At 60.1% G+C, this 57,519-nt stretch carries 50 protein-coding genes, 6 pseudogenes and 1 riboswitch (1 of these 57 only partly in view); of the genes and pseudogenes, 45 read left to right on the forward strand and 11 right to left on the reverse strand.

Annotated features, from left to right (window positions below; all coding sequences use genetic code 11):
- Positions 1–587 precede the first annotated feature (587 nt).
- Positions 588–738, reverse strand: a pseudogene (locus LB557_RS29445) (transposase); the annotation flags it as partial.
- 562 nt (positions 739–1,300) lie between these two features.
- On the opposite strand from LB557_RS29445, the gene LB557_RS29450 reads away from it, so the two are divergent.
- The 6 genes from LB557_RS29450 to LB557_RS29475 all read left to right on the forward strand — a co-directional run bounded on the left by LB557_RS29450 (position 1,301) and on the right by LB557_RS29475 (position 8,252).
- Positions 1,301–2,893: an ABC transporter substrate-binding protein gene (locus LB557_RS29450; protein ID WP_027033302.1), complete on the forward strand. Its 1,593-nt coding sequence runs from the start codon at positions 1,301–1,303 to the stop codon at positions 2,891–2,893.
- A gap of 6 nt (positions 2,894–2,899) precedes the next feature.
- Positions 2,900–3,841 carry an ABC transporter permease gene (locus LB557_RS29455; RefSeq protein ID WP_027033303.1) on the forward strand — a complete coding sequence of 314 codons (942 nt, stop codon included), beginning with the start codon at positions 2,900–2,902 and terminating at the stop codon, positions 3,839–3,841.
- Between the two features lies 1 nt (position 3,842).
- Positions 3,843–4,718 carry an ABC transporter permease gene (locus LB557_RS29460; RefSeq protein ID WP_027033304.1) on the forward strand — a complete coding sequence of 292 codons (876 nt, stop codon included), beginning with the start codon at positions 3,843–3,845 and terminating at the stop codon, positions 4,716–4,718.
- 1 nt (position 4,719) lies between these two features.
- Positions 4,720–5,727 (forward strand): ABC transporter ATP-binding protein, encoded by a 1,008-nt coding sequence (locus LB557_RS29465; protein WP_027033305.1) that lies wholly within the window; start codon positions 4,720–4,722, stop codon positions 5,725–5,727.
- Positions 5,724–6,755 (forward strand): ABC transporter ATP-binding protein, encoded by a 1,032-nt coding sequence (locus tag LB557_RS29470; protein ID WP_027033306.1) that lies wholly within the window; start codon positions 5,724–5,726, stop codon positions 6,753–6,755. The genes LB557_RS29465 and LB557_RS29470 overlap by 4 nt, the downstream gene beginning before the upstream one ends.
- Before the next feature lie 93 nt (positions 6,756–6,848).
- Positions 6,849–8,252, forward strand: a complete 1,404-nt coding sequence (locus tag LB557_RS29475) for a CapA family protein (RefSeq protein WP_027033307.1) — start codon at positions 6,849–6,851, stop codon at positions 8,250–8,252.
- 58 nt (positions 8,253–8,310) lie between these two features.
- Here the strand turns inward: LB557_RS29475 and LB557_RS29480 are convergent.
- Positions 8,311–8,436, reverse strand: a pseudogene (locus tag LB557_RS29480) (IS5/IS1182 family transposase); the annotation flags it as partial.
- Between the two features lie 88 nt (positions 8,437–8,524).
- On the opposite strand from LB557_RS29480, the gene LB557_RS29485 reads away from it, so the two are divergent.
- From LB557_RS29485 to LB557_RS29500, 4 genes are all read left to right on the forward strand, one after another.
- On the forward strand, positions 8,525–9,220 hold the full coding sequence (locus LB557_RS29485; RefSeq protein WP_080680404.1) for an antitoxin Xre/MbcA/ParS toxin-binding domain-containing protein: 696 nt from the start codon (positions 8,525–8,527) through the stop codon (positions 9,218–9,220).
- Between the two features lie 382 nt (positions 9,221–9,602).
- Entirely contained in the window at positions 9,603–10,712 is a 1,110-nt protein-coding gene (locus LB557_RS29490) for a porin (RefSeq protein ID WP_027033308.1), read from the forward strand.
- A gap of 533 nt (positions 10,713–11,245) precedes the next feature.
- On the forward strand, positions 11,246–11,563 hold the full coding sequence (locus LB557_RS29495; RefSeq protein ID WP_027033309.1) for a hypothetical protein: 318 nt from the start codon (positions 11,246–11,248) through the stop codon (positions 11,561–11,563).
- Positions 11,564–11,920: 357 nt separating this feature from the next.
- The gene (locus LB557_RS29500) at positions 11,921–13,342 is read left to right on the forward strand and encodes an amidase (RefSeq protein ID WP_027033310.1); all 1,422 of its coding nucleotides are present in this window, start codon (positions 11,921–11,923) and stop codon (positions 13,340–13,342) included.
- A 939-nt stretch (positions 13,343–14,281) separates the two neighbouring features.
- Here LB557_RS29500 and LB557_RS29505 read toward each other — a convergent pair.
- Positions 14,282–15,937, reverse strand: a complete 1,656-nt coding sequence (locus LB557_RS29505; protein ID WP_027062888.1) for an MFS transporter — start codon at positions 15,935–15,937, stop codon at positions 14,282–14,284.
- A gap of 799 nt (positions 15,938–16,736) precedes the next feature.
- Here LB557_RS29505 and LB557_RS29515 point away from each other — a divergent pair.
- The 13 genes from LB557_RS29515 to LB557_RS29575 all read left to right on the forward strand — a co-directional run bounded on the left by LB557_RS29515 (position 16,737) and on the right by LB557_RS29575 (position 30,585).
- Positions 16,737–17,741: a succinylglutamate desuccinylase/aspartoacylase family protein gene (locus LB557_RS29515; protein ID WP_027033314.1), complete on the forward strand. Its 1,005-nt coding sequence runs from the start codon at positions 16,737–16,739 to the stop codon at positions 17,739–17,741.
- A gap of 43 nt (positions 17,742–17,784) precedes the next feature.
- Entirely contained in the window at positions 17,785–19,038 is a 1,254-nt protein-coding gene (locus LB557_RS29520) for a methylaspartate ammonia-lyase (RefSeq protein ID WP_027033315.1), read from the forward strand.
- Positions 19,039–19,052: 14 nt separating this feature from the next.
- Positions 19,053–20,204 carry a CaiB/BaiF CoA transferase family protein gene (locus LB557_RS29525; protein ID WP_027033316.1) on the forward strand — a complete coding sequence of 384 codons (1,152 nt, stop codon included), beginning with the start codon at positions 19,053–19,055 and terminating at the stop codon, positions 20,202–20,204.
- Positions 20,205–20,325: 121 nt separating this feature from the next.
- Entirely contained in the window at positions 20,326–21,240 is a 915-nt protein-coding gene (locus LB557_RS29530) for an HpcH/HpaI aldolase/citrate lyase family protein (RefSeq protein WP_169627229.1), read from the forward strand.
- 172 nt (positions 21,241–21,412) lie between these two features.
- A complete protein-coding gene (locus LB557_RS29535; RefSeq protein WP_027033318.1) occupies positions 21,413–22,339 on the forward strand; it encodes a LysR family transcriptional regulator in 927 nt (308 codons plus the stop codon).
- 197 nt (positions 22,340–22,536) lie between these two features.
- Positions 22,537–23,970, forward strand: coding sequence for an NAD-dependent succinate-semialdehyde dehydrogenase (locus LB557_RS29540; RefSeq protein WP_027033319.1), 1,434 nt, complete (start codon positions 22,537–22,539; stop codon positions 23,968–23,970).
- Positions 23,971–23,976: 6 nt separating this feature from the next.
- Positions 23,977–25,521 carry a fumarate hydratase gene (locus LB557_RS29545; RefSeq protein WP_027033320.1) on the forward strand — a complete coding sequence of 515 codons (1,545 nt, stop codon included), beginning with the start codon at positions 23,977–23,979 and terminating at the stop codon, positions 25,519–25,521.
- Positions 25,522–25,588: 67 nt separating this feature from the next.
- Positions 25,589–26,086, forward strand: coding sequence for an Lrp/AsnC family transcriptional regulator (locus LB557_RS29550; RefSeq protein ID WP_027033321.1), 498 nt, complete (start codon positions 25,589–25,591; stop codon positions 26,084–26,086).
- Positions 26,087–26,244: 158 nt separating this feature from the next.
- Positions 26,245–27,651, forward strand: coding sequence for an aminotransferase (locus LB557_RS29555; protein WP_027033322.1), 1,407 nt, complete (start codon positions 26,245–26,247; stop codon positions 27,649–27,651).
- Between the two features lie 672 nt (positions 27,652–28,323).
- Positions 28,324–29,049, forward strand: a complete 726-nt coding sequence (locus LB557_RS29560; RefSeq protein WP_027033323.1) for a LuxR family transcriptional regulator — start codon at positions 28,324–28,326, stop codon at positions 29,047–29,049.
- A 100-nt stretch (positions 29,050–29,149) separates the two neighbouring features.
- Positions 29,150–29,782, forward strand: a complete 633-nt coding sequence (locus tag LB557_RS29565) for an acyl-homoserine-lactone synthase (protein WP_027033324.1) — start codon at positions 29,150–29,152, stop codon at positions 29,780–29,782.
- 1 nt (position 29,783) lies between these two features.
- Positions 29,784–30,035, forward strand: coding sequence for a transcriptional regulator domain-containing protein (locus LB557_RS29570; RefSeq protein WP_032933001.1), 252 nt, complete (start codon positions 29,784–29,786; stop codon positions 30,033–30,035).
- A gap of 121 nt (positions 30,036–30,156) precedes the next feature.
- Entirely contained in the window at positions 30,157–30,585 is a 429-nt protein-coding gene (locus tag LB557_RS29575) for a DUF2285 domain-containing protein (RefSeq protein WP_027033326.1), read from the forward strand.
- A 29-nt stretch (positions 30,586–30,614) separates the two neighbouring features.
- Here LB557_RS29575 and LB557_RS29580 read toward each other — a convergent pair whose 3' ends face one another.
- Positions 30,615–30,866 carry a DNA -binding domain-containing protein gene (locus tag LB557_RS29580; RefSeq protein WP_027033327.1) on the reverse strand — a complete coding sequence of 84 codons (252 nt, stop codon included), beginning with the start codon at positions 30,864–30,866 and terminating at the stop codon, positions 30,615–30,617.
- Positions 30,867–30,991: 125 nt separating this feature from the next.
- On the opposite strand from LB557_RS29580, the gene LB557_RS29585 reads away from it, so the two are divergent.
- The 3 genes and pseudogenes from LB557_RS29585 to LB557_RS29595 all read left to right on the forward strand — a co-directional run bounded on the left by LB557_RS29585 (position 30,992) and on the right by LB557_RS29595 (position 31,994).
- Positions 30,992–31,204, forward strand: coding sequence for a helix-turn-helix domain-containing protein (locus LB557_RS29585; protein WP_027033328.1), 213 nt, complete (start codon positions 30,992–30,994; stop codon positions 31,202–31,204).
- Positions 31,205–31,419: 215 nt separating this feature from the next.
- Positions 31,420–31,665: a helix-turn-helix domain-containing protein gene (locus tag LB557_RS29590; protein WP_080680407.1), complete on the forward strand. Its 246-nt coding sequence runs from the start codon at positions 31,420–31,422 to the stop codon at positions 31,663–31,665.
- A 160-nt stretch (positions 31,666–31,825) separates the two neighbouring features.
- Positions 31,826–31,994: pseudogene (locus LB557_RS29595) on the forward strand (helix-turn-helix domain-containing protein).
- Between the two features lie 25 nt (positions 31,995–32,019).
- Here the strand turns inward: LB557_RS29595 and LB557_RS29600 are convergent.
- Positions 32,020–32,288: pseudogene (locus tag LB557_RS29600) on the reverse strand (transposase); the annotation flags it as partial.
- A 316-nt stretch (positions 32,289–32,604) separates the two neighbouring features.
- Here LB557_RS29600 and LB557_RS29605 point away from each other — a divergent pair.
- From LB557_RS29605 to LB557_RS31795, 5 genes are all read left to right on the forward strand, one after another.
- The gene (locus LB557_RS29605) at positions 32,605–32,991 is read left to right on the forward strand and encodes a winged helix-turn-helix domain-containing protein (RefSeq protein ID WP_202596452.1); all 387 of its coding nucleotides are present in this window, start codon (positions 32,605–32,607) and stop codon (positions 32,989–32,991) included.
- Entirely contained in the window at positions 32,988–34,325 is a 1,338-nt protein-coding gene (gene glyA / locus LB557_RS29610) for a serine hydroxymethyltransferase (RefSeq protein ID WP_027033330.1), read from the forward strand. Before LB557_RS29605 ends, glyA begins: the two co-directional genes overlap by 4 nt.
- A 57-nt stretch (positions 34,326–34,382) precedes the next feature.
- Positions 34,383–35,558 carry a methionine adenosyltransferase gene (gene metK, locus LB557_RS29615; protein ID WP_027033331.1) on the forward strand — a complete coding sequence of 392 codons (1,176 nt, stop codon included), beginning with the start codon at positions 34,383–34,385 and terminating at the stop codon, positions 35,556–35,558.
- 100 nt (positions 35,559–35,658) lie between these two features.
- The gene (locus tag LB557_RS29620) at positions 35,659–36,651 is read left to right on the forward strand and encodes an adenosine kinase (protein ID WP_027033332.1); all 993 of its coding nucleotides are present in this window, start codon (positions 35,659–35,661) and stop codon (positions 36,649–36,651) included.
- Positions 36,652–37,020: 369 nt separating this feature from the next.
- Positions 37,021–37,623 (forward strand): cold-shock protein, encoded by a 603-nt coding sequence (locus LB557_RS31795; protein WP_080680408.1) that lies wholly within the window; start codon positions 37,021–37,023, stop codon positions 37,621–37,623.
- Positions 37,624–37,879: 256 nt separating this feature from the next.
- On the opposite strand, the gene LB557_RS29635 is transcribed toward LB557_RS31795, so the two are convergent.
- Positions 37,880–38,344, reverse strand: coding sequence for a MucR family transcriptional regulator (locus LB557_RS29635; protein ID WP_027033334.1), 465 nt, complete (start codon positions 38,342–38,344; stop codon positions 37,880–37,882).
- Positions 38,345–38,586: 242 nt separating this feature from the next.
- On the opposite strand from LB557_RS29635, the gene LB557_RS29640 reads away from it, so the two are divergent.
- Both LB557_RS29640 and LB557_RS29645 read left to right on the forward strand, forming a co-directional pair.
- The gene (locus tag LB557_RS29640) at positions 38,587–38,889 is read left to right on the forward strand and encodes a DUF982 domain-containing protein (RefSeq protein ID WP_027033335.1); all 303 of its coding nucleotides are present in this window, start codon (positions 38,587–38,589) and stop codon (positions 38,887–38,889) included.
- Positions 38,890–39,159: 270 nt separating this feature from the next.
- The gene (locus LB557_RS29645) at positions 39,160–39,408 is read left to right on the forward strand and encodes a DUF982 domain-containing protein (RefSeq protein ID WP_027033337.1); all 249 of its coding nucleotides are present in this window, start codon (positions 39,160–39,162) and stop codon (positions 39,406–39,408) included.
- 719 nt (positions 39,409–40,127) lie between these two features.
- Here the strand turns inward: LB557_RS29645 and metE are convergent.
- From metE to LB557_RS29670, 5 genes and pseudogenes are all read right to left on the reverse strand, one after another.
- Positions 40,128–42,458 carry a 5-methyltetrahydropteroyltriglutamate--homocysteine S-methyltransferase gene (gene metE / locus LB557_RS29650; protein WP_027033338.1) on the reverse strand — a complete coding sequence of 777 codons (2,331 nt, stop codon included), beginning with the start codon at positions 42,456–42,458 and terminating at the stop codon, positions 40,128–40,130.
- A gap of 115 nt (positions 42,459–42,573) precedes the next feature.
- Positions 42,574–42,774, reverse strand: a riboswitch (cobalamin riboswitch).
- 291 nt (positions 42,775–43,065) lie between these two features.
- Positions 43,066–43,341: pseudogene (locus tag LB557_RS29655) on the reverse strand (cytochrome); the annotation flags it as partial.
- The gene (locus tag LB557_RS29660; RefSeq protein WP_027033340.1) at positions 43,308–44,540 is read right to left on the reverse strand and encodes a cytochrome P450 family protein; all 1,233 of its coding nucleotides are present in this window, start codon (positions 44,538–44,540) and stop codon (positions 43,308–43,310) included. The pseudogene LB557_RS29655 and the gene LB557_RS29660, both read right to left, overlap by 34 nt.
- 96 nt (positions 44,541–44,636) lie before the next feature.
- On the reverse strand, positions 44,637–45,329 hold the full coding sequence (locus tag LB557_RS29665) for an OmpW/AlkL family protein (RefSeq protein ID WP_027033341.1): 693 nt from the start codon (positions 45,327–45,329) through the stop codon (positions 44,637–44,639).
- Positions 45,330–45,733: 404 nt separating this feature from the next.
- A pseudogene (locus LB557_RS29670) lies at positions 45,734–45,917 on the reverse strand (transposase); the annotation flags it as partial.
- 175 nt (positions 45,918–46,092) lie between these two features.
- Here LB557_RS29670 and LB557_RS29675 point away from each other — a divergent pair.
- The 12 genes from LB557_RS29675 to LB557_RS29730 all read left to right on the forward strand — a co-directional run.
- A complete protein-coding gene (locus tag LB557_RS29675) occupies positions 46,093–46,968 on the forward strand; it encodes an AraC family transcriptional regulator (RefSeq protein WP_027033342.1) in 876 nt (291 codons plus the stop codon).
- 47 nt (positions 46,969–47,015) lie between these two features.
- A complete protein-coding gene (locus tag LB557_RS29680) occupies positions 47,016–48,131 on the forward strand; it encodes a threonine aldolase family protein (RefSeq protein WP_027033343.1) in 1,116 nt (371 codons plus the stop codon).
- Positions 48,132–48,520: 389 nt separating this feature from the next.
- Positions 48,521–48,976, forward strand: coding sequence for a GNAT family N-acetyltransferase (locus tag LB557_RS29685; RefSeq protein ID WP_027033344.1), 456 nt, complete (start codon positions 48,521–48,523; stop codon positions 48,974–48,976).
- Positions 48,977–49,313: 337 nt separating this feature from the next.
- Positions 49,314–50,282 carry an omptin family outer membrane protease gene (locus LB557_RS29690; protein WP_027033345.1) on the forward strand — a complete coding sequence of 323 codons (969 nt, stop codon included), beginning with the start codon at positions 49,314–49,316 and terminating at the stop codon, positions 50,280–50,282.
- A 424-nt stretch (positions 50,283–50,706) separates the two neighbouring features.
- On the forward strand, positions 50,707–51,669 hold the full coding sequence (locus LB557_RS29695; protein ID WP_027033346.1) for an ArdC family protein: 963 nt from the start codon (positions 50,707–50,709) through the stop codon (positions 51,667–51,669).
- Positions 51,666–51,860: a hypothetical protein gene (locus LB557_RS29700; RefSeq protein WP_152536317.1), complete on the forward strand. Its 195-nt coding sequence runs from the start codon at positions 51,666–51,668 to the stop codon at positions 51,858–51,860. Before LB557_RS29695 ends, LB557_RS29700 begins: the two co-directional genes overlap by 4 nt.
- Positions 51,861–51,872: 12 nt before the next feature.
- Complete coding sequence (locus LB557_RS29705) at positions 51,873–52,292, forward strand: DUF2958 domain-containing protein (protein ID WP_027033347.1); 420 nt, start codon at positions 51,873–51,875, stop codon at positions 52,290–52,292.
- A 77-nt stretch (positions 52,293–52,369) separates the two neighbouring features.
- Positions 52,370–54,100: a ParB/RepB/Spo0J family partition protein gene (locus LB557_RS29710; RefSeq protein ID WP_027033348.1), complete on the forward strand. Its 1,731-nt coding sequence runs from the start codon at positions 52,370–52,372 to the stop codon at positions 54,098–54,100.
- A 243-nt stretch (positions 54,101–54,343) separates the two neighbouring features.
- A complete protein-coding gene (locus LB557_RS29715) occupies positions 54,344–55,318 on the forward strand; it encodes a hypothetical protein (protein ID WP_027033349.1) in 975 nt (324 codons plus the stop codon).
- A gap of 485 nt (positions 55,319–55,803) precedes the next feature.
- On the forward strand, positions 55,804–56,373 hold the full coding sequence (locus LB557_RS29720; RefSeq protein ID WP_027033350.1) for a hypothetical protein: 570 nt from the start codon (positions 55,804–55,806) through the stop codon (positions 56,371–56,373).
- Between the two features lie 23 nt (positions 56,374–56,396).
- Positions 56,397–57,068, forward strand: coding sequence for a hypothetical protein (locus LB557_RS29725; protein WP_318013386.1), 672 nt, complete (start codon positions 56,397–56,399; stop codon positions 57,066–57,068).
- On the forward strand, positions 57,055–57,519 hold the 5' end (the start) of the coding sequence (locus LB557_RS29730) for a Shedu immune nuclease family protein (protein ID WP_027033352.1). The gene runs 495 nt beyond the window's last position; only the first 465 of its 960 coding nucleotides appear in the window; it begins with the start codon at positions 57,055–57,057; its stop codon lies off the right edge, out of view. The genes LB557_RS29725 and LB557_RS29730 overlap by 14 nt, the downstream gene beginning before the upstream one ends.

Consider the following 57,519-nt stretch of genomic DNA (forward strand, 5'->3'; position numbering starts at 1 on the left):
CCAAGACACTGAGCCGCTTTCACGTATAGCAGACTGATACTCCTGTGGCCTTCAACCAAGATGAGCGCGCTTCTTGCCATTGGCTGTTGACTCCGACCTTGGGTTCTGTGCGGCAGTCCGTGCATAAATTGGCATCAGCTTTTGTTAGCTGTGCGTGACTTCAGACGTTGCGGTGAAGGTACCATTGTCAGCGATCTGCGGTCGTGAAGATTCTGTAAAATAGTTTAAAGGACCTTTTGCCACATGTAGTTTGGGGATGTGGTACGAAGCGTCTTGATGAATTTCGGAGGGAGCAAGGCCTGGCCTGCTCCGGCGCGCAGCCGCCATCCCTTTGGCAATGGAGCCTGCCCGGGACTCACATTGGGGACGTGAGATCGGCAAGCTCGGTCATGTCAAACTTAAAACCCTTCGTTAAGCTAGCCGCCTTGATGCACGGCGATGAGGTTTTGGCGGCCTGAAGCGGCGATGTGGTCGCTGTTGGGCGCTTTTCCGCGATCCTCGTCAGGCGCCGGCGATGATCCGTCGTGATGGCAAGTGGTTTGCAGGTTGCGGTCGGCGGATTCGTTTCGGGCGTCTGCGCCCCATCGTTATGTCGCGAGCCGCGGAATGCGATCGAGGACGATGCGCAGGATGCGTTGGTCGGGGCAGGATGTCGGCAGGTGCAGGCGGATTTGCGTCTTCATCTCGATCACCCGCGCAGCGGATCTTGATGATGCGCAAACGCAGCGTGTCGAATTGGGCGACGCCAAGCTGGAGCGTTTCCGCATCGCAGCGCGCAGGCCGGGCGCCCGCATCCTCTCCGTAAAGCGGCTGTGGCCGCGCGAACGGATGTAATACAGACCGGGCGATACCCCGAGCGAAATTCCGGCCTCATGGCGGGCCTGCGGCTATCTAAAAACCAGATGACCTCGATACACACACTGAATTTGACCCAAGCCTATCGGCAACTGAAAATCCACCGACAAACCAAATAGAAAACAACCGCAAATCGGAGGAGACGATGAGCTTATTTGGTGAACAGGCGCATCAATGTTGGCTAGTTGCCGTCGGCGTGCGGTCATCCGTAGCCCGACGGGCTTCGGCGTGATCCTCGGACAAGATGCGAACGTTGATCGACTGTGGTGACGGCTGAAAGGTGACCATTGAACCTAATGTGACGTCGTTCTGCGCCGAGGCCGGGATCAAAGTTACGGCAGGCGCCCGACGAGGATCCGATCGACAACGTCGAACTGCGGAAAACCGCTCCATCCAGCAGATAGGCGCGGATCGTTGCGCCAATAACTTAAGAGGGGAATGAAACATGATAATCACTCGACGCGAAATCATAAAGGCGGGTTTGGCCGCCGGTACGGCTATGTCGATCCCATCGGTCCTGCGGGCGCAGACCGCGCCAACCGCAGCGCGGACGGTCCGGATGGTCATGGGTGACCTCAGTGTGTTCGATCCGGTCGTTACGACGGCTAGCGTCACCTTCAACCATTGCTTAGCGATTTACGACACGTTGTTCGGCGCTGATTCCAAGTTTATGCCGCAGCCGCAGATGGTGAGCAAGTGGAACGTTTCCGACGACAAGAAGACCTACACGTTCGAGCTCAGAGATGGCTTGGGCTGGCACGACGGCTCCCCCGTCACCGCGGCGGACTGTGTGGCCTCAATCCGTCGGTGGGGCCAGGTGGCTCCCGGCGGGCAATTGCTCATGGCGCGGGCCAGGGATATCTCGAAAAAGGACGACAAGACCTTCACGATCGCGCTTCAGGAACCGCTGGGGATTCTACTCGACCTCCTGGGTTTCCAAGGCCCATTCATCATGCGCGAGAAAGACGCGAACCTTTCCCCCACGGAGCAGGTGACTGCGAACATCGGATCGGGGCCCTTTAAGTTCAATCAGGCTCTTGCGAAGCCGGGCGCCAGCTTTACCTACGATCGCAGTGACAAATACGTGCCACGTAACGAACCTGCCGACGGATTGGCCGGCGGGAAGGTCGCGAAGGTCGATCGCGTCATCTGGGAGAATATTGGCAATCAGCAGACTGCGTTGGCGGCCTTGCAAGCAGGTGAGATTGATTTCGTTGGGACGCCGCCAGTCGATCTTTTCCCGGTGATTGAGAGCGATCCCAACCTTGAACTGCAGGTTCTGGACAAGACGGGCCAAGATATGTTCCTGCGTATAAACTGTCTGCAAAAGCCGTTCGACAACGTCAAGGCGCGCCAAGCGCTGCTGCACCTGGTCGATCAGGAGGCAATTATGCGCGCCGCTTTCGGTGACCCAAAATACTTCCGATCCGTCACTTCGATGTTTGGAAACGAAACGCCAGCGTCCAACGACGAAAATACAGGATGGCACAAGACAGGCGGCGACCCGGAAAAGGCCAGGCAACTGTTCAAGGAGGCCGGATATGCCGGCGAGAAGGTCGTCATTCTCGATCCGACTGACTGGCGCGAAGCCGACAATGCCTCGCAGATACTGGTGGCGGCGCTGCAGAAGATTGGGATCAATGCCGAACTTGCGCCGAGCGACTGGGGCGGGCTTGTCGCGCGCCGCGCGAACAAGGGCCCCGTTGAGGACGGCGGCTGGAGCCTCTTCATGTCGTCCGAAGCTGAATGGATCCGCGGCAATGTCGTTACCGCAGTCACCCTATCCATGAATGGCGAAAAAGGTTGGTTCGGCTGGCCGCAGAACGACGAATATGAAACTCTCCGGGTCAAATGGGCAGATGTCGAAACGCTTGAAGAGCGCAAGGCCCTGGCCCGCAAGATGCAGCGGATATGGTGGGACTATGTCCCCGAGGTTCTGTTGGGTCAATATGTCACCCCAATCGCGCGCCGCCAGACCCTCACGGACCTCATCAGCATGCCGGAGCTCATCCCGATATGGAATATGCAGAAGGCCTGAGACACGATGGCCGCCTATATCCTTCGCAGAATGGTGTCGACCATCGCCGTTATGGCGATGGTCGGGGTATTCGTTTTCCTGCTTCTCAGGCTGGCGCCGGGCGACCCGGCGGCCATGATCGCCGGTAGGTTGGCCACGGCGGAGATGATCGCCGGCATCCGCGAAAAAATGGGCCTGAATGATCCTATGCCGGTTCAGTTCATACGTTGGGTGCGCGACATGCTCGGTGGAGATTTCGGGACCTCGATCTTTGCCGGGCGACCGGTTCTCGAGCTGATCTCGCAGCGGCTTGAACCGACCCTTTCGCTGTCAATCCTGACGATGATCCTTTCGGTCATGGTCGGAGTCTCTTTCGGCATCCTTGCCTCGTGGCGAACGGGCGGGCTCGTCGACCGCTTCCTCGCGGCCTTTTCGGCACTTGGTTATTCCGTCCCGGTCTTTGTCATCGGCTATTTTCTCATATACTTCTTCGCGATCAGGACACACTGGCTACCGGTCCAGGGATATGCGCCGATCGATGGTGGCCTCGGGCCTTGGTTTGTACACCTGATCCTGCCCACCGTGGCATTAGGCATTGGCTACATTGCATTCATCGCCCGGGTTACGCGGGCCAGCATGCTTGAGGTTCTGTCGGAAGACTATATGCGAACGGCCGCCGCCAAGGGCGCTTCGTCCTATGCCATCCTCTTCCACCATGCCTTGAGGAATGCCGGCGTCCCGATCCTGACCGTCATCGGCATAAGCTTCGCCTATCTGATCGGCGGAGTCGTCCTCACGGAAACGGTGTTCAACATACCCGGTATCGGTCGTCTGGTCGTCGATGCGATCAACAACCGAGACTACCCCATCATTCAGAGTGTGCTCATCCTGACTTCGGGTCTGTATGTCCTAATCAACCTCACAGTCGATCTGGCTTACACCTTAATCGATCCCCGTATCCGGTACTGATATGACGATTTTATCAGTTGAATACGTCCCTACGGGCCGCCTGCGAATATCTGACCTTCCCCGTTTGGCAAAGCGTCATCCGCTGGTCATTGCAGGCGGCGGTCTGTTGGCGCTTCTGATCATCCTGGCGCTCGCTGCCCCACTTTACGCCGGGAATCCGGTGAACATGGATCCGTTCAAGCGCCTCCAGCCGCCTTCCGCCGAAATGTGGCTTGGGAGCGACAATCTGGGCCGGGATGTGTTTGCGCGGACGGTGTTCGGCGCCCGAATCTCACTCATGGTCGGATTGATGTCGGCGGCGTGCGCGGCCATGACCGGGCTCCTGATCGGAATCATCGCCGGCTACAGCCGTAGCTTCGACAACGTCGTCATGAGGGTCATGGACGGCCTGATGTCGATCCCGACGATTCTGCTAGCGATTGCGCTCATTTCTCTGACAGGCCCCGGGATCGGCATCCTCATCATCGCCATCGCGATCCCCGAGACGCCAACCGTCGCGCGGCTGGTTCGTTCGGTGGTTCTGGGTGTTCGCGAGCGTCCCTATGTGGAGGCCGCGCTCTGCGGCGGCGCGCGCCTGCCGAGGGTGCTGTGGCGACATATCCTCCCGAGCACCATTCCGGCGCTAATGGTCCAGGGTGCCACTGTCTGCGCCAGTGCGATTATGACGGAGGCGGCACTGAGCTTCCTCGGCGCGGGCGTGCCGCCCGAGATTCCAAGTTGGGGCAACATGATCGCCAATTCGCGCTTGTACCTCGCCATCGCGCCATTGACAATCTTCGCCCCCGGTATCTGCCTTGCCGTCACGGTCCTTGCCGTCAACCTGCTCGGCGACGGCCTGCGCGACCTGTTCGACCCCCGCGCCAAACGGAGGCGCTAACATGCGGATACATCAAACCGCAGGGAACGATGTGCTTCTCGATGTCCGAAATCTGGAAACGCACTTTTACGGCGAAGAGAGCGTCACACGTGCCCTGGGCGGCATCAGCTTCCAGGTGAAAAAAGGCGAAACGCTCGGCGTCGTCGGCGAATCCGGATGCGGGAAGAGCGTCACCGCTCTCTCCATCCTTCGCCTGCTGCCGAAGCTGACAGCCAGGACTGTCGCCGGCGAGATCCGCTTTCACGGACGCGATCTTCTCGAGTTGTCCCATCGGGAGATGCGAAAGATCCGCGGCGACCAGATCGCCATGATCTTCCAGGAGCCGATGACGAGCCTGAACCCGGTCTATACGGTCGGCCACCAGATCGCCGAGGTGGTCCAGATCCACACGAAAGGCCCCCGCTCGGTGGCGATGGCAAAGGCCGAAGAGATGCTTCGTCTGGTTCGCATCGCGGACCCCGAGCGTCGCGTCAACAACTATCCGCATGAAATGTCGGGCGGCATGCGTCAGCGCGCCATGATCGCAATGGCCCTTGCCTGCTCGCCGGAACTGTTGATCGCCGACGAGCCGACCACGGCGCTTGACGTCACTATTCAGGCGCAGATTTTGCGGCTCATCCTCGATCTGAAAGAGCGCATGGGAACGGCAGTGATGTTCATCACACATGATCTGGGCGTTGTGGCCGAGACATGCCAACGCGTGATTGTTATGTATGCTGGCCGAATCGTAGAGCAGGCCAACGTCATCGATTTGTTTGCGCGTCCCGCGCATCCCTACACCCAGGGCCTCATGCGCTCGGTACCTGATCCGCGGCGCGGCCGACAGCGCCGCCTTCCGGAAATTCCCGGCATTGTCCCAAGTCTTCGCGAGCCCATTGTCGGGTGCAGTTTTGCGCCTCGCTGCCCGTTCGCGATCGATATTTGTCGCGAGAGGACACCCGTTCTTGATGATGTCAGGCCGGGCCACGCCGCGGCTTGCTGGCGCGCCGAAGAGGTGATGGGCGCATGAGCGATCCTTTGCTGAAAGTCGAGAATCTGACCAAGCATTATCCGCTTGGGGCGGGATACCTGAAGAAGACCATCCCAGTGATCCGGGCGGTGGAGGATGTATCCTTCACCGTTGATGCGGGCGAGACGCTTTGCATCGTCGGGGAATCCGGCTGCGGCAAGTCGACCGTGGCGCGGCTCTTGATGCGACTTGTGGAGCCTACCGGCGGGCGCGTGCTGATTGAAGGAACCGACATTGCTGGCCTCAAGAAGGACGCGCTTCGCGCTTGGCGGCGTCGTATGCAGATGGTCTTTCAGGATCCTTACTCGTCGCTGAATCCGCGCCTCACGGCCGGGCAAATCATCACCGAACCGGTCGAGAATTTTGAGCGCCTCAGCCGGAAGCAGCGTCAGGCGCTTGCCGCGGACCTTCTGCGAAAAGTCGGAATGTCGCCTGAGATGATGCACAGGCTGCCATCCGAATTGTCGGGCGGTCAGCGCCAGCGGCTCGGCATTGCACGAGCGCTGGCTCTTGAGCCCTCGCTGATCATCGCCGACGAGGCGGTCTCGGCTCTGGACGTCTCCGTGCAGGCACAGATCTTGAACCTTCTTCTGGATCTCCAGCAGAAGATGGGCATTGCCTTCGTCTTCATCTCGCATGACCTCGGCGTCGTGGAGCATATCGCGCATCGCGTTGCCGTCATGTACCTGGGCCGGATCGTGGAACTCGCCCCGAGCGAGGCGCTCTTCGCGAAACCGGTCCATCCCTACACCGAGGCGCTGATCGCGGCAGCGCCGGTGCCGGATCCGACGCGGGTTCGGCTGGAGGCGCCCGTCGAGGGCGAGGTGCCAAGTCCGATCAACCCTCCGAGCGGATGCGCGTTCCATCCGCGCTGCCCGCTTGCGGTCGAGCGGTGCCGCATCGAAGTGCCGCCCTTAGTACCGATGGCAGACGGGCGCATCGTGGCCTGTCATGTGCGCGCTCCGGCTACAGGCATGCCGCACCTAGCGCGTGCCTCGACCAATTCGTCGTTCACCCCTATGGCATAGCGCATACGTATTCACCCCAGCAAACATACCGAGCGCACGCGACACGAAGCCGAGGTCGTGCCAAGTGAAAGTAGAGAGATAGAGGATAAATTTATGGAGAAACATTTACACGAGAATGGTCGTTATCCGGTGCGACGGGCTGACGGCTATGATGCGATCGGCTCAACCGAAACAAACGTTGCGGACGGCTTCACGATGGTGGCAGTTGGAGACCTCATCGTCTCGCGAGCGCTGACTAATGGCCACCATCCCGGCTTTGGCGACATTGTCAAGATTCTTTGTAATGCCGATGTTACATTCGGCAACATGGAAACCCTGATCTTCGATATCCGATCGTTCAAGGGAAGTCCGGAGGCTGAGCACGGCGGTGCGTATCACATCAGCGTACCGGAACTGGGACCTGATTTGAAGGCGATGGGGTTCAACATCGTCGGTCGCGCGAACAACCACACACTTGACTGGGGTCTTGAAGGCATGCGCGAGACGAGCCGGGTGCTGGATGAGAGCGGTATCGTCCATGCAGGTGCGGGCGAGAATCTCGCACAAGCTGGCGCCGCTCGCTTTTTGGAAACCGCACGCGGTCGCGCGGCATTGGTGTCATTGGCTACAACGTTCGCGCCTATGGCTCGAGCGTGCGATCCCGCTGGCGAGGCTCCCGGCAGACCAGGGCTTAATGCCCTTCGTTTGGCCCAAAGCATCGTCGTGCCGCCGGAGATGCTTGAGAGTTTGAGGCGGGTACGTGATGCGTTGCCAGGCTACAAGGCGGGCGAAACGGATCCAAGCCGGGTCATGGTCGGTGGGGCAACATATAAGACAGGCAACAAGGCCGGCTACAGCTACGAAGCAGACCAGCGCGATGTCGCCGACATTCTACGAAACGTTCGCCGGGGCAAGCAGTTTTCCGACTTCTGCATTGTCACGAACCACGCTCACGAGCCTGGGGGGTGGAGCCAGGAACCGGCTGATTACGAACAATCGTTTGCGCACCAAATAATTGATGCCGGAGCGGACGCATACGTCGGACACGGGCCGCATCTGTTGCGAGGCATCGAGATCTACAAGGGCCGCCCGATATTTTATAGCTTGGGGAATTTCTTTTACGACGACCTCCGGACGCCCGCCGGGGCGGACATGTTCGAAGCTTACGGAAAAGACCCACGAGTCGATACAGATGCCGAGGTGACAGTTGACGAGGAGGCGAAAGGGTACCCGATTGGGGAAGGGCTGTTCTATGCGGCGCTCTCGGCCCCAGTGTATTATGAGAGTGTTGTCACCGTCAGCCGCTTCGAACAGAACCACCTTGCTGAATTACGTCTTTATCCCATCGAGCTCGGTTTTTCGAATAGGTTTGCCAACCGGGGCGTCCCCCAGCTCGCCCCCACAACCCAAGCAAAAGCTATTCTGGAGCGCCTAAAGAACCTCTCGAAGCCATTTGGGACCGAGATCGTCATCGAGAACAACGTTGGAGTGATCAGATTGAGTCCGACTTCGCCGTGATTACTCGGCTGGGCTGCGGCATCTAGTTCTGTCCTCTATTCCGAACGCTCAGAGTCGGTCAATGGCTGATTCTGCGCATCAAAAGACTGCCCACGGCTGCGTGGATCATGGCTTCGGAGACGTCGATGCGTCGTTCGTGGTCGCGCACGAGGCGGCGCCTGTGTGTGAGCCAGCCGAAGGCTCGGCCTCGCGTCTCTTGTCCATAAGCCCAAAATCGCAATTCGATCGCGCAGGCAATCAACCGGACTCTTACGCGGCAGGGGGAGCCACACATGATAAAATCATCTGATTTTGCAAATGAACCTCGCCAGGACGAGCTTTCAAGCTTGGTTGCAAAAGAGGTCCAGCGCGTTCTGGCTCAGCACCAAGAGGTTATGAAGGGAAGGAGTTCAATCTCATCGCACGTGGGGAATGGCAATATCGCTGCTCCCGATTTGCTTTCGGATTGCGAACAAGCGATTCATGACGATTTGACAGCCTTGGCCTCCAAGTTTGTTCACGGGCTCGCAGCCGAAGCAGCGCGACGTTTCGATGCCAGCGCTCGCGAGACGCCACCGCTCACAGCGCAAACCAAAGGCGCGCATGGGTCCGCAGTTTTAAAAGGGCCTGATCAGCAAAGCAATAGCTTGCGCATTGAAGACTGGGCAGGCGCGGTTGCAGGGCCCACCTTTCTGGAAGAACACTTCGGCATACCGCGGTCGACATTGCATTGGTGGCAACGGCACAACGACGTGGTCGCATTGCGGAAGGGCGCGCGCAAGCATGTGTTTCCCTTAGCTCAGTTCATCGATGGCAGGCCAGCGCCAGGGATACGACAAGTGCTCTCCTTGATCGCCAATCCCAGACCGGCGTGGCTTTGGCTGACCTCCCCTTCACCTCGGCTTGATGGCCGAATTCCCATAGAGATGCTCCGGCAAGATCTGGCTGCAGAAGTCATCTGTGCTGCACGAGACTTTTCCTCAACATGAAGTCCAGCTGACGAAACCAGCTGCAAATCAGTGCACCGCGTTGCGAGCCTGTGAAAGCCCAATTGCGGGTCGCGCACGCCACTACGCACCTGAGCAATCTATTTTGCAATCTCGTGCAACCTGTACAGCCTGTGTTGTTTGTATAGTTTGCACGAATTGTACAGTATATATCTGATTGTACGTGACATAATCGCAACGGTTGTTATACATAGATCTGCGCTGCTCAGCATATACCTTGCATTATTCACAATCACGAATAGCGTCAAACTCCGAGGAAGCAGCGCGATGCGCACTTTTTCGATCGTGGGGATGGGGAGGGATGCTGTCTTTCGGCAATGAAGATGCCCTGGCCCTTTTTTTAATCTTTTGAGTGGAGATCAAAATGAATATCAAGAGCCTTCTTCTCGGCTCCGCTGCCGGCTTGGCCGCAGTCACCGGCGCACGCGCGGCCGATGCCATCACCGTCGCCGAGCCGGAACCCGCTGAATACGTCAAGATCTGCGACGTCTACGGCGCTGGCTACTTCTACATCCCCGGCACCGAAACCTGCCTGCGCATCGGTGGCTATGTCCGCTGGGACGCGTCAGCTGGCCAGGAAGGTTCGTTCAACGAACGTCGTGCTGTCGACCATGAGGACGGCAGCATCAACGATACCTGGCACAAGAAGGCCCGCCTCTCGCTGAGGACCTGGACTGGTCAGGAAACAGAGCTCGGGACCTTGAAGACCTACACTGAAACCAAATTCAACTACTCTGACGGCAGTAACAGCAGTTCCCTGAACTTTGCCTGGATTCAACTCGGCGGGCTGCGTGTCGGTAAAGACGAATCGGCCTTCGATACGTTCATCGGCTACGCCGGAGACGTCATCAACGATTCGCTGGTTCCTTATGGGGATTTCGACACCAACGTCGTCCAGTACTATTTCGACGCCGGCAACGGCTTCTCGGCCGTGGTCTCCCTCGAAGAAGGCTCTGGCGTGGTCGGTACGATCGACAGCTACGTTCCGCATGTCGTTGGCGGCGTGAAGTATACGCAGGGCTGGGGCGCCATCACTGGCGTCGTTGCTTATGACAGCAACTACGAAGAGGTGGCCGGCAAGGTTCGCTTGGACGTGACAGCGACCGAGGCGCTATCGCTATTCATTATGGCGGGCTACGGTACGGACGACAATCTCAACGACCCTACCTATGCGATCCCTGCCGGCGACCGCGGCTTCTACAAGCAGTGGGGCGGCAACTGGGCAATCTGGGGCGGCGGCACCTACACCGTCAACGAGAAGACTGCGTTCAACCTCCAGGTGTCATATGATGAGGCCAAAGAATTTGGCCTTGCGGCGAACGTCGCCTACAAGATCGTCCCGGGTCTCACGATCACGGCCGAAGTTGACTGGGCTCATAACGACCACGACAGCAATGGTTACAACTGGACCGGCATCCCCGCCGGCAAGAGCAACGCCGTCGGCGGCATCCTCCGCTTCCAACGGTCGTTCTGACGGATCGAAGGATTGGATCATAGCGCTCGTCGCATAAGATTGCGAGCGCTAGACTCGCTCGTCCAGCCGGGGTTGGCTTAGCGGGATACCCAAAAAGGCTTTCGGCGGCTCCTTCCAAAGTGCTTAGGTCCGCACCTCCGGGATCGAAGCCTGCCGCCGATGCGAAGGGCGCCCTTGACCAAGGCGCCCTTCAATCTAATGCACGTCGCTCAAAAGTGGCTTCGGTTTTGAGAAAACGACATGCATGGAAACAAAGGCTTGAAGCGCGTCGCATGAGTGCGTTTCGACGAGACGCGCTTTAGAGCGTCGAGCATGAGGCGAGCCCCGTTTCAGAGGCTATTGCGGTTGAGTTGCGGAGGGTCAGGTTGATCGTGGCTGGACCGGTGACGCCGGAGCGGTTGCAAGCAACGCCAGGAAGAAGGCAAACAAAAGCCTCAGCCAGTTGAGCAAGAGGCTGAAGACGATATGGGGCGAGCGGCGAGGGTGTGGCATCCTTCGGCGCTCCAAGAACATCCAGCAGAAGGAGCGTCTCCATGTCGCAATCTTTTGACGCGAGCCGGTCCCTTGCCGCTCTCAAACAGGATAACACGATCATCGCCGTCATCGAAATGAGCAAGGCGAAGTGGCGGGTCGCCGCGCTTGTTCGGGGTCTCAAGCGCCAGCCGCTCAAGAAGCTCGATGCCGACGCGCCAGCACTGTTGAAGCTGCTGCAGCGCTGGCGCGACGAAGCCGGCCGGGCCGGGCACACGGTCAAGCGGATCGCCGTCGCCTATGAGGCGGCGGCGGTGGTCCCGCCGTCGCGTTCGATGGATGACAACCTCGCGGCTCGCGTTAACCGGGCGCACACCTGAAGCACCTGCTTGACGATGTCGGGCGGGTTCTGTTCAACCTCGTCCGTGTGGCGGGCTCTCGCTTATGTGGCTTCGACAGTCGCAATGTCGACAGCGCCCCATCTGGCTTCTAGATGACAACAATATACAAATTGCGTTTGACGCAAGCCGCGTGGCGATTAAGCTTGATTAATGAACACACCTAAATGGCCATGTCGAATGCCCATAAGGTCCATAGTTTTGAAATAGCAGATGCCGGGTATCGAGATTTTCTTCGAACTGTAAGAAGGAAGCAAAGCCGAGCAACCTTCACCACGATATATTTGAGGTTTGTTGAAGGTACCGATTCAACAATAAATATTCAGAGAGATGAGATTAATGAACTCTGAGACAATGGGCTTTACACCAGCCGTAGAGCTGGCTGAACTTGTCAGAAGCAAAAAGATTTCGCCTGTGGAGTATATGCGCACGCTACTGGCTCGCATTACTGAGCTGGAGCCCAAGATAAACGCCTTCGCTTACTTAGCGGCAGATCACGCTATGGATGAGGCGAAAAAGGCGGAAGGCGCGCTGATGAGCGGTGGGCGGATCGGACGGTTGCACGGCGTGCCTGTCACGATCAAAGATCACTCGATCACCAAGGACATGCCGACACAGCACGGCAGCAAGATCTACGCCGGGCATCAGCCGACCGAGGATGCGCCGCTCGTCCAGCGCCTGCGCGCAGAGGGCGCGATCATCATCGGCAAGACCACCGTGCCTGAGATGGGCTGGACCGGCGTCTCGCGCAGCCCACTCACCGGCATTACGAGCAATCCGTGGAAGCTCGGCTACAACGCCGGCGCTTCATCGGCTGGCGCAGGCGCTGCGGCTGCGGCAGGCTACGGTCCGCTGCACCAAGGCAGCGACGGCGCAGGATCGATCCGCATGCCCGCGCATTTCTGCGGCATCTACGGATTGAAACCAAGTTTCGGGCGTATTCCGAACTATCCGGTCCCCGGCAGTGACATGACGACCCACAACGGGCCTATGACACGAACTGTGGCCGACGCCGCGCTGATGACTGAAGTCATGGCCGGTCCGCATTCTCTCGATCATACGACGCTGGAGGCGGGGCCTGCCAGCTATCTGGGCCGCATGCACGAAGGCATAAAGGGCAGGCGGATCGCCTACAGCCCCGATCTGGGTTTTGCCCGTGTCGATCCGGAAGTCGCGGAACTGGTGAAGGCCGCCGCGGCACGCTTTACCGAACTTGGTGCAGTTGTCGAGGAAGTACCCACCCCGTGGGCGAAGGACGGACCGGAACTGATCCGGTTCTTCTGGTCTGCGCACCTGACCGGCCTAGCACAATACCTCCCGAAATGGGAAGCGGAGATGGATCCTGGGCTCGTCGCTTGCATTAAGCACTCTGAGAACGTCTCCGTCGCGCGCTACCAGGAGATGCGCTATCGGAAGATGACCTACGTCGCGAACATCCATCGCTGGTTCCAAGATTGGGACTTGCTATTGACACCGTCCGCTTCAGTCGCCGCTTTCCAAGCCGACAAGCTGATGCCCGATCATTGGCCGACGCATGCTTGGGACTGGATCATGTGGGCGGAGTTCTCCTACCCGTTCAACATGTCATGGAACCCGGCTGCAAGCGTCCCGTGCGGCTTTACTCCGGCAGGCCTACCGGTGGGACTGCAGATCGTCGGCAAACGTTTCGACGATCTGGGCGTGTTGCAGGCCTCGGCGGCGTTCGAACAGCTGCAGCCTTGGAAGGACAAGCGTCCGCGGCTCTCAACCAAAAATATGTAACTTGCCCACTGTCGTCGTCCTTCGGGGGGCGGGGAGCGACACTCCACACTTTACCTTCGATCTCGACGCTGCAGGCTGAGCACGGGCACCTTGTTGTCCCCAAAGGCGCGGATTGCGGAAGCTTCGCTTCCGGTCTTCAGTCGCAATAAAGGGGAGGGACCCGCGCCTTCCTATCACAGGCGGATGTCATGGCAATGAATAGAAGTCTAGCCAGACACTTGAGGCGCTTCTCGTCTGACGAGCTGAAACCGCCCGCGGATGGAATCTTCGAACCTCGCTGCTCGGTGCTGGATAAAATGAAGCAGGGAGATCCCATAGGCATCCTTCATCCGATGGATACGCTGTCGGCTGGTTCCATTGATATTCGCGCGCGCGCCACGCTATCGGTTGCGGTATAAGATCCGGAGCATATGTCGACGCCGACGAGGGGGTGGCGCTCCTTGCGAGACCGCTCAAACGCTGAGGATCGGGGGCGCCTTGCCATTGAGTCAGCCAATCGATTGTGCAGCGGCGAGAAATTAAAAGACGCCGCACCTCCTCCGAGGCCACGGGCGGCTCAAAGTCAAATTCAGTCGGTCTTCGCTATCATCTAGAAGCGAGATGGATTAGATGCCGCAACGGCCATGACAGCCGCTCAGAATTCTCACGCTGCTTGCAAAAAGCTCATGAAGCGGCCAGCTCGTTCTGGTAACAAGACTGACAAGACTCGCTCCTCTCCATCCCGTCAGCCCATAACATCGAACACGCTCTCGCAGATCGGAACCCTGAGCGGCAATCCTCGTCGCCGTCGCTGATCTCAAGACGCCCGAATCCTGCAGCGTCCGGGGAAGCTGTTGCCTTGCTCGGCTCTTTGGGCGCGCCATCACCACTTTCTGCAAAGCATAGCGCGATCGGTCGCCATCTGGTGCAAGCGCTAGTACGGGGAGTACACCCGTAAAGTCAACGGTGGGGAAAATAAGGGGCCGACTGCTCGGGTTTCCGAGCAAGGCTTGTTGGCCGCTCGATCAAAAGGGTCATTTGAGGTGGAAGCTCTCCTTTGTGTATTTGGAGGACCCGTTCGTCCAGTTCCTTGTCTGCTTCCGTGAGGCGATGGTTCAGGCGAAGATAGTCTGTCCAGGTCGGCGTGCGGAATGTTTCTATCCACTGCACAGGCTTCTGAAGATTGCGCTGCAGGGTCCATTGCCGAGCACCGACGCGGGTCTGCACATGCCGGCGCTCGCGCATGAGGTCCAGGAAAGCCTCGACGTTCTCTTCATGGATCAGATATTCGACCTTGACCACGATCGGGCCGCTTCTCGGCTTCAAATTGAGAGCGACAGCTGGGGCGTCGAATTCCTCCAAAGGATCGGGCTCGGACTCCCGGCGCTCGCGAAGAGGAAACAGCACGCCGGCTGCGGCGACGAGCAACAAAGCACCAGCGGAGCCCTCCAGCGCCCAGGTCAGGGAATGGTTCTGGGAAACCGTGCCCCATACCCAGCTTCCGGCAGCGATGCCGCCATCTATCAATGCATAGTAGATCGAGATGGTGCGTCCCACGACCCAGCGCGGGCTCGCCAGCTGCACGCTCACGCCAACGCCGGACCAGGCGGTGACCCAGCCCGCGCCGCCCAAGGCGAGTGCAAGTGCCGCCACCGCAATGGAAGAGGTCAGTGCCAGGGAAAGGGAGCATGCCGCGCAGGCGACGCACGCGAGCCTCATCAACCGTTCCTGCGATAAGCTCCGTCTGAATGTGCCGTTGGCGAGGCCGGCGAAGACGGCGCCTGTCCCGAAACCGGCCATCAGCGTGCCATAGGCGAGCGGTCCTCCCCCCAAATGATCGCGGACAGCCAGCGGCAGCAGTGCGAGTATGGCGATGCTCGCCAGGCCAAAGATGGTTCCGCGCGCGATCGCCGCCTTGATCTCAGATGACATCGCCGTGAAGCGCAGCCCGTCATAAATCGCCGTTTTCATCGACTCACGCGGGAGAGGTGAAGAGCGAACCTTCCACTTGCAGCGCCATACGGTGCCTAGCGGGACTAAATAGGTGAGGGTGGTCACTGTGAAGGCCGCCAGAAGCCCGAAGGAGGCAACCACGATGCCGCCGAGCGCCGGGCCCACGGTCCGCACAGTGTTGAAGCCGACGGAGAGCAGGGTCACGGCAGCCGGAACATCGCGGCGGTCTACGATATCGCCAACCGAAGCTTGCCAGGCGGGATCGTGGAGAGCGCCGCCGCATGCGATCAAAAAGCTGAAGCCGAGGATCATCCACGGACTGACAAAGCCCAGCGCCACAAAAGCGGCCAGCGCCACAGAGGCTATCACCATAAGGCAGCGGCCGGCGAACATGACCCCGCGACGGCTGTAATTGTCGGCGAGAGCGCCAGCGAACACGGACAAGATGAAAGCGGGCAAGTTCGATGAAGCCTGCACCAGCGCCACCATCAGATCGGAAGTCGAGATCGTCGCCATCAACCAGCTGATGGCGACAGTCTGCATCAACCAGCCGAGAGAAGACACCTGGGTGGCGAGCCAGATCGAACGAAAGGTCGGGTTTCTAAGCGGCGCAAATGTCGCCGGCGAACCTGCGCCCTCGTCTGCTCCCGCCATCCTGCGCATATTTCGGAGCGCCGCCTCTCGTCTTACGTATAGACTCGCCTGCGCGGAAGATGTGCAGGCGCAAACTGCCGCCATTTTGCAATTTCATTCCAGTCCAAGATTGATCAACTGCTGGCTTGCGTCAAATGCAGTATCCATAGCTGGGTCATCTAGCGGCGAGATGGCCCTAAGCTCCGCTTGCCGGCCCTACTGGGCGGCATGATCAGCGCCCTCGTCGCCCGCAAAGTCCGTCCGCACTGTCGGTTGACCCGCGCCAGCGGCTCGGCACATTGCGCCGAAGCGGCCCCTCAAGCCTCGCAGCTCATCGCCCGGCCCTGGACGTCTTCGTATAGGCCCAGACCCTGAACCTGCCTATCAATCTGCAAGAGGGGATCGGCATCGCCTTCATCTTCATCTCGCACAAGCTCGGCGTCTTGGAGCAACGGGCACCGCTCATAATGTCCGCCAGGATAAACCGCGGTAGCAGGCGATATGCTTCTTAGCCCTCGATCGGTGATGAAACGCTCCAGTATCTGCCCAAGCTTGACAAGATCCCTGAGGGGCTGGCCCGTGTGGCGGGCAAGCAGGCTGGCGGCCATTGGGTGTAGGCGGGGGAGCCAGCTATTCATCACGGTTCCCGTCTGAACATCGTGCAGCCACCAAGCCAGGCGGCGGCCATCTAAAAACGCGATGGCACCATCTGGGACATTATATTGGCTAATTGAACACCGCGTGGCGCATACTTCCAGAGCAGCAAAACGCGCATCAGCGATCGTAAACCCGGCGCCAGGTCGCCTGAATACTAGCAATAGGTTGAACAATGAGCGAAGCACCGCATCTTACCTTTGATAGCGATATGCCCGGCGTGAGCAGGGGGCATCTTGTTGTCCCGGGAGGTGCCGACCGCGGGGAGCTTTCGCTCCCTGTCTTCAGTCTCAATAGAGGAGAGGGGCCGCGCCTTCTTGTCACCGGCGGAAATCATGGCAATGAACTGGAGGGGCCGCTTGTCGCGCGACGGCTTATCGAGTGGCTGCCAGAAGCGCAAACCTGTGGAAGGGTCATCGTCCTACCGATGCTCAATCCATTAGCCGTGCAGGCATGGAGCCGCAATACTCCGCTCGACGGGTTGAATCTCAATCGCGTGTTTCCGGGCCGCGCCGGCGGGTCAGTGACCGAACGAATCGCGGATGCGGTTTCGCGCATTTTGTTGCCAATGGCCGACACGGTATTTGATCTGCACAGCTTCGGACCAACGTGGGATTTTCCACCGGCCGCCACGACGCACCCGATTGCCGATCTCGATCTCATGGCCAGGACGGTGAGAATGGCGGAAGCGTTCAAATTGCCCTTGACATTGGTCTGGGAATACAACGACACGGTTGGAATGTTCGATATCGTGGCCCAAAACCAAGGGAAGGTATTTGTTTGCGCTGAATTTGGCGGCGGCACGGTCGGCGCGGACAATCTCGCGATTTACGAGGCTGGAGTGCGCAACGCGCTCATCGCGCTCGGGCTGGTCGAGGGTAAGGCCGAGTATCCAACGTTCCGTCAACAGAAGTCCGGCCAAACACTCGAAACGCATCCGTCCGACGAGTTGAAATCGCCCGCACCGGGCATCTTCGAACCTCGCGCGTCGGTGTTGGATGAAGTGAAGCAGGGAGATCTCATAGGCATCCTGCATCCGATGGATTCTCTGTCCGTTGAATCCATTGACATCCGCGCGCCTGGAACAGCCATCGTCTTCGCCATACGATCGGGGGGGCATGTCGGCGTCAACGAATGGGTAGCGGCCGTTGCGCGCCCCCTGCGCCTCGAGTGCCACTAGCAGAACGAAATTTAATCCCCTCAGAATGAATCGAGTGACTGAATTGCAAATCAAAGACGTCCTCCTCACGCTTGGCAATGGCGCATTTTTCTATGACGACCAGGCTGCTATCAGGGCCGGGGCCTCGCAGGATGCTTTCATCTATGTTGGCGAACCGGTAACGCCCGGGTTTACATCCATTCGCGTTCCAGCATCGTCGCTCAGCGTCGGGCTTGTCCTCTCCGACGACACCGTTGTTTGGGGCGACATGATGGGCGTTCAGTACTCTGGTGCTGGCGGACGCGATCCATTGTTTGAAACTTCTCAAATCTCGGATTTGACCTCCCGGGTCGTGGCGCCTCGGCTTCTGGATGTTGATGTATCTCGTTACCTTGTGGCCTGCGCGAAGGTTCTCGAGCCTCACGAACATAAGCGGCTACCTCTCGCGATTGAGTATGGCGTCAGCCAGGCCCTGCTTCGAGCCGCGGCCTACCTCCAGCGCGCCACCATGGCAGAGGTTGTATGCGCTGAATTTGACTTGCCGCTGCCGACGCGCAGGGTCCCGATCTACTGCCAGAGCGGCGATGCTCGCGAAATCAATGTCGACAAGATGATTCTGAAGGCCGTGGATGTGCTTCCCCACGGCCTGATCAACTCACGGCAGAAATTCGGAATCAACGGCCAGACCTTCATGGAGTTCGTGAAGTGGGTTGCAAGGCGTACGCGCGAAATCGGCTGCCCGGGGTATCATCCGGTGCTGCATTTCGATGTGTATGGCTGGATCGGCCAGGAAATCGGCCTTGAGCCGCAAAACATCGCGGACTTTATCTGCCAGGTTGCAAATACCGTCCCGGATTTCACGCTAAACATCGAGTCCCCAGCGGATTTCGGTTCGACGCAGGCACAAATTGAGAACTATGCCAAGATCGTATCGATATTGGACAACCGGGGTTCCAATGCCCGTATTGTTGTGGACGAGCGATGCAACATGCTCGAGGATATCCGGCTCTTTGCCGAAGCAAAGGCCGCCCATCTCGTCCAAATCAAGACCCCCGATGTTGGCTCAATTGCCGACACGGCACGTGCCGTTCTTATTTGTAAGGAGAACCAAGTTGGAGCGTATGTCGGGGGGAGCTGTACCGAGACGGATCTCTCCGCCCAAGCTTCTGTCCACGTATCGGTCGCGACCCAGGCCGACATGATGCTCGCAAAGCCCGGTATGGGTGTCGACGAAGCATTTTCAATCGTTGGGAATGAACAAAATCGGCTGCTTGCGATGCTGAACCGTCGTCGGGCTCAAAACGAAAACGTTGGATGAAAGCACGGTGTAGCATGCAGAACTCTCTTGAGGGGATCACTGTCGTCGCCGTGGAGCAGGCCGTGGCCGCGCCTTATGCATCGTCTCGTCTTGCTGACGCCGGCGCACGTGTCATCAAGGTCGAAAGGCCCGAAGGGGACTTTGCCCGCAACTACGACAAGTTGGTGCGGGGACAAAGCGCTTACTTCGTCTGGCTCAACCGGGGTAAGGAGTCGGTCTGTCTGGACTTGAGAACTGAGGGGGACCGCGCCGTCCTGGACACGCTCATTGCCGGTGCCGACGTCTTAATCCAAAACCTGAAGCCGGGCAGTATCGAAAAACTGGGGTTCCGGTCTAGGGATCTCCGTCGGCGATTTCCGCGTCTGATCACCTGCGATATCTCCGGTTTCGGCGACACAGGGCCGTACTCCCATTTGAAGGCCTATGATCTCATCGTCCAGGCCGAAACTGGTCTGTGTGCGATCACCGGGACGCAACAGGGGCCCGCCCGTGTGGGTGTGTCGGTTTGCGACATCTCGGCAGGCATGAACGCGCATAGCGCCATTCTTCAGGCGCTATATCACCGCGAGGTCACTGGCGAAGGGACAAGCATCCAGGTGTCACTGTTCGATGCCGTCGCCGACTGGATGAACGTGCCGGTTCTTCAAAACGACTACAGCGGCTATCACACGGTGCGCGCGGGCGTGAAACACCCGTCGCTCGCGCCATATGGTGCCTATCGGTGTGCCGACGGCAAAGAGGTCATCTTTTCGGTTCAGAATGACCGTGAATGGGTGAATTTTTGCGAAAAGTTCCTGAAGCTGCCGAAGCTTATACGCGCACCTGGTTTCGCCGATAATATGGAGCGCCTCGGTCACCGTGCGCAACTTGATGAGATCATCGAACGGCGCTTTTCCAAACTGCTATGCCACGAAGCAATGCAGGAGCTTGAGGCAGCCGGGTTGGCATATGGCCGACTGAACGAAGTCGCGGATGTTTCAAAGCACCCACACATTCGCAAGGTGCAGGTCGGAACACCCGAAGGGACCATCGAGACGATCGCCCCCGCAGCGATCTTCAACGCTGAGCACCCTTTGCTGCGCCCTGTCCCGGCTCTTGGCGCTCATACCGAGGCTGTCCGCGAGGAGGTTCTGGGACGTTTGCGCGAAAGAGCCACATCGGCGTGAGCGTGCGTCTTGTCGGTAAGGCCGGTGCGCTCGCGATCTATAGGAGAGCGTGTGTACCACGGATCATCCAGCGAATCGGCGGCCCTGCGAGCTCGCTAAAATCGACCGCAGAGGCGACTCCATGATCAAGGACACCTTTCCGGCCATTGAAAGCCCTATGTCTGTACCCCGCTGGAGATCCCTGCTCTTCGTTCCCGCTCACGTTCCGCGCTTCGTTAAGACGGCCCATGAGCGGGGTGCAGATGGCGTCATACTCGACCTCGAGGACTCGGTCCCGCAAGACCGGAAGGACCAGGCAAGGCGTCAACTTCGTGGATCGGTGGCAAAAGTGGGTCGCAACGGTGCGTCGGTTTTGGTCCGCGTGAACCGTGGCCTGCGCGCGCTGGCTGCCGACCTTGAAGCAGCGGTCGTCGCAGGCGTCAATGCGCTTGTCCTTCCCAAGGTGGAATCGGCCGAGTGGGTGATGGAAGTCGCTGATGCCGTGACGGAACTTGAGCACGAAAGGAATCTTGACGCGGGAAGCATTCGGTTCGTTGCCCAGATCGAGACTCCGGGGGCATTGACGAGACTCGCGGCAATAGCTTCGGCCCATCCACGGATGGCCGCGATGGCGCTTGGTCCGGAAGATTTCAGCGCGGCCGCTGGCGGGACACCAAGTCCAGAGCTCCTTCTAGGACCGAACCTTTCGGTCTTGTTCGCCGCCCGTGCGAGAGGTCTGCTGCCTCTTGGATTCGTTGGAAGTATCGGGCAGTTTTCGGACACGCAGAAGTTCCGCGATGTCGTCATACAGGCAAGGCGGCTCGGTTTCGTCGGAGCGTTGGCGATTCATCCGACACAAGTTGCCATCCTGAATGAAGCCTTCTCGCCAAGCGCAGAGGAGTTCGAGTGGGCCCGGCGCGTGCTCGCGACCGAAAGGGATGCCGCGGCAGAGGGTAGGGGTGCTTTCGCCTTGGACGGCAAGATGGTCGATGCCCCGGTTGTCAGGAGGGCCCGTGAAATCATCGCCATGGGTCCAAAGGCCGAGTTGGGCGTTTGAACGGCTGATTAGCCCAGACTCGGACGACACGACACGAAGGTGCTCCACTTGCCTCGGCCGTGGATTGCCTGGGCGATTGCTGCAGTGCGGCACAATTATTGCTTTCTCGCCATCACTTTTCGAGATAGATACGAGGAAGCTGGGGAAGTGCCTCAGTTGGGCACTTCAAATGATGGAAATTAGGCAGTTAAAATACTTCGTCGGCGTAGTCGAAGCGGGCAGCTTCACGAAGGCTGCTGCGTTCCTCAATATTGCTCAGAGCGCTCTGAGCTTGCATGTGCGTCAGTTGGAGGAAGGCTTCGGCACTCAGCTGCTGATACGCGACAGGTCCGGCGTAAGCGTGACGGCGTCAGGAGCCAAACTGCTCGAGCGAGCGCGGGCGATTCTCAGGGAAATTCGACTCACCGAGGCGGAATTGACCAATACAGCCGCTTCCCCTGCCGGGGAGGTGACCATTGGCATTCCGTCGGGAGCCGCTCGCGTGCTGAGCGGCCCCTTGCTTGAATCAGTGAGAGCCGAACTGCCGAGGGTCTCACTAAAGATGATCGAGGGTATGACGGGACCGCTGGAGGAGTGGATGGCTGCTGGCCGCTTCAATCTGGCAGTTCTCTACCGCACAGCGGATAGTGTGGCACGAATGACGGTCCTGGCGCGCGAAGAGCTCTGTCTCGTGGTGCCATCAGGTGAACCGCCTTTCGAAGCTTCGATATCTCTGGCGGATCTACACGCGTTCCCGCTGGCGGTTCCCATGCGCAATAACAATGTCAGACGTTCGGTGGCTGACGTCGTCGCACAACACGGTTGCGCGCTGGACGTCAAGTTTGAAGTGGACTCGCTCTCAACGATCATCAACATGGTTATAGAAGGAAAAGCCCATTCTATTCTCGCCCCCTCAGCCGTTCAAAAAGAAGCCACTCAAGGGCTAGTTCGGACGGTCAAAATCGTCGATCCGGTGATTACCCGTTCCGTCGTACTTGCCGTAAATCCGAAAGATGAGCGTTCTGCGGCCGTCTCCGCGGTCCGCAAGCTCATCCCCAAGGTCGCCAGAGAATTAATTGAGAGTGAGGCCTGGGCAGCCGCGGCTCCTGACGCCACCTGAACTCTTCGACCTATTTGGAAACGCTATGTCTTCTTGCGGCCATCAGGATCAGATCGATCTGGATTCCAGATGGATTTCGGCAATATTCGATATTTGACCTGCCGCGACACTCGCGATGAAACTGGCTCAGGCGAGTTTAGCGGTTCGCTATCGAACGGCGATCGTACGGCAAAAAATTCACACAAGTGGAGCACGCGATGTCCGAGGCCAGGAGCTACGAGCTCTTCATCAACGGCAAATGGCGGGCGGGTGGTAGCAGAGTCACATTGCCGGTGATTAATCCGGCAACGGAGAAGGTAGTTGCCTCGGTAGCCTCGGCGACGGTGTCGGATCTGGACGAGGCCCTCGCTTCGGCAGAACGCAGCCGCAAGGCTTGGTGTTCACGGCCTGCAAAAGAACGTGGCGAGATCCTGGTAGCAGCCGCAAGAGTCTTGGCAACGCAGATTGAACCAGCAGCTAGGGACCTGTCGGCCGAACAGGGAAAGACGATTGCCGAAGCAACAGGCGAGTACGCGCGCGCGGTCGAAACGCTGGAGTGGAACGGTACGCACGCGGAAGAGCTGTCCGCGACTATTCCGTTGGGTCCGAACCGGATGATCGTTCCGGAGCCGCTCGGTGTCGTTGCTGCGTTCACGCCATGGAATTATCCGGCCGTGCTCATCACCCGCAAGCTCGCCCCGGCGTTGGCGGCAGGCTGCCCAGTGATCCTCAAAGGGGCTGAAGAGACACCGAGCGTAGCTGTCCATATCGTTGAATCATTGCGCCAAGCAGGTGTTCCGGACGGCGTGGTCAATCTGGTTTTCGGTGTGCCGGTGCATATATCGCGGCATTTGCTCAGTTCACCAATCGTGAAGGTCTTGACTTTCACCGGTTCAACCGCTGTTGGAAAACAGCTGGCCATGCTCGCGGCGAATAATTTGCAGCGCTGCATTCTTGAACTCGGTGGGCACTCTCCGGTTATAGTGTGCGAGGATGCCGACCTGGCAAAGGCGATACCGGCTATTTCGGAATACAAGTTCGAGTGCGCGGGCCAGAGCTGCAATGCGCCCAGCAGGATTCTTGTCGCTCGGACACTCTACGAGGAATTCCTATCCCGGATGACGGAAGCCGCCCGCAAGATCAGGATAGGCCTACCGGACGACCCTGCGACGGAGATGGGACCGATGGCAAACGCGCGGCGAATCGAGGCCATGCAGCGTCTGACCAAGGATGCGGTCGATCGCGGCGCCCACATCGAGACAGGTGGAACCCGCCTCGACGGAGCGGGCTTTTACTGGCCGCCAACCATCCTGACGGGCGTGCCGAAGGATGCCAGAGTGCTTCATGAAGAGCCGTTCGGACCGATCCTCACCGTGGCTCCGTTCGATACGCTCGACGAGGCCATCGGGGAAGCCAACGACACTGAGTATGGCTTGGCCGCTTACTTCTTCACGGACGCTGCCGATACGCAACGAAAGCTGACCAATAGTCTTTCGGCGGGCGCTGTCAGTGTGAATTACCTGAAAGGGGTTTCAGCTGATGCACCTTATGGAGGCGTCAAACAGAGCGGCTATGGATATGAAGGAGGCGAGCAGGGGGTACGGAGCTTCCAGATCCTGAAAATGGTGAACGGCCTCGGTTCATTTGGATGAGATCCGGTGGGCAGTAGAACACGGACCATCGCCGGCAAGGACATCATAAGGAGCGTGGCCGACGCCCTTCAGTACATCTCGTACTACCATCCTCCAGATTACATCCGCTCTCTTTCGCAAGCGTACGCGCGCGAACAGAGCCCAGCGGCAAAAAACGCAATAGGGCAGATTCTGCTGAACTCCCGCATGGCGGCCTTCGGGCGGCGGCCGATCTGCCAGGACACCGGCCTTGTGGTGGTCTTCGCAAAAGTCGGCATGGACGCCCGGATCAAATCAACGGCCAGTTTCGCAGAGCTCGTGAATGAAGGCGTCCGTCAGGCCTATCTCGACCCGGACAACCCCCTTCGGGCATCGATCGTTGCCGATCCGCTCGCCGGACGAGTCAATACTCGTGACAACACGCCGGCGGTCGTCCACGTCGACCTTGTACTAGGTAACCAGATTGACATCACCATTGCCGCAAAAGGCGGCGGGTCAGAGAACAAGGCACGTTTTACCACCTTGAACCCCAGCGCCTCCGTTTCCGACTGGGTGGTTGACACAGTCGCGACGCTTGGCAGTGGGTGGTGTCCACCCGGCCTGATCTCGATTGGCATCGGTGGCAGCGCTGAAAAGGCGATGCTGCTGGCCAAGGAGGCCATGAACCAGCCCATCGATATGGCGGAATTGATTGCCAGGCGGCCTTCAAGCGCGGAAGAGGCACTGCGGATTGAACTTTATGACCGGATTAACGCACTGGGCATCGGCGCCCAAGGCCTTGGTGGCCTGACGACAGTCGTCGACGTCAAGGTTGCGACCTATCCTACTCATGCCGCGTCCAAGCCCGTGGCGCTCATTCCGCAATGCGCCGCCAACCGGCACCTGAAGTTTACCTTGGATGGCTCTGGACCAATCATGCTGGAGCCGCCCGATTTGCGCGAATGGCCCGACATTGGAACGGACGAATTGAGTCCAGCCGGCGTACGAAGAGTGAACCTCGATGCGCTGACCAAGGAACAGACGGCGTCGTGGCGTTGCGGGGAAACGCTCCTTTTGTCCGGAAAAATGCTGACGGGCCGTGACGCCGCCCACAAGCGAATGGTCGAGTTGATCGACGCCGGCAAGCCGCTTCCGTTCGATCTGCAGGGGCGCGTAATCTACTACGTTGGACCCGTCCGCGCCGTGAGAGATGAGGTCGTCGGACCGGCCGGCCCAACAACGTCCAGCCGCTTGGACGATTTTACGGACAAGGTGCTCGCCGAAACCGGGCTTTTCGCGATGGTAGGCAAAGCGGAGAGAGGACGGGCGGCCATCGAGTCGATTGTAAGGCACAAAACGCCGTATCTCATCGCAGTGGGTGGGGCTGCCTACCTGATATCAAAATCAATCAAGTCAGCGCGGCTCATTGCCTTCGAAGACCTGGGCATGGAAGCAGTCTATGAATTCGAGGTGCAGGATATGCCTGTCATCATGGCTGTCGATGTTGAGGGAAACTCAATTCACAATTCTGGGCCTCTTGAGTGGCGCAAGCGCATGGCGGCGGACAGCATCGCACGCAACATCGGCGTTTGAGCCTTCCGACCAAGCTCGGTTGATCGGCGTCAATTCCATTGTCAACACGGCTTAAGAGCACAAGGTCATGAAGTCGAAGCCCAATCCTGCGCGCCTGGACGCTTGGGACTTCCGGATTCTCTCAGAGATTCAGTCAGACGGCCGGATCTCAAAAAGCGAGCTTGCAAAACGCGTTCATCTTTCGGCGTCGGCCTGCTCGGAGCGGCTCCGTGCACTCGAGACAGCAGGGATTGTCGAGGGGTTCTACGCGCGGCTGAGTCCGGCCCTCATCGGCGGCATGGTGTTTGTGATGGTGGAGGTCGTTCTGGAACGTCATCGCCTCGAGGACCAAAGACACTTTGAGACTGCGATCGGAGAATTTCCGGAAATCTTGGATTGCTGGGCTATCGGCGGGCGGATCGATTATCTGATGCGCGTCGCATCTCCTTCTATGGCTGCGTATCAGGATTTCATGGAGAGACTGCTGCAGGCAGGCTTGGGGATCGATCAATATTACAGTCTTGTCGTGACCAAACCAATCAAGTCCAATTCACCAATCCCCTTGTCCGCACTAAGGCGACGGTAAACGCCGACGCCTTCGTTTCCACGGCTTTTGATCCCCATTCCGCGAATTCGTCGGCGAAGGACGTGCATTCCCGCGAAACTGGAGAGGCGTTTGCGGTATGGTAATTGCTAACGCGGCCGGCCGAGTGCCCTCCGCCAATCCATCGCGAGGAGAGGACTATGCGGTTGAGTAATCTGGGAACCGAGCAACTCAGAGAGAAGGATCGAAGCTTCGTCTTTCATCCGTCCACGCATCTGGCCAAGCACAGCCGAGGCGAGACCCCAAATCGGATCATGGCCGGTGCGGAAGGCGTGTACATTTGGGATACCGAAGGCCGAAAGAGCCTCGACGGTTTCGGTGGGCTCTACTGCGTCAACATGGGATATGGCTGCACGGAAATTGCCGAGGCCATTGCCAGGCAAGCACACGAAATGCCGTTCGCCCATATCTATGCAAGTCAAGGAACAGAGCCAGTCGCCCTCTTGGCAGAGGCCGTGGTCGAGTATTTTGGTCAGAACATGCGAAGGGTCTTTTTCGGCCTTTCCGGCTCCGACGCCAACGAAACCAACATCAAGCTGGTCTGGTACTACAACAACATTCTGGGCCGCCCTGAAAAGAAGAAGATCATCTCGCGTCATCGCGGCTATCACGGGTCCGGGCTGGTCACCGGGAGCCTGACAGGCCTTGCCTTCTTCCATAATTTCTTCGACCTGCCGCTGGACTTGGTGCGCCATACCACGACGCCGCACCACTATCGCCAGGCGCATGACGGCGAAAGTGAGCAAGCATTCTCGAAACGCTGCGCGGATGAACTTGAAGCCCTTATCGTGGCTGAAGGCCCGGAGACCGTTGCAGCTTTTATTGGAGAGCCGGTGCTTGGGACAGGCGGTATCGTTCCACCCCCAAAAGGATACTGGACCGCTATTCAAAGCGTGCTCGACAAGTACGATATCCTGCTGATCGCCGACGAGGTGGTTTGCGGGTTTGGACGAACCGGTGAGAAATTCGGTTCCCACCTCTATGGCATGCGGCCGGACTTCGTGACCATCGCCAAGGGTTTGAGTTCCGCCTACCTGCCCATCTCCGGGTCAATCATTGGCGACCGCGTCTGGTCGATCTTGGAACAAGGAACAGAGAAGCACGGCGCCCTCGGCCATGGCTGGACATATTCGGGTCACACGCTTTGCGCTGCGGCCGCGCTCGCCAATATTCGACTCCTAAAGGAAAGAAATATCCTGGAGCATGTCCGCGATGTCGGCCCGTATTGGCATGCCCGCATGAATGCCGAACTGGCGGGACACCCCATTGTTGGCGAGGTTCGTGGTGTCGGAATCCTCTCCGCCGTAGAGCTGATGCGAGATCCAAAGCAGAGAATACCGTTTGAATCCGATCTTCAGGTCGGGGTTCGAGCCGCCGCTGCTCTGTTCGAGAATGGTGTCATCGGCCGTGCCATGCCACACGGCGATATCCTCGGCTTTGCCCCGCCTTTGATCATCACCCGGAAGGAGATCGACATAATCGTCAACGCAACCGCGAAATCAGTCGAGACGACCTATCGCGCGCTGAAGGCCGAGGGTGCGATATGAACATGCGAGTGCCGACGGAAGCGAGCCCCGGGTTCGACGCCGTCCCGGGTAAAGTGGTCCCTGGGAGGAACTTTCCCACGGACCAAACGCTTTGACGTCAGCCTGTCGCCCACGGTGTCCCATTGGTGAAGGCGGGTTGACAGCGCATTTCGCGCCGAGCCGACCGAAACTGCTGAACTTGAAGCCGTCGGATTCTAAGCATGCTTCGGATACCTTTGATCGCAAGCGATAACCAAATCAGTTCTGCCGCCGCTGTCCTGTTGCCCAACGACCAGGGTGTTTGTGCGGCGCGCCCTGCCGATGTACCTCCCCGCCGGCAGGGCGCCTTTTTTGACCCGCTGGATCTGGGTGGCCCGCTGGATCTGCGTGATTGTAGCGCCTCCGCAATCGACAGTTCGAGAAGGAGGTCATCTGCATATCCGGATGGCACATCGAGCTTCGATAATTCTTATACACCATGGCGACCGCCCACAATCGCAGCTTCGGACCCGCGGCTTACGGCAGCCGGCGTCGAGGTCGCATGCACCTCCTTTCATATGATCGAAGGTCCGGGGAGTAGTCACCGCGGTGAATTTTCTCCAGCGTCGAACATCTCGGGGGGCGAGTCCTCTCGCCGTAGCTGCCAAGAAGCCGGAAAGTCCCAGGTTTAATTGAAAACAGCCGCAGGAGAAAATGCAGCTCGTCTTCGAAACTTTGCTGGAACAGTTGTCTTTGAGTGTTGATGAAGTCGACTTCCATAACGCACTGGCCAGCGCCGCCGGCGCCTTCGACATTCCCGCATTTGCCTATCTGTCTCTGGTGTCTGATCGCGTCACAAAACCCAGGCTGATATCGAACTATCATTCTGGCTGGACGTCGCACTACTTGCGCCACCAATATGAAAGGATCGACCCAGTCATAGAATGGGCAAGGTGCAGCGAATATCCCTTTCAGTGGGGACCTGATTTCGGCCATGCTGGCATTTCAACGCGACAGCAACAGCTTTTCGATGAGGCTGCCGAATTCGGCATCTGCTGCGGACTGACGATACCACTTGTTGATCGCCGCGGCGGTGTCGCTGCGATGACCTTCGCGGCAGACAGGCTCGATCCGACCTTCCTGCGCGTCGCCGAGAAGTATGAGCAGGCGCTCGAGATTATGGCGATGTGCTTTCACATTGGCGTTCGCCGCAAGCTTTCGTGTGGTCTGGCGGTGGATGGTGTTTCGTTGACGCCCCGTGAGTACGAATGCCTGGAGTGGACGGCGAAGGGCAAGTCCGCCTGGGAGATCGGCTGTATCTTGGGAATCAAGGAGCGCACGGCCGCTTTCCATTTGGACAATGCCAAGAAGAAGCTCGGCGTGCGCACCAAAAATCAGGCAGTGACACTGCTGGCCTCCTCACGATCATCAATTCTCTGAGGGACAGAATCCCTCTTTGATCGACCTGTGCAAATGCACAGGCAGTCGCGGCATGAAGGTTCGCCTCCAATGGCAGGGTCATACCTGCGAGGAGACCATCATGATTGAGCTTATTGCGCCCGGCTGGCACGGCGCCTTTGCCTACGAACTTCACGAAATGCACCGCCTGCGCTACCGCGTCTTTAAGGAGCGCCTCGATTGGAACGTGAGCACGACCGGCGGCTTCGAGATCGATTCATTCGATTCCCTGAAACCGCACTATCTTGTGTTGTGCGATTCCGCCGGTCGCGTCGGGAGCGGCGTACGCCTTCTGCCCTCGACGGGGCCGACGATGTTGCGAGATGTCTTTTCGAGGCTGTTGGAGGAGAGAACGGCACCCGAGGAACCGAGCGTCTGGGAAAGCAGCCGTTTCGCCCTTGATCTTCCACCGTCTTCACCGAAGGGCAGTGGGAGTATTGCTGTTGCGACCTATCAACTCCTCGCTGGCATGATCGAGTTCGGTTTGTCGCGGCAGCTTACCCATATCGTCACGGTTACGGATTTGCGCATGGAGCGAATCCTGCGTCGCGCCGGATGGCCGCTGGCCCGGATCGGTCCGCCCCAGACAATCGGCACCACGTGCGCAGTTGCCGGCTGTTTGGATGTCTCAGAGGCGAGCCTTGCTGCGGTCCGCCACAGTGGCAGTCTTGGCGGTCCCGTCCTGTGGGCGCCAGTGCTCTGCACGGGCGCCTGACATGGCTATGATAGGTAATGACGCCGACTGGCCGGACTGGCAGGATGAGAAATCTTATCGCTATACGCGGCACCTGACGCGACGCGGCTGGGCCTGGGAATTCCTGCGGCGCAATCCGGCCTTCCAGCGTGACTGCAGGCACGCGCTTGAGCACGCAGAATTTGCAGAAAGGTGGTTCGAGGTAGAACTGGTGAGATCGTCGCTCGATCTCACGCAGTGGGGGCTCCTGTTTCGCAAGCTCGTTGAGGCCTGATGCGGCTGTGTTCTGGTGCTCCCGCCAATGCCCGCATGTCCTGCCGGTCATTGCGAAAAAGGCACTGTCGCCCGAAACGCTTTCGTTTGATCTCGCTAGATTGCCATGTCGGGCGGCACTCATGATCACGGCGGACGGTCGACAGCACGTCATGCTGCGAAATGCTCACCGGGACCTCCAACTTGTCGTGGAGGGCGCGGAGGTTTTGCGCCCCGTTCGGCTTTCCGTCGACGCGATCTGGCCCGCCGATCGAATGAGGCAGCACCTGAATGCGCTCGAATGCCTCAATGCTTTTCACGCGACTGGACAATTTCCCGACAGGCTGTTTCCCCCCGAAGCGCGCGCTAGCCGTCTGCGCTTTGTTCTTCAGGCGCTCGACGGCTCGCTAGGCGGGGCATCGCATCGCCAAATCGCAATGGCCCTGTTGGCTCGACAACGCGTCCAGGCCGACTGGACGGATCCGCGCAACCACCTTCGCGATCGAATCCGCCGTGCCGTCCGGCGCGGTCACATGCTCATGGATCGTGGCTATCGGGATTTCCTCGTCTAAGATGATTGGAATAGCTCACCTGGAGCCGGTCAGCGCGCGAACAGTTCTTTGTATCCAGTCGTAACCATCCAGTTTGCCCGATCGAGATGGCTGCGAACCGCCATTCGGGCGCGCTCAGGTTCTCGCATCGGATCGATGCCAAGGACGAGCTGCGCCATCTCGTCTTCGCTGGCGTCGTCGGCGGACGCGTCCAGGAGCCTCATATAGATGGTGAAGTGCTCATTGTCGTAAGCGGTCAGGCTGTCCGACCATGGGACTTCGTCTTGGACTTTGCGTTTCATCGCGACCCTCTTGCCGGTTTGGGGTTTGTTGTGATCGGGCACGGCTTCTCCTCGGTTGGCTCACCATAGCGAATAGGAACGATCGTTCCTAGAACGATAGTTCCGGTTCTGGTCCCTATCTCGCCATGGACCTCACGGAAGTCATGGCGATCAACATGCGTCGTTTGCGCCATGATCAGGACCTGACGCAGGAAGAATTGGCTGCCCGCGCAGAACTGAGCATGCGCTATGTGGGCTCGATCGAGCGTGCTCGGGTTTCCGCAAGTGTCAGTGTGCTTGGCCGGCTCGCAAAAGCGTTTGACGTTGATCCTTGTGAGTTGATTAGGCCGCCGCAGTAACAAAGGCGATCAGTCCATCCCGGATTGCCGAAATCCATCTGGATGACGCGCAACCGCCGCCCATGAACTGAGCCCGCTTTTCTTCGACATGGTCTCGACCATACAGTTTGCTCCATGGCGCGGTTTGCCTTGTGGATTGCAAATATATCCTAAAATGGGATAATCCGAAACTGGGATTAGTTGATGAGCCGGTTCCCTTCTGGCCGGTTCATCTGATGCCGAAATCCCTTCGATCGCCCCGCCAACGCCGGCTGCTGGAACAGCTGATAGCGGCGCGCAAGAACAAGGGCTTAACCCAGGCCAAGGTTGCCGAAGCGCTTCGCCGCCCGCAGTCTTTCGTGGCCAAGTATGAGGGCGGTGAACGTCGCATGGACGTCATTGAGTTCCTCGATGTAGCGGAAGCGCTCGAAATCGACCCTTGCGAGGTTCTCGCACGTGTGCGTCGCTTGCGTGACCGATAGCTTGTGCTGCTTGGCAAGCGACAAGTCACCAAAATCGTAGCCCTGGATTTGCTGCCCCGGCGGCAGATGGTTCGGGCACATCGATGGCATAAACTCAATGGCTTTGACTTGCTGACCTTCGCATGGAGAGCGCAAGCTGGTCTGACGAAATGCACGCAGGATCAGGGAGAAGGCCGGCTTGACGCAGGAGCAGCTTGCCCAGATCTCCGGCTTCAGCCAGCAGTACATCAGCGGGCTGGAGAAGGGCAAAAGGAACCACCATCGTCAGGCTTTATGAACTGGCACAAGCCCTCCGTGTCAGCCACATCGAAGGGGTGCGACCTAACTGACCAGGATAAGCGCTATTTGGAAATGGCGCCAACGCGCCGCGGACATTTCGACCGCATCCACCATGTAGATGATGCTGCGCACACTCGGATAGGCGAAGAACGGCACGACGTGCTGCCAGTCGCGCCGCCAGCTCTGAGTGATCGCCGGGTGTCGCCGGCCTCGAAGTCCTGCAGAGCCTTCATGCCGGCTTAGCGTCCGCCCCCGGCAGAGGGCGCTGAGCGTCGGCACAACGGCTTCGCGACCTTCCGCGACACGAACAGATGACGGATCAGGTGCACGATACAGGTTAGCACTGTCGCCTAGGTAGAGGTGGCGCCGCTCGCCTCCCTGTTGGCCAAGCAGTTTGCCAGCTTGCCGTCTTACCAGCCACCTCGCCAGTCTCGTTGCGTTCTTGTTTAGGCCTTGCAACAGATCCTTCAAGGAAATTTATGGAATCTTTGCGACCACAAATCGCTGTCAATGGTACGCTCACCACAACTTTCAAGTTCAGTGGTGGCAGAAATCTGATGTGGTTATGTTCCGCTGCCGAACAGCATTTGCGAAGAGCCCGACATGAAAAAGCGAGCAGGACGAGGGGTTCGGTTCTTCTATTTGGCGCCGTGCTGACCAATGATGATACTTGTCGATCGCCTGATGACAGCAGCACATCTTGATCGCCTACGGATCCTGGGCCTTTGCGCGCATGCCGACCTGACTGTCCGCGAACTGGCGGAGATTCTCGATCTTCGTCGGGAGCGCGTCGCGCGACACGTCCGGATGCTGGCCAGAGCCGACTTTCTTTGCGGCAACGGACAACGTCCTTGGTCCTCATATCATCTCAATGCAGGGGGCAAGGACGGAGGGTTGGTTCAATTCCTGGTCGATCTCCTGCCCCACGACGATGGGTATCATAAGCGGGACCTGGAGCGGCTCGAGGCGGTACAGACGCGTGGTCGAAGGGGACTGCTGCTTAATCGTGAAAAGATCCGCCTAGGTGGGAGTGAGAAACTACCATGAATAACTCCGCTGACGTAGCCATCGCAGAGCCCGGCACATTCGGACGGTCTTCCTTGGTCCATGTCGATTGCCGCGTTCACGAACTGCTTCTACGACAGAGGCGGCAAGAGCGGACGATGCTCAAACTCATCGCATCTGAGAACTTTGCCTCCTCAGCCGTACTGGAAGCGACCGGCTCTATCTTCGCGAACAAATACGCCGAGGGCTACCCGGGTGCGCGCTACTACGCGGGAAACGAGATCGTCGATGAGCTTGAGACCCTCGCGATCGAGCGCCTGAAAGCGCTATTTGGCAGTGAGCACGCCAACGTCCAGCCTTATTCGGGCTCACCAGCCAACCAGGCGGTCTATCGCGCGCTTTTGAGCCCCCGTGACAAAGTCATGGGGCTGCCTTTGCCCGAAGGCGGCCATCTGACTCATGGGTGGTCCGTCAACTTTTCCGGCACTGATTATCAACGCGTCCCCTATGGGCTGCACGAAAAGACGCAGCAAATTGACTATGACCGCTTGCGCGAGACCGCCAGGCGGGAACGGCCGAAACTCATTTGGGTCGGCGGAACTGCCTACCCGCGCGTCTTTGACTACGCGGCAATGGCAGAAATCGCTGCGGAGGCGAACTCCTATCTCGTGGCCGACATTGCGCACATCAGCGGCCTAGTTGTCGCAGGAGTGCATCCGACCCCCGTGCGCCATTGCGATGTAGTCACCAGCACTTCTCATAAGTCGATCCGCGGCCCCCGTGGTGGGTTCATTTTGTCAAGGGATGAAGACCGTTATCAGCCCCTCTATCATCCGAAGACCAAACACAATCTGGCCAAACGTATAGACCGCGCCGTGTTCCCTCTCCTGCAAGGCGGACCGCATATGAATACTGTCGCCGCGCTTGCCGTCGCTTTGCAGGAAGCAGCAAACCCGTCCTTTCGTGTCTACGGTCAGCAGATCGTCAACAACGCCAAGGCTCTGGCCGAGGCGCTTCTGGACCGTGGTTATGACCTGGTCACCGGCGGCACTGACAATCACATGCTGATCCTTGATCTGCGGGGCCGGCCGCTGTCAGGGAAAGCCTATGCCGAGCGCCTGGCAAGGGCAGGCATTATTACGAACTTTAATATGGTGCCGGGCGACCCGCGCGACCCGGCGGTCACAAGCGGGATCCGCTTGGGGTCGCCGGCAGTGACGTCCATGGGCATGCGTGAAGGGGAAATGGTGCAGATCGCCGCTTTTATTGATCTGGTCTGCCGCCAGCCCGACGACGAGGAAGTTCATGCGAACGTGCGAAGGGACGTTGCCGACTTCTGCGCTGCGTTCGACGTCCCCGGCATCAGCGACCGGTAAGACCGCCCCAGTCCAGAAACTCCCACCCAACTCCAACACTTGAAGCGAGGACATTCCATGACCAGGCAGTTCGTGTTCTCTTCCGAATCCGTCGGCGCGGGACACCCCGATAAGATGGCAGATAACATCTCGGATGCCATCCTCGATGCCATCCTCCGCACCGACCCGAAGGCGCGCGTCGCCTGTGAAACGTTGGTGAAGACAGGGATGGTCGTTCTGGCTGGAGAGATCACCAGCCACGCGGAGATCGATTACACTCAAGTTGCCCGCGATACGATCCTCGATATTGGCTACGACGACGATGCCATCGGCTTTGATGGTCGACGTTGCGCCGTCATTCTGGCTCTCACCGAGCAGTCGCCCGACATAAGCCAGGGCGTTGATGAAGGACGAGGGCAGGATCTCGAGCAGGGGGCGGGGGATCAGGGCCTCATGTTTGGATTCGCATGCAACGAGACGGATACATTGATGCCCTTGCCGATCCAACTCGCTCACCATTTGACGAAAAGACAGGCGGAGGTCCGGAAAACAGGACAGCTTGGCTGGCTGCGTCCGGACGTGAAATCTCAGGTGTCCGTACGCTACGAGGGTCTCCGCCCGGTGGCACTGGACACCATAGTCCTGTCAACGCAGCATGACGGGGCGGTCTCCCAAGATACAGTCCGCGAAGGCGTCATTGAGGAGATCATAAAACCGGTCCTGCCGACCCATCTGGATACTTCGGAGATCAGATTCCTGGTCAACCCAACAGGGCGGTTCGTGGTCGGTGGGCCGGCCGGCGACTGCGGCCTCACTGGACGCAAGATCATCGTCGATTCCTACGGTGGAACGGGGCGTCACGGCGGCGGCGCCTTTTCGGGCAAGGACCCATCCAAGGTTGACCGCTCGGCAGCCTACGCCGCCCGGTATGTCGCGAAGAATATCGTTGCCAGCGGACTTGCGGAGGTCTGCGAGGTTCAGCTTGCTTACGCGATCGGCGTGGCCAGTCCGGTTTCTGTCATGGTCAATACCTTCGGAACCGCAAGGATTGACGAAAAAAGGATTGAGTGCCTTGTTCTTGAGCTTTTCGATCTCCGACCGAAAGGCATCATCAAGATGCTTGATCTCTTGCGCCCGATATACCGCAAGACCGCGACATACGGACACTTCGGCCGTGAAGAGCCTGAGTTCACCTGGGAGAAGACGGACAGAGCCGACGACTTGCTGCGTGAAGCAGGACCGGCAGCTGCGTGAGGGCCGCTGGATCAAGCGCATGCGGCAACCCATTTCAACTCGCTAGACCCGCGCCTGGCCGGCATAGCAGAAAGCCGGTGGGTAGTTGGCGGAGACATTGATGCCGGATTATGACGTGCTTTGCATCGGCAATGCCATTGTCGACATCATCGCCCAGTGCGACGAGGAATTCCTCGAGACCAACGGCATCATCAAGGGCGCGATGAACCTCATCGACACCCATCGCGCCGAACTACTCTACAGCCGCATGGGCCCGGCGATCGAGGCCTCCGGCGGCAGCGCCGGCAACACGGCGGCCGGCGTTGCCAGCTTCGGTGGACGTGCCGCCTTCTTCGGCAAGGTTTCGAACGATGCGCTGGGCGAGATTTACGCGCACGACATCCATGCGCAGGGTGTCGCCTTCGACACCAGGCCGCTGGCGGGTCTACCCCCGACGGCGCGCTCGATGATCTTCGTCACCCCCGACGGCGAGCGCTCGATGAACACCTATCTCGGCGCCGCCACCGAGCTCGGGCCGGAGGATGTCGAGGCCGACAAGGCTTCGGGTGCGGCGGTCACCTATTTCGAGGGCTATCTGTGGGACCCGCCGCGCGCCAAGGAGGCGATCCGGCAGACGGCGAAGCTCGCGCATGCCGCCGGCCGCGAGGTGTCGATGACACTGTCGGATTCGTTCTGCGTCGACCGCTACCGCGACGAGTTCCTCAAGCTGATGCGCTCGGGCACGGTCGATATCGTCTTTGCCAACAGCCACGAGATCAAATCGCTCTACCAGACCGCCTCCTTCGACGAGGCGCTGGCGCAGATCCGCAAGGACTGCAAGATCGCCGCCGTGACCCGCTCGGAAAAGGGCTCGGTCATCGTGCGCGGCGACGAGACCGTGGTCATCCAGGCGACCGCGATCAAGGAACTGGTCGACACCACGGGTGCCGGCGACCTCTATGCCGCCGGTTTCCTGCATGGCTACACGCAAGGCCGCGACCTGAAGACCTGCGGCGACCTTGGCTCGCTGGCGGCCGGATTGGTGATCCAGCAGATCGGCCCAAGGCCACGGCAGAATTTGCGCCGCGAGGCCGAGCAGGCTGGGTTGTTGTAGGGGGCGTTAATGACGAGCTGCCCGTCTGCCCTCCTGGGGGCTGTGCGGAAAAGTGCGCGTAAATCGAAATGTCGGATGCGCATCCGCGTGAGACGGCAGCCCGCGGCATATCATGATCGAAACGTTGATGGCGTTGTCGCCCTCCAGTGCGAACCTTCTGCCGTGCGATATAGGGAAGCGTTTCGATCGGCAGCTCGACCTGTCGCATATATTGCTCACCCGCCATCATCGACCGCGTGTGGCAACAGGTCGGGATCGTGATGCGATCGAGCGGGTAAGCGGCCAACTGGTGAATTGACATGAACGCATCGCCCGATTGAGATTATCCCGCCGGGAGCGCAGTGCGTTGTTCAAGCCAGTCGGACGATCATGGGCAAATATAAGGACCATCGTGAGCCACGCCGGCATCGTCATGACGATGACGCGGCTTCTTTTACGGAACGGCCTTCCGAGCCAAGCTACTTTCAGCGTCCGTCGATCGTAACCGCGGACCCTGTCGACGCCGAAGTGGTGTGGTTCAACACCAGCAAGGGTTTTGGCTTTGTCAAACTGCCGCAGGGCATCCAGGCCTATCTGCACATCCGGGTGCTGGAGGCGGCCGGGAGCCGCGGTGTTTCCGAGGGAACGCGTCTCAAGGTCACAACGGAAGAAAGTCCAAGAGGTGGTCATCAGGTCGCGCAAGTGCTGGAGGTCGGCGATCAGACCGCGAGAACTCAGCTACATACGCGTTGCGCTGGAGAGTCCACCGCCGGGACGAGTGCCCAGTTGGAGAGCGAGGCCACGGTCAAGTGGTACAATCCTGAAAAAGGCTTCGGCTTCATTGCTCCTGAAAACGGTGAGAAGGACATCTTCGTTCATGCCACCGCGCTGACCCGCTCGGGACTGAGCATGCTGATGGAGGGCCAGAAGGTGTTTGTCCAATGCGGTCAGGGCAAGAAGGGCCTGGAAGTTCGGAGCATTCGCCTCGCTTAGCCAAATGCGTTGGCTCTACCGAAATCGCGGCTCAACAAATAAAAAAGCCCGCTGCCGGGAGGAGGTGGCAGCGGGCTCGATTTCGAATGAGACGCGGGAGGAGGTGCGCCCCATTCAGCGTCGGCACCACATCTGGGAGGAGTAGATGGCCGACAACATTATCATACCGATCGCCGCGGATATTGCAACGCACAAATTTTATCTCGCGAGTGCGAAATGATGCCGGATCCGCTTAGCCGATCCTGAAAAACTGCGGTCAGGCTGCGGCTTTCTTGCCGGCACGCTTGGCCGGTGCCGGCGTTTCCGGTTCCTTCGGCTTGCGGCCCAGACCCATGGTCTTGGCCAATGCCGAGCGCGCCGCAGCGTAGTTCGGCGCCACCATGGGATAGTCTGCCGGCAGCTCCCATTTCGCGCGATATTCGTCGGGTGTAAGGCCATAGTGGGTAGCCAGGTGACGCTTGAGCGACTTGAACTTCTTACCGTCCTCAAGGCTGATAATGTAGTCGGGTGTAACCGATTTTCTGATCGGTACGGCAGGCTTGAGAGCTTCCGGCTTTTCTGGTGCGGCCCCACCAGCAGTGCCTTTCAATGCGATGTGGATCTGGCCGATAAGCCCAGGCAGTTCACCGACGGGAACCGGATTGTTCGAAACATAGGCTGAGACGACATGGGCGGTGAGTTCGATGAGGCTGTCAGCTTTGCTCTCGGTTTCTTCGGTCATAAAAACGCTCCTGCGGGCTTAGACTAGGCGGTGAGAATCACTTCGTAGCTTAATAGTGACGACGGCGTTTGATAGCAACCAAGCCATTGCATGATGTGTTGGCGGATCGCTGCACGCCCGGCCGCGGTCGCGGATCTCCTCTTGAACCGTCATCGCCCTGACAACACATTGTGCCATGGTCGCCGTGTCGATGCGGCGCCTCTTCACCGCAAATTGGCTATTTAGAAAGTTGGGAGAAACCAATGAACGCTGAGGCTTTCAGCAGCCCCCTTTTTGTGAAACGCGCAACCCACATCATCCAAGAGATTGCCGGCCTTGCGGATGCAATCGATTTTCTCAACGAATGGCCGGAAGACCGCAGAGACCTGATCCACGAAGCCGCCCTGAGGGCATGCTACGATGCATACGATGGGCGCAAGCCGGTAAGCACGGCGCGCAATGCCTTTTTCGGCTTTGCGAAGCGGGTCGCCATATTGGAAGATGCAACCTCCGCGATGCAGTGGATCGCCGCCTGCAGATCGGGCAGTGGAAAAGTGCAGGTGTAGACATCGACGACATGTTTGAGACTGGCGAGGCGCGTCAAACAGTGCACTATGTCCAGGTTTCACAGCTAGACCACGCGAATGAGAAGCAGTTCCTCACCATCGACTGCACAACCGCAGATCGCACGCAAGCTGACCATGGCCGGACGCGCCTCATGGCGATCGCTTGCCCGCCAATGGCCAGGCTCAATGGCGCAGGTGCAGCGGTCGCGTTCGGCTGAGTAAAGAAAGGCGGCCCGGGCTTTTTGCCGAGTAGTGGCTGTGGAGGAGGGGATGACCGGGTTGATCAGATTTGAGAGGCCAGTCGTAGTTCAGCTTAGCCGCCGCAGCTCGGAGCGTGTCGTGTTCGACGTCAACGACGCGGCCGCTATCTTGCTCCGGGATCTGCATCATGCGACCGATAAACGCAGGATAGCGATGGACACCTGTCTGCAGGTGTTACGCGGTAAGACCCATCCACCAGCCGCTCGACGAGCTTTCGTCGCAGCCGCACTTGAAGCACGCATTCTGCGCAGCGATTGAGATTTGGGACGCCGCTCGTGAATTTCGGCCATCTGCGCATCGCGATTGAGCGCGGTCCGAATACCTCTGCCGGCATCCGCCAGGAGCAAGCCAACCCCGCTCTTTCCGCGACGGCTTTCCTGGTCCGGCGCCTGATCTTCCACCATCAAAACACAAGGGTCCGCCAGCCAGCTGCGGCCGCTCGGCTTCGCCGTCGCGGTGATCGTGATTGCAGCCAGAGGAGACGGAGCCATCGAGCGGGAATTGGCCCGCTGCAGATGGCGGAGCGTCGATGCCGCTTCAACAGTCTCCGGAAGTGCCGTTTGAACCTTCCCCCAGCTTGGCCCTGCATCCGATTTCCCGGAACACGCTCCGCGGACCGGCGGCGCGTGATCGCCAATGCCTCTCCCGATGGTCGGGACCGGGGTTCGGCGACCAAGGTCGGGGAGATGATAGTGACACTGGATTATCCCAATACGGAATAATCCGAAACTGGCTGGCGGTGAGCCGCCTCGTTTCTGGCCGGCTCATTTGAGACCGAAGCCTGCTTCGATCGCCAGCCAACGCCGGCGTCTGGAAAGCTGACTTCGACGCGCCGTAACAAGGGCCGCGGCCAGGCCAAGCTTGCCGAGGCGCTTCGTCACGGGCAGCTCGATTGCCTTGGGTGCGCCGGATGGACTCACCCCAAGATTGCCCGGTGTGTGGCGTTGCCGCTCACCGCCGGCGAGTGGCACCGAGCCCTACGCCGTCCGCGCTTTTTCCCGAATTGCGCGTGCTGCAGCCACCATGTTCACCAAGGCAGGGCGGACCTCCTCCCATCTGCGCGTTTTGAGACCGCAGTCGGGATTCACCCACAGTTGGCCATCCAACAATCGATCGCGCGCAAGCATGATAAGGTTGGAAATCTCGCCCACTTCCGGGACTCGCGGCGAGTGAATGTCATAGACACCAGGACCGATCTCGTTCGGATACTTGAAGGTTCGAAGCGTATCGAGCAGTTCCATCTGCGAGCGCGAGGTTTCAATGGAGATCACATCGGCATCCATTGCGGCAATCGCGTCCACGATATCGCCGAACTCGGAGTAGCACATATGGGTGTGGATCTGGGTCGCATCGCCGACCGCCGTTGAAGCCAGCCGGAAGCATTCGACGGCCCAGTCGAGATAGGCCTGCCACTCGGCCTCGCGCAGCGGCAAGCCCTCGCGCAGTGCGGCTTCGTCGATCTGGATCATCCCGGCGCCGGCCTTTTCGAGGTCGCTCACTTCATCGCGAATGGCGAGCGCGACCTGGCGGCAGACGGCTGAGCGGGCAAGGTCGTCTCGGACGAAGGACCAGTTGAGGATCGTCACCGGGCCGGTAAGCATGCCCTTCACCGGCTTCGGCGTCAGCGACTGGGCATATCGCCACCAGTGTACCGTCATCGGCTGTTGTCGCGACACATCGCCAATGATGATCGGGGGGCGCACAAAGCGCGAGCCATAGCTCTGCACCCAGCCGTGTTGCGTGAAGGCGAAGCCGCGGAGCTGCTCAGCGAAATATTGCACCATATCGTTGCGCTCGAATTCGCCGTGGACCAGCACGTCGAGTCCGATCTCTTCTTGCCAGCGAACGGCGGCTTCTATCTCTTTTTTCAGGAAGGCCTCATAGTCGACGTAACTCAGCTCGCCCTTGGCATGGGCTGCCCGCGCCTTGCGAACCTCGGCTGTTTGCGGGAAGGAGCCGATCGTCGTGGTGGGGAAGGATGGCAAGCCAAACGTGTCGCCCTGAAGCTTGGAGCGCACGTCGAATGCGCTCTTCCGGCGCGTCATGGCGACCTTGATGCTGGCGACCCGACCTTCGACGAGCGGATCATGCACCTTAGCGGATGTCGCGCGAGCGGCGGCAGCCTCAGCCGACGCCTCTAGTTCGGCGGCGACCGCGTCCCGGCCTTCGGCCAGCGCACGGGCGAGCACGACCAGCTCGTCGGTCTTTTGCGCCGCGAAGGCGAGCCACGATTTCACATCCGCATCGAGTGCCGTCTCCATGTCCAGGTCGATCGGCACATGCAGCATCGAGCAGGACGGGGCGATCTCCACGCGGTCCCGCGGCCAACCGGCGACGATCGGCTTGATGCGGTCAAGCATGGCAGGCAGGTTCGCGCGCCAGACGTTGCGGCCGTCGATCAGCCCGAGCGAGAGCACAAGGTCCTTCTGCGCGAGCCGGCCGACGGTCTCCAACTGCTCTGGAGCGCGCACGAGATCGACGTGCAGTCCCGCCACGGGCAGAGAAATCGCGGTCTCGAGATTGTCTCCCAGCGATCCGAAATAGGTAGCGACCATGATCTTCAACTCCGGTGCTGCTTTTGACAGCCGGCAGTAGGCGAATTGGAGCGCATCCCGTTCGTTGGGAACCAGATCGACCACGAGCGCCGGCTCATCGATCTGCACCCAATCGGCTCCCGCGAGCTTCAGCCTCCGCAGGAGCTCCTCGTAGACGGGCAGCAGCCGTGGCAGGAGCGCGATAGGGTTGAAACCTTCCTCAGGTGACTTCGCCAACTTGAGAAAGGTAACCGGTCCAAGCAGGACCGGGCGCGTGTGGATGCCGAGCGCCTTGGCCTCGAGGAAATGATCGACCGGTTTCGCCGACGAGAGGGCAAAGCTCTGATCGTCGGTAAGTTCCGGCACAATGTAGTGATAGTTGGTGTCGAACCATTTGGTCATTTCCATCGCGGCAAGGCCATGCCCGTTGGCCGCATGCTCGTCACCGGCATGTCCGCAATCAGCGGCCTGATCTTGGTTGCCGCGCGCCATGGCGAAATAGGTATCGAGTGGGACCTCGCCGTCAGTCCAGACGTATCGTGCCGGCACGGCGCCGACCATGGCGACGGTGTCGAGCACATGGTCATAAAGCGAGAAATCGTTGGACGGGATTTTCGACACGCCGCGATCGTGCTGCTCCCTCCAGCTGGCGGCGCGTAGCGCCTTCGCCGTCGCGAGCAGGTCGGCAGCGGGAGATTTTCCGGACCAGTAGCTTTCAAGCGCGAATTTCAGTTCCCGCCGTCGACCGATACGCGGCACGCCGAGCGTTGCCACAGGAATTTGTTGAGAGACAGTCATGCCATACCCCGATGGTTGGGGCGTGGGGACAAGGAACGCGCGAGCAGGCGGCACGAAGCCGGGCTACTGCGGCCACCGAGACACCCCGCCCGTGGACGTTGTTCGTCGTGGCAGGTCTCCTGGCTCGCGGGTCAAAGCCTCTGCCCGTCTTCCCGAGGCCGTTCGCCTCAGTGACACCAATGGGCTTGGCTCGCCGCTAACAGTTGCGGGGGCAGCGCCGGCATCGCACCGGCTTCCCTCTTAGCTCCGCTACGGCAGTGCCGCGCGGAGAACCACGACATGCGCACAATCACAGCAGCTTCGCTCCTTGTCAATACATATAACGAGATGTTTATGTGATGATGCGAATAGTGCCCTTGCGCTGATCGGTCTCTTTCGCCCAAAGCCGCTTACGATGCCGCCTCTTATCAGTGCAGGCTCGGAGAGATCCTTGTCCCCATCGGCGACGCCGGATCAGATCGAGGTCGCCGGGCTCAAGAGCGTAAAGTGGGGCGAGGCCGTCACGGTCCGCCGGGAATCCCGGTATTTGTTCCCCGCTCGGCTTTGCTCAGCGTGCTTGCGCACTCGCCCATCAGCACGCTGATAACATGTCCGGAAGCGGAAAGGAGAGGTGGCGCCTCAGGTCGGCGGACTGGGGCTGGGCCGCCAGCGTCTCGAACAACTGCGCGGGGATCGCCTCGACCTGCTGCGCGAGCAGCTTCACCCTGCGATTGCTGAAGGCCGGCGCCACGATCGTGCGTAACCGGGCATGCTCGCCCCCCTCGTGCGAGACCAGCCACCCCGGCGAACCGAGAATCACCGAATCCGGGGTGAATGCGGCACTCTCTAAGCGACGGAAGGGCGGAAGCTGACCGGCAGGCGCTGCGGGCAGCGAATGACGTAAGACGGCATGTAGACGACGTCCTCCGCAGCGATGGTCAGCGCCAGATCCTCCAGCCGCCCGAACAGCGCGGGGAAGGCGCAGCGCAATTCCAGGCGCGCCAGCGCAGCGCCCAGGCAGGAATGCGGCCCCTCGCCGAACGACAAATGCGGGTTGTGCCGCCGGGTGACATCGAATCTGTCGGCGCCAGGACCGAAGGCCTTTTCGTCCCCGTTCGCCGCATCGAACGCCATCAGGACGGCATCGCCGCGGCGGACCATGCATCCGTCGATCTCCACGTCCTGGGTGGCATAGCGGAACGGCAGATTGGCCGCTGAGCTGCCCCAGCGCAGGATCTCCTCGATCGCCTGTGACCACGGAACTTGGCCGCTGCGCACCAGGTGCAGTTGCTGCGGATGCGTCAGCAATGCCAGCACGCCATTGCCGATGACGCCGGCGGTGGTCACGAAGCCCGCAGAGAGCACCATGAACAGCATGTCGATGAGCTCGGTGTCGGAAACGAGCTCGCCTTTGTCACGCGCGACGATCAGGGCCGAAGCCAGATCATCGCCGAGCTGGCCCCGCTTGAGCGCGATCAGGCGACGGAAGAACTCCGGGATGCGCTGCCGCGTCTGTCGCACCTCTTCGGCTGTGGCGGAGGTGTTGGCCAGGCTGTAGGTGAGCGCGACGATCTCTTCGCGCTGTTCGTCCGGCAAACCGAACAGTTCGGCGATCACGTTGGTGGGCAGCGGAGCGGCGAACTCGCACATCAGATCGGCACTGCCGCCGCGCTGCGCCATCTCGGCCAGGAGTCGATCGACGCATTGTTCGATCCGTGGCGCCAGCAAGGCGATACGACTGGGCGCGAAGCTGCTGGACAGCAGGCCGCGCAAGCGCCGGTGATCGGCGCCGTGCGCCGTGGTCATGTTGTCCACTTTGCATATCCCGATCAGCGGATGATCCTCGGGAATCTCGCCGTCCTGCAGCGCCCGCCACTGTCGCCAGTCCTTATTGAAACGCTGGTCGGAAAGCATCTGCCTGAGCGTCTGGTGACGGGCTGCCGCCCAGGTCACCACATCGCCTGGCAGCGACACTCGCGCCATCCCCCCCTGCCGCAGAATCGCAGAAGAAAGACGATCAAGTTGCGTGGGAGCGGCCGGCACACCGATCACGTCGCAATGATCGTTTTCTACACGCATGCCAACAACTCCTTCAAGACCATCGCGGGTCCACTTCTCGGCACGGAAGATCCGCGCGCGGACTTCGAAAAGTGCCCCCCCCAGTGTGCTTCGTCCTCAGAAGCGGTAGGTGAGACCTGCGCCTATCAACCAGGGATCGAGCTTGGCCTTGCCCGTGAGCTTGGCGCCGGCGACAGTGACGTCGAAGTCGGGCTTGAGGAAAAGCTTCTTCACGTCGAAGTTGACGCCCCAGTGCTCGTCCACCATGTAGTCGAATCCGACCTGCAGCGCGGCGCCGAATGTGTTCTTGACCTTGAGATCATCGGCGCTGCCGGCTTGCTGATGATAGAAGATCGTATAGTTCACGCCGGCGCCGATATAGGGCTCGAAGGCGCCGAAATCGGTAAAATGATACTGCAATGTGAGCGTGGGCGGCAGCAGCCAAACCTTGCCTACCTTGCCCAGCCCGCCGATCGCACCCTGGCCATCGATGTTGGCATAGGTGGTGCCGAGTATGAGTTCGGCGGCGATGTTGTCCGTGAAGAAATATGAGATATCGAGTTCCGGCGTCACGGTGTTCGAATACGAAAGACCGGAGCCGGGCACCGCATTGACATAGCCCGAATCCTCGGTGATCACCCCCAACGCACGCAGGCGGATCTGCCAGGGGCTTGGCGCTTCCGCGACGCAGGCTTCTGCCTGCGGGACGCTCGCGGCTTGCCCAACATCTGCCGCGCCGGCCTGTCCCGCAACGATGAGGACGACAGCCGCTGTCATTGCCCGCGCCACGCCAATTCGCGCTCTCGCCATACTTTTCTCTCCTTGATCTTCAGAAGCGACGCACTGCGCCTTGATTGAATCCTGCTCGCATCAATCGAGATTGACGGAGCGCTCATGCGGGATAGCCCCCGCATGTGTCGTGCCAAATGAGAAAATCGTTGCAGAACAATGCGGTCACTCCGATAGCGCTGTGTCGGATGTCCGACTTCGTCGAAGATCCGACAATGAGTGCAGCCGTAGCCGCCCCTGGGAGCCGTTCGTCAACATCGGCCGGCAGTTCGTTGGCACGCTCGTCCTCGGCTTCGAGTTTTGGCGTATTCTGCGTTCAGCGCCTTGATCGGCGCCTGCTGCTCGGTCGTCAGGCCGGGGAACGTTCCAGCCAGTTCGCGCAGTCCGTGGGCGTATCCGTAAGGCGTCTCGACCGCGGCCGATATGGGCGGGAAATCCTTTGGCAGCATGCGCCAGCCGCCATCCGATCGGGCCATGTAGCGGAACGCGTTCAATACCACGCGCCGCCCGGTCTTGGCCGCGCCCGGCAGGAACGGTTGTATCCGCGACCATTCCTCATCCGTCAGATCGGAGAGGATAGCGCTTGGTCTTCTTCTCGATATCGGCCATCCGGCCACGCGTCGCTCGGGTCCACTTCCCAAGCTTGAAACACGATTAATCCCGCCAATCCGCTGCCCGCCCTGCAGCAGGCCCCTCTTCGGGCGGCAATTAATCCTGCTTCGGTTTGAAATTCGCGACGAGAGCACGATATCGTTGTGACGACCGACCTGGATTGATCCATCAAGTGGCCGATACCGCCGTAGAATGCGACGAAAAGGCGCGTGGCCGTTCTGAACCTCCGGGCCGGCCGCCGCGCAATCGTGCGGTGATGAAGCACTCCGATGTCCTTGGTGGGCTCGATTACCTGGCGGCGGACTATCACCGGCAGGATTTCTCCAAGCATATCCACAACGAGTATCTGATCGGGCTGATCGAGCGAGGCGTCCATGATGTCTGGTGCCGAGGTGAGGTTTGGCACGCCGGTAGCGGCACCGTCGCGACCTTCGCGCCCGGCGAACCGCATTTCGGGGGCGCTGGTGACGATCTTGGCTGGAGCCAGAAGATCTTCTACATGCCCGAAGGCCTTGTCCGGCAAGTCCTTGAGGACAGCAGCCAAACCGAACCCGGAACGATCGACTTCAAAAGCCCGTTCCAGGAGAATGCCCCAGTTGCACACGGCCTCAGCGCGTTTTGGCGCCTCCTTGAACATGAGCATAGCTCGGCACTGGAGATCGAGGAGCATCTGATCCGCTTCCTGCGCCGCGTTTTCGCACAAGTCGGCGGGTCGCGCGTTGCTGGGCCAAAATTCGTGCCGCCGAGGTTCCGCGACGTGCGTGACTTCATCCATGCCCACTTTGACGAAGTCCTGCAGCTCGCCGCCCTGGCCGCCCTCGCCGGATGCTCCAAGGCGACGTTGATCGATGGCTTCAAGGCGCATTTCGGGTTGCCCCCCACCCGCTACCTGATCCAGGTCCGCATCGACGAGGCGCGACGGCTGCTGAGGCGACGTCAGCAGGTCGCCGAGGTCGCCGTCGCGGTAGGGTTCGCGGACCAGAGCCACCTGACCCGGCACTTCAAAGCGGTGTTGGGGGTGACGCCGGCGCGTTACCTCTCCGTTTGAATATCGTTCAATAAAGCGCGCGGCGAACCGTCTAGCTTGGACGCTCAATGGATGAAACGAGCGTCAAGACCATGAGCGACAGCAAGCAGACCCGCCCCCGCGGCTTCACCAGCGACAACATCGCCGGCGTCTCCCCCGAGGTGATCGCAGCCATCACCGCGTGCGCGTCGGGTCAGGCGCTTCCCTACGGCAACGATGAGCTGACGCATACCGTCGAGCGCCAGCTCGCCGAGGTGTTCGAGCATGCGGTCGACGTGTTCCTCGTTTCGACGGGGTCGGCGGCGAACGCGCTGGCGCTCGCGGCGATTACGCCGCCATGGGGCAGCATCCTCTCGCACGCCGACGCACACATCAACCGCGACGAGTGCGGCGCGCCGGAGTTCTACACCGCCGGTGCGAAGTTGGTGCAGCTTCCAGGCGAGGCTGGCAAAATCGCCATCGACGCCTTGGCGGCCAATGCAACGCGCATGGTGGGCGATATCCACTCGGTCCAGCCCTCCAGCGTCAGCATCACGCAGGCGACCGAGATGGGATCGGTCTACGCGCTCGACGAAATCAGGGCGATCGGACATATCTGCCGGTCAGCGAACCTGCCGCTCCACATGGACGGTGCTCGCTTCGCCAACGCCCTCGTCACTCTGCGCTGCTCGCCGGCCGAGATGACGTGGAAGGCCGGCGTCGACCTAGTGTCGTTTGGCGCCACCAAGAACGGAACGTTTGGGGTCGATGCGGTCGTCTCGTTTCGCAGAGATCTCGCGAGCACGATCGCCTTTCGCCGCAAGCGGGCCGGCCAGTTGAGTTCCAAGATGCGCTTCATGGCGGCGCAAATGGACGGTTATCTGAGGGACGGTGTCTGGCTTCGCAACGCGGTCCATGCCAATGCGATGGCATCGGCGCTCGCGCGGGGGTTGGCCCTGGTGCCAGGCGTGAAAATCCAGCAGCGGCCCGAGGCCAATATACTGTTCTGCCGACTTCCCACGTCCCTGATCCGGGGGCTGCTCGACATGGGATTCCGCTTCTACCATGATCGCTGGGAGCCCGGGATCGTGAGGTTCGTCACCTCTTTCGCGACGACCGAGGCCGACGTGTCCGACTTGATCGGCGCGGCGACCAGCCTCTGCGCACCGGTCGGCTCGGCTCGTGTTCCGGCTGGCGCCGAATGAGTTGTGGCGACCGTCGAGCGCTCTCGCCGCCCGTTACGGATGTCCTCTTTGCTCGACTGCATTGTCCGAGCGTTCTGGCCGCACGAGCATCTCAGGCTGCATCTTTTGTCTCAGGCCCTTTTCGACTTGCAGCTTCATCTTACCTCGGCAAGGGGCTTCACCGTGCAGTTGCGATGTGACCGGGTTGATTTTTTGTAAGAAGGTCCCCTATCTGCGCAATTGACCTCAAGTCATCCGTAATCCTGCATGCTTGTAATATATATTTTGCATTCTTTTATCATATTTTCGATGAAAAATGCTGTTCACTCGTCAGAGTTACTTAAAAGAGTGAGTCGGATCTGCGCGGATAGCAGCGTGACTCGGGATTTTGACCACTAGCAGGAGAAAATATGCCTTCCATATCTACGCGCCGCGCCAACGCAACGGACGCAGGGACGGTCGTCCGTTTTATTCACGCGCTACTCGATGAACTCACTGGCGGGAAAGCGCCCGCGCCCGACGACGTGAGACAAAGCGCGCAGATAATGCTTGCCGACGCTGGCGTGGTCGCCGTGATCGCAAGTGCAGATGACGAGCCGGTCGGCATCATGGTGCTGAATGAATGCACGGCGATCTATGCAGGAGGTAAGTTCGGCTATATTTCGGAGCTGTATGTTCGACCCGAAAAGCGCTCCAAAGGGATTGCCCCTCATCTGCTTGAGGTCGCCTCGCGGGAAGGCCGTGCGCGTGGTTGGAAGCGACTTGAGCTTGCAGCGCCCAGGCAACCAAAATGGAAGCGCACGCTCGATTTCTATCTGCGCAACGGGTTCGAGGAACTCGGCCCTCGGCTCTATCGGATTATCTAGACTAGAGAGTTTGCTATGGGCTGCTCAAAGCAACCTGCACGATCTCAGCGGATTGAGGTCCGGCGTGGTCGCTGCCTGACGCTGCAATCGTACCAGCATCGTCATCGCAAATGTGTGCCTCGGATAATGCAGGGTTCCCGTCACGCCGGCCGCCCGGAACGCATCGGCAAAAACCGCCGTCAATCGGGTCACGTCAACGGCGTTTCCTTGAGTGTTGAGGAACAGAGCCGAGGGCGGCAATTTCGCCACCTACAGGGGCGCTGCATAGACGACCGCACCTGACGTGCACCCGGTTACGCTGCGTATAGCCGACGATGATTCCTATGAGGGTAGTCCCATGAAATTGTACGCGAAAGTCTTTGGTGGAGCGGCAGCGTTGCTCGCTGCCTGGCCGGCGATGGCCAGCGACGCGGTGGCGAGCGAACCGGCGCCCTACAATCCCAATTTCTCTTTCGTTGGCGGCGTCGGCGTCATCGACATCGAGGCCAACGAGCTAGTCTATCAGGCTCCCGGCAGCGGCTCGAAGCTGAGCCACCTTATCTGGGAAAGCACCTCTGCGGTCATTTCAGCCGAGATGACGGCGCGCAGCGAGGCCGGCTGGACCGCCAAGCTTTCCGGCCAGATCGCCTTCAGCGGCAACAGCTACATGGAAGACTATGACTGGATCCCGCCATTCTCGACCAATGATGGCTGGAACGACTGGAGCGACCGTTCGCGCCATTCCGACACCGATCTTGATTACTTCTATTCGGCAACCGTCGCGCTCGGCCACGATTTCCAGGTCAGCGACCAGCTGCTGATCAACGTCAACGGTGGTTTCAAGTACACCTCGGTCAAGTGGACTGCCTATGGCGGCTCCTATGTCTACAGCGTTGCCGGCTTCCGGGATTCGGTTGGCGACTTCCCAGGAGACGCAAAGGCCATCAGCTACCAGCAGAAATTGCCGGTCGCCTTCGCCGGCATCGATGCGACCTATGTCCAGGATCGCTGGAACTTCGGCTTTGCGCTGAAGGGCGGCACGACCTTCTCCGCCGGCGCTACCGATCATCACTGGATGCGTGACCTGCGCTTCGAGGATGATTTCGAAGCGGCGCCGGTTCTGATGGTCGGCGGCAGCGTCGGCTACCAGTACAACGAGCGGACCAGCTTCTTCGTCTCCGGTTCCTACGAAAAGGTGTTCACCGCTCGCGGCGACTACAACACCTATGACATTGCGACCGGCGCAGAGACTGGCGGCGAAGACGACTGGATCGGCGGCGATTTTGCCGCGGCGACGGTGATGGTCGGCATCAAGACCTCGTTCTGATTGAACGAGTGCGACCGGAACGCCAAACCGATGTCCGCACGGCGCAGAAATCTGATGCGCCCGCGCGCCTGACGGCGCGTGCCGGGTGCTCGTGAACCGAGCCCGCTTTTTCTTCGCCAGGCTCCGGCGGTCTCGGCCATCCGGCTTCGCCCCCTGGCGCGGGCAGCCTGTCGGCTGCTGACGGTCGCCGCCCTGTCGGCCGGCGCGGTTTGTTCGTTGGCCGTTCCCGGCGGCGCGGGGTGGGCGGCACTCCCTTCTAGGCCCGCCGCGGCATCCCGCAACCCTTCGCTTCGCTTCGGGTCCTCCTCTTCGTTCCGGTCCTTCGGATGCGGTCCGCCTCCGACGGCGGGCCTTTCCGGTCGCGTCTCGCCGCCCACCCCGCTTCCGGGGAAAGGCGCGGGATTGAAGAGCGGAGGACCAGACGATGCGTGCAAAACACCAGCGTTCCGGCAGCCGAGAGGCTGGCGCGGGCAGGGGCGGGCGCCCGGGCGCCAGCCTTTATCAGGAAATCACGGACCGCATCATTGCCGAACTGGAGCGCGGCACCGTGCCATGGGTCAAGCCATGGGGCAGCGCAAAGGCCGACCTCGGCCTGCCCAGCAACGCGGCCACCGGGCGCCGCTATTCCGGCATCAACATCCTCATCCTGTGGGGCGCCGTCATCGAGCGCAGCTATCCCGGCCAGAACTGGCTGACCTTCCGGCAGGCGCTTGCCCTTGGCGGCAATGTCAGGAAGGGCGAGCGCGGCACAACAATCGTGCATGCCGACCGCTTTGTCCCAAAGGGCGAGCAGGAGCGCGCCAGGACAGACGGCGACGAGCCGCAGGCGGTGCCTTTCTTGAAGCGCTTCACCGTCTTCAACGTCGCGCAGTGCGACGGCCTGCCCGCGCACCTTTACCGCAACGTCGAGCCGCTGCCCGAACGCGAGATCATCCCCCAAGCCGAGGCGCTTATTCGAGCAAGCGGCGCGGATTTCCGCATCGGCGGCGATCGCGCTTTCTACATGCCGGGCAGTGACACCATTCAGGTGCCGCCGCAGCCCGCATTCTTTCAGCAGATCGACTATTACCGCACCTGCTTCCACGAGCTTGGCCACTGGACGGGCCACCCGGCGCGGCTGGCGCGCGACCTCTCCAGCGCCTTCGGTTCCAAGGCCTATGCGCGCGAGGAACTGGTTGCCGAAATCACCGCAGCCTTTGTCTGTTCGACCCTCGGCATCGAGCCGAGCGTGCGCCATGCCGACTATATCGGCGCATGGCTGACGATGCTGCGCGAGGACAATCGCGCCATCTTCCGCGCCGCCAGCCTTGCCTCCAAGGCCGCCGATTTTCTTCTGGGCTTCAACGCCGAGGCCCAAGGCGCGCAACAAGACGAGATCGCGGCATGAGCGCGCGCGATCCCGACACCCTGCAGACCGAACCGAAACCGCGAGCAGACGCTCATTCCCGGTGTCCGGCCGCTCACCACGCGCGACCGCCTTGCCCTTTGGCGGACGCGCCGATGCGCCCGCGCGCGGCGCAAAAGCCGCTCGATATCGGGCTGTTCGATGACGCCAGAAATCAACTCGAACCGTTTTGAGAGGAGTTTCCCATGATCCTGATCACCGACGAGCTTTGCGCCCGGCTGCTCGCCAATGGCGCAACCGACACCGAAACCGACCATGTCCCGGTGGTCAAACTGTTCGATCCGACCGGGCCAGCAACCTGGCTTCTCACTGAACTCGACGCCGACGGCGACACCCTTTTCGGCCTTTGCGACCTCGGCTTCGGCTTCCCCGAACTCGGCAGCGTCAGCCTTGCCGAGCTTGCAAGCGTCAAGGGGCGGCTTGGCCTCGGCATCGAGCGCGACCTCGGCTTCAAGGCCGAGTTTCCGCTCTCCGTCTACGCCCAGGCAGCGTGCAGCGCCGGCCACATCACCGAAGCCGAGCGGTTGCTGCGACAGGCGGCAGAGGCCCTTGGCAACGCCCATTCCAAGCTTCCGCCCGACACGGCGGAACAGACGCGCCGCTAGGCGCGAAAACCGTCCCGCCGCGCCGGCTTGCAGCCTCTGCGGCGGGAAATCCCACCCCTCAACCAAGGAGACAAACCATGCAACTTGCCCACATTCCGCTTGATAAGCTCAACATTTCCGCGCTCAACATGCGCCATTCCAAACGCGCGCCCGACGTGTCGGATATCTTGCCATCGGTTCGCGCGCGCGGCGTCCTGGTGCCGCTTCTGGTGCGGCCCAACGGCACGCCGGAAAGCTTCGAGATCGTCGCCGGCCGGCGCCGCTATTTCGCCGCGAAGTCGCTCGCCGACGAGCGCGGCCAGCGCAATGCCTTGCCCTGCGCCATCATGGAGGACGGCGACGACGCCGACGCGCTCGAGGCCTCGCTGATCGAAAACTTCGCCCGGCTCGATCCCGACGAGGTGTCGCAGTGGGAGACGTTTTCGCGGCTGATCAGGGAAGGCCGCACCATTCCAGATATCGCCGCAACCTTCGGCGTCACCGAGCTTCTGGTCAAACGCATTCTGGCGCTCGGCGATCTTCTGCCCAAAATCCGCGAGGCCTATCGGCGCGAGGACATCGACGCCGAGACGGCGCGCCATCTGACCATGGCCTCCAAGGGGCAGCAGAAGGATTGGCTGGCGCTTTATGCCGACCCCGAGCAATACGCGCCGCAAGGCCACCAGTTGAAGCAATGGCTGTTCGGCGGCCAGTCGATTTCCACCAAGATGGCGCTGTTTGCCATCGAGGACTATCCGGGCCTGATCGTCTGCGACCTGTTCGGCGAGGACAGCTATTTCGCCGATGCCGACCTGTTCTGGCAAAAGCAGAACGAGGCCATCGCCGCCAAACGCGATGCCTATCTGGAAGCCGGCTGGCCCGAGGTGGCCGTGCTCGAACCGGGCCAGCATTTCCAGTCTTGGGACCACGAAAAGACGCCGAGGAAGAAGGGCGGCAAGGTCTTCATATCAGTCTCGCATCGCGGCGCGGTCGAGTGCCATGAGGGCTGGCTGTCGCGCAAGGAGGCCCGCCGCGCCCGCGCGCAAGGCGAGGGCGGCGAGCCCGACGAAACGCCAGCCAGGCCGTCGCGGCCGGAACTCACCGGGCCGATGCAGAACTATGTCGATCTGCACCGCCACGGAGCCGTGCGTACCGCCATGCTCGACCATCCGGATGTCGCGCTGCGCCTGATGGTGGCGCATGCCATCGCAGGCTCGGGCCTGTGGCAGGTTCGCCGCGAGCCGCAGCGCACCGCCAATGAAGCGGTGGCGGCAAGCATTGCCGCGTCCAGGGCCGAAGCTGTATTCGCCGAAAAACGGCGCGCGGTGCTTGCGCTGCTTGGGCAGCCCGACGAGGAGGGTGCGATAGCCGGCGGCAATGGCGACGCCTTTGCGCTTGCCGCCGTCTTCGCCCGTTTGCTGGCACTTTGCGACGATGACGTCATGCGCGTTCTCAGCCTTGCCATGGCCGAGACGCTCGAAGCCGGCAGCGCCATCGTCGAGGCCCTCGGCAACCATCTGGGCATCGACATGGGCGCGTGGTGGCAAGCGGACGACGCCTTCTTCGACCTGCTGCGCGACAGGGAGATCGCCAATGCAATGCTGGCCGACCTCGCCGGCAAGCCTGTCGCCGACGGCAATGTCGCCGAGAAGGTCAAGACGCAAAAGAAGATCATCCGCGATTGCCTGTCGGGCGAGAACGGCCGCGAGAAGATCGACAACTGGCTGCCCAACTGGATGAAATTCCCGGTCGAAAGCTACACGAAACGCGGCGGCTTCCGCACCGCCGATCAATGGGCGAGCGTCCAGCCGCTGTTCGTCCGCCAATAGCTGCCAAGCCGGGCGGCGGCTCTTTCTAAGTGCCGCCGCCCCGTTTGCCTGCCGCTGGAATATTGGCTGATGCGCACGGCGATCCGAACAGCTTTTGCCACGCACAAGGCTATTGTGCGTTGCACAAAATCCGACGCGCGCCTAAACGTCCTTCCGTTGCGGGAATCGGGCTTGGACCAGCGGCGAGGCAGTGAGAACCGATGCTTCGTCGATATCATATTGCATTCATAGCTGAGGACCTTCATGACCCTTTCGAGCCCTGACAAATCCGGCGCCGCCAGTCTCGAGGCCATCGCGCGAAACGGCGGCGTGCTGCGCCGCATCGCCGTGCGCATTCCGACCTATCTGTCGGACATTCGCGAGAACCCGGCATGGCTGCCGATGTTCGTGCTCGCCCGCACCATGCCGGCGCGCCGGATGCACTGGCGTGGGGCAAAGCCGGTTCGCGTGTCGCAAAATGCCCACGACACCATGTTTGCCGGCGTCGATCGCCAGGAAATTGTCGAGGCGCTGCGGTCGGACGGGTTGTTTTGCGGGCTCGTCCTGCCGACTTCCATCCATGAGGAGATCGCCGCCTTCGCCCGCTACACGCCTTGTTTCGGCAATTTCGATCGCCGTCTCGAATTCATGGCTGAGGACCATGCCGAGGCCGAGAAGCGTTTCGGCCGCTCGCTGCTCAGCGGCCACTTTTTCGAACACATCCTCGGCTGCAAGGCAGCGGTCGCCATCCAGAACGACCCGCTGCTGCTCGACATCGCCGCGCATTATCTGGGCGCTCAGGCGAAACTGATCACCACACGGGTGTGGTGGAGCTTCCCGACCGGCCAGGCCTCCGACGCCGACAAGAACCGTGCCTCGCTCGGCAAGTATCATTTCGATCTCGATGACTGGAGGATGCTGAAATTCTTCTTCTACCTGACGCCGGTCGACGAAGGCACCGGCCCGCATGTCTATGTGCGGGGCAGTCATAACCGCCGCGCCATCAAGCATCAGCTGACGCTGCTTGTCGGCCATCCGGCGCAGGAAGTTCTCAAGGTCTATGGCGATGACAGCCCCGTCACGCTGACCGGCGAAGCCGGCCTCGGCTTCGTCGAAGACCCGTTCGGCTTTCATATGGGCACCGTACCGTCGCGCACGCCACGGCTGATGATGGAAGTCGGCTTCGGCGTCTCGCCGCCCTCGCGCCGGCGCTTCCATGGCGAGCCGGTTATTCGCTGATCTCGCAAAAGTCCTGAAACAGCCTTCCCCAGATCAGACGCCTGGTTCTTCCTTGGGCTGGCTGGTGCCATGGCGTCGTCATGGGATCAGCTGGCGCATGACGGGACTGGACAGATACTTAAGGAAAATCAGCCAGTTACGGGCCTGGTGCAAAAATCGCACACGAAAGTTCTGCTTCTCTCGCTTTTTCGTTCCCACGATGAAGCAACCGACAGCCCTTTTCGGACGCTCTTCTGCCGACGATATTGACCGCTTCAATGCTGCCGGCGGCGCTCGCCAGTCGGACGACGACGTTTGAATGCTCTTTCGCTAGGGTGAGCGCCCTGAGCCAATCATCATGCTGCCGGCGAACCACGTACCGGCGGCTCAAAACGACGTATTTTGGGCTTTCCGCGGCGCCCTCCTAGCGTTCTCATTGACAGGAGAGACATCGAATGATGGAATGTCCTTGGTCCTAGGACAGAGGACAAGCTGCAATGATTGGAATGAAAAGTCAGGATATCGTGGTGCTTCTGAAGCTCGTGAGCTTGCAGGAGCAAGGAGAGTTCGCGGGCCATGGGGAACAGCGTAGGGGCTTTGCGGGCGAGGACCCCTTCTCTGTTCGCGGGCTGGAATCCCTAACAGGTATCAGCAAGACGGAGATCAACGCCTCCTTAAAGCGCAGTCTCTCATCGGGGTTGGCCATTAAAGACCGGGATACGGGACGGGCCAATCCTCACCGCCGCAATCTCTATGAATTTATCGTCCACGGCCTGAAGTTCGTGTTTCCCGCGAAGGCAGGCGCGATGACGCGCGGTATTCCGACGGCGTTCGCCGCGCCGATGCTGAAGGGGCTATTGGTCAGCGGAGGCGAGTACATACACATATGGCCCTATGCCCAAGGGCGGGACATGGGGCAGTCGGTTGCACCTTTGTTCAAGAGTGTGCCTGAAGCAGTCCAGAAAGATGAACGGCTCTACGAATATCTTGCTCTCGTTGATGCCATCCGGCTCGGCAATCAGCGCCAAGCGGGCCTGGCTGGACAGCGGCTTTCGGAGAGGTTCCTGAAAAAATGACGGTCCGAGGCCAATTGCTCCTGATGCTGCAGACGGTGGCGGAAGCTTTGGGGGAAGACTTCCGGGAACGGCTGGTCTTTGTCGGCGGGTGCACAACCGCTCTTTTTATAACAGACGAAGTGACCCTTGAGGATGTGAGGGCGACTGACGATGTCGACCTCATCGTCGATCTTGCCGGTTATGGAGAGTGGGCGCAGTTGCGGGAAGAATTGAGGCAGCGAGGTTTCGCTGAGTCCCCCGAGGACAACGTCATCTGCCGGATGCGGCTGCGGGACCTCAAGGTCGACTTTATGCCGGACGATGCCGGCATACTCGGCTTCACTAGCCACTGGTACGCAGCTGGGATCGAAACGGCAGTAACCCATGAATTGACCGATACGCTCAGGATCAAAAAGCTTTCCCCGGAACTATTTGTCGCGACAAAGCTGGAAGCTTATCTCGGGCGCGGCGCAGGTGATCTGTTCATGAGCCGTGACATGGAAGATATCCTCCTCATTGTCGACGGGCGGCCGGAGATCGTGGACGAGATTCTTGCTGCAGAGGCCGAAGTCCACCGGTTCATCGCCGAACAGTTCACAGTCCTGCTTCAGAACGGCGACTTCGAATATTTCCTTGAGGGAAATGTCCGCGGCCCGGCAGGGCGGACCGATATAGTGCGAGACCGGTTTGTCGCCATTAGTCGTGGCGCCGGTTGAAGAGGATGGTGGCAGCCAGTGCAGGAGCACGTGTGATGATTTCGTTGAGGTCGGCAGCAAGGGCGTGACGCTCGAATACGAACCGCACTTCGGTGGCAATGCCTGGGTGACGCGGGAGCTCAAGGCGGCGGGCAAGGTGACGCTGAGCCGGGTCTTCTTCTTCCGCAGTTCCGACCTCGTGGCGGAGACGGCGCACGGTGCCGCTCACGACGACGAGGCGGACGAGGACGATCGACCGCTCTATCGGTTTCGGTTCGCGACCACAAAAGACGGATATCACCGCATTCCCGGGCGGATCCTGGGGATCGACAACGATGTGCTGATCGTCGCGGAGGGGATCGCGCCGGACCGGAAGGTCTTTGTCGCCGAGCGCAATATCAGCATCTTTCGGCGCATTGCAAAGCTGAAGCCCGGCAGCGAAATCGTCGTTGGCGGCGACCGGGTCGACAGC

It is taken from the genome of Mesorhizobium sp. BR115XR7A (genome assembly GCF_020165315.1).
GTDB lineage: Bacteria > Pseudomonadota > Alphaproteobacteria > Rhizobiales > Rhizobiaceae > Mesorhizobium > Mesorhizobium australicum.

Excerpts from the sequence above, each read along its gene's own strand:
- LB557_RS31795 (WP_080680408.1), top strand. The coding sequence starts at position 37,021 with ATGGGCAAATATAAGGACCATCGTGAGCCACGCCGGCATCGTCATGAC.
- LB557_RS29635 (WP_027033334.1), bottom strand. The coding sequence starts at position 38,344 with ATGACCGAAGAAACCGAGAGCAAAGCTGACAGCCTCATCGAACTCACC.
- LB557_RS29560 (WP_027033323.1), top strand. The coding sequence starts at position 28,324 with ATGCAGCTCGTCTTCGAAACTTTGCTGGAACAGTTGTCTTTGAGTGTT.
- LB557_RS29505 (WP_027062888.1), bottom strand. The coding sequence starts at position 15,937 with ATGCGCAGGATGGCGGGAGCAGACGAGGGCGCAGGTTCGCCGGCGACA.
- LB557_RS29725 (WP_318013386.1), top strand. The coding sequence starts at position 56,397 with ATGCTGCAGACGGTGGCGGAAGCTTTGGGGGAAGACTTCCGGGAACGG.
- LB557_RS29605 (WP_202596452.1), top strand. The coding sequence starts at position 32,605 with ATGATGATACTTGTCGATCGCCTGATGACAGCAGCACATCTTGATCGC.
- LB557_RS29620 (WP_027033332.1), top strand. The coding sequence starts at position 35,659 with ATGCCGGATTATGACGTGCTTTGCATCGGCAATGCCATTGTCGACATC.
- LB557_RS29575 (WP_027033326.1), top strand. The coding sequence starts at position 30,157 with ATGATCACGGCGGACGGTCGACAGCACGTCATGCTGCGAAATGCTCAC.
- LB557_RS29530 (WP_169627229.1), top strand. The coding sequence starts at position 20,326 with ATGATCAAGGACACCTTTCCGGCCATTGAAAGCCCTATGTCTGTACCC.
- LB557_RS29645 (WP_027033337.1), top strand. The coding sequence starts at position 39,160 with ATGACCGGGTTGATCAGATTTGAGAGGCCAGTCGTAGTTCAGCTTAGC.
- LB557_RS29495 (WP_027033309.1), top strand. The coding sequence starts at position 11,246 with ATGTCGCAATCTTTTGACGCGAGCCGGTCCCTTGCCGCTCTCAAACAG.
- LB557_RS29580 (WP_027033327.1), bottom strand. The coding sequence starts at position 30,866 with ATGAAACGCAAAGTCCAAGACGAAGTCCCATGGTCGGACAGCCTGACC.
- LB557_RS29660 (WP_027033340.1), bottom strand. The coding sequence starts at position 44,540 with ATGCGTGTAGAAAACGATCATTGCGACGTGATCGGTGTGCCGGCCGCT.
- LB557_RS29590 (WP_080680407.1), top strand. The coding sequence starts at position 31,420 with ATGCCGAAATCCCTTCGATCGCCCCGCCAACGCCGGCTGCTGGAACAG.
- LB557_RS29565 (WP_027033324.1), top strand. The coding sequence starts at position 29,150 with ATGATTGAGCTTATTGCGCCCGGCTGGCACGGCGCCTTTGCCTACGAA.
- LB557_RS29460 (WP_027033304.1), top strand. The coding sequence starts at position 3,843 with ATGACGATTTTATCAGTTGAATACGTCCCTACGGGCCGCCTGCGAATA.
- LB557_RS29540 (WP_027033319.1), top strand. The coding sequence starts at position 22,537 with ATGTCCGAGGCCAGGAGCTACGAGCTCTTCATCAACGGCAAATGGCGG.
- LB557_RS29450 (WP_027033302.1), top strand. The coding sequence starts at position 1,301 with ATGATAATCACTCGACGCGAAATCATAAAGGCGGGTTTGGCCGCCGGT.
- LB557_RS29700 (WP_152536317.1), top strand. The coding sequence starts at position 51,666 with ATGAGCGCGCGCGATCCCGACACCCTGCAGACCGAACCGAAACCGCGA.
- LB557_RS29525 (WP_027033316.1), top strand. The coding sequence starts at position 19,053 with ATGCAGAACTCTCTTGAGGGGATCACTGTCGTCGCCGTGGAGCAGGCC.
- LB557_RS29680 (WP_027033343.1), top strand. The coding sequence starts at position 47,016 with ATGGATGAAACGAGCGTCAAGACCATGAGCGACAGCAAGCAGACCCGC.
- LB557_RS29640 (WP_027033335.1), top strand. The coding sequence starts at position 38,587 with ATGAACGCTGAGGCTTTCAGCAGCCCCCTTTTTGTGAAACGCGCAACC.
- LB557_RS29515 (WP_027033314.1), top strand. The coding sequence starts at position 16,737 with ATGAGCGAAGCACCGCATCTTACCTTTGATAGCGATATGCCCGGCGTG.
- LB557_RS29690 (WP_027033345.1), top strand. The coding sequence starts at position 49,314 with ATGAAATTGTACGCGAAAGTCTTTGGTGGAGCGGCAGCGTTGCTCGCT.
- glyA (WP_027033330.1), top strand. The coding sequence starts at position 32,988 with ATGAATAACTCCGCTGACGTAGCCATCGCAGAGCCCGGCACATTCGGA.
- LB557_RS29585 (WP_027033328.1), top strand. The coding sequence starts at position 30,992 with ATGGACCTCACGGAAGTCATGGCGATCAACATGCGTCGTTTGCGCCAT.
- LB557_RS29500 (WP_027033310.1), top strand. The coding sequence starts at position 11,921 with ATGAACTCTGAGACAATGGGCTTTACACCAGCCGTAGAGCTGGCTGAA.
- LB557_RS29490 (WP_027033308.1), top strand. The coding sequence starts at position 9,603 with ATGAATATCAAGAGCCTTCTTCTCGGCTCCGCTGCCGGCTTGGCCGCA.
- LB557_RS29555 (WP_027033322.1), top strand. The coding sequence starts at position 26,245 with ATGCGGTTGAGTAATCTGGGAACCGAGCAACTCAGAGAGAAGGATCGA.
- LB557_RS29720 (WP_027033350.1), top strand. The coding sequence starts at position 55,804 with ATGAAAAGTCAGGATATCGTGGTGCTTCTGAAGCTCGTGAGCTTGCAG.
- LB557_RS29535 (WP_027033318.1), top strand. The coding sequence starts at position 21,413 with ATGGAAATTAGGCAGTTAAAATACTTCGTCGGCGTAGTCGAAGCGGGC.
- LB557_RS29455 (WP_027033303.1), top strand. The coding sequence starts at position 2,900 with ATGGCCGCCTATATCCTTCGCAGAATGGTGTCGACCATCGCCGTTATG.
- LB557_RS29550 (WP_027033321.1), top strand. The coding sequence starts at position 25,589 with ATGAAGTCGAAGCCCAATCCTGCGCGCCTGGACGCTTGGGACTTCCGG.
- LB557_RS29710 (WP_027033348.1), top strand. The coding sequence starts at position 52,370 with ATGCAACTTGCCCACATTCCGCTTGATAAGCTCAACATTTCCGCGCTC.
- LB557_RS29665 (WP_027033341.1), bottom strand. The coding sequence starts at position 45,329 with ATGGCGAGAGCGCGAATTGGCGTGGCGCGGGCAATGACAGCGGCTGTC.
- LB557_RS29475 (WP_027033307.1), top strand. The coding sequence starts at position 6,849 with ATGGAGAAACATTTACACGAGAATGGTCGTTATCCGGTGCGACGGGCT.
- metK (WP_027033331.1), top strand. The coding sequence starts at position 34,383 with ATGACCAGGCAGTTCGTGTTCTCTTCCGAATCCGTCGGCGCGGGACAC.
- LB557_RS29465 (WP_027033305.1), top strand. The coding sequence starts at position 4,720 with ATGCGGATACATCAAACCGCAGGGAACGATGTGCTTCTCGATGTCCGA.
- LB557_RS29715 (WP_027033349.1), top strand. The coding sequence starts at position 54,344 with ATGACCCTTTCGAGCCCTGACAAATCCGGCGCCGCCAGTCTCGAGGCC.
- LB557_RS29695 (WP_027033346.1), top strand. The coding sequence starts at position 50,707 with ATGCGTGCAAAACACCAGCGTTCCGGCAGCCGAGAGGCTGGCGCGGGC.
- LB557_RS29485 (WP_080680404.1), top strand. The coding sequence starts at position 8,525 with ATGATAAAATCATCTGATTTTGCAAATGAACCTCGCCAGGACGAGCTT.
- LB557_RS29570 (WP_032933001.1), top strand. The coding sequence starts at position 29,784 with ATGGCTATGATAGGTAATGACGCCGACTGGCCGGACTGGCAGGATGAG.
- LB557_RS29705 (WP_027033347.1), top strand. The coding sequence starts at position 51,873 with ATGATCCTGATCACCGACGAGCTTTGCGCCCGGCTGCTCGCCAATGGC.
- LB557_RS29685 (WP_027033344.1), top strand. The coding sequence starts at position 48,521 with ATGCCTTCCATATCTACGCGCCGCGCCAACGCAACGGACGCAGGGACG.
- LB557_RS29470 (WP_027033306.1), top strand. The coding sequence starts at position 5,724 with ATGAGCGATCCTTTGCTGAAAGTCGAGAATCTGACCAAGCATTATCCG.